Source organism: Sphingobium sp. WCS2017Hpa-17 (genome assembly GCF_031843765.1).
GTDB lineage: Bacteria > Pseudomonadota > Alphaproteobacteria > Sphingomonadales > Sphingomonadaceae > Sphingobium.
The window spans coordinates 1-57,019 of record NZ_JAVTIV010000015.1 but is presented as its reverse complement, the minus strand read 5'-3'; the positions used below and the strand labels follow the sequence as shown (position 1 = coordinate 57,019).

51 protein-coding genes, 1 tRNA gene and 3 pseudogenes (1 of these 55 cut by a window edge) are annotated in these 57,019 nt (G+C 63.0%); 16 read left to right on the top strand and 39 right to left on the bottom strand.

Annotated features, from left to right (window positions below):
* From RQH62_RS17995 to RQH62_RS17975, 5 genes are all read right to left on the bottom strand, one after another.
* Positions 1-1,325, bottom strand: the 5' portion of a protein-coding gene (locus tag RQH62_RS17995) for a TIGR03013 family XrtA/PEP-CTERM system glycosyltransferase (protein ID WP_311270100.1). 64 nt of this gene lie to the left of the window's left edge; 1,325 of the gene's 1,389 nt are visible here — the first part of the coding sequence; it begins with the start codon at positions 1,323-1,325; the stop codon falls past the left edge of the window.
* A 247-nt stretch (positions 1,326-1,572) separates the two neighbouring features.
* Positions 1,573-1,845: a hypothetical protein gene (locus RQH62_RS17990; protein ID WP_311270099.1), complete on the bottom strand. Its 273-nt coding sequence runs from the start codon at positions 1,843-1,845 to the stop codon at positions 1,573-1,575.
* Between the two features lie 52 nt (positions 1,846-1,897).
* Positions 1,898-2,563: a sigma-70 family RNA polymerase sigma factor gene (locus RQH62_RS17985; RefSeq protein WP_311270098.1), complete on the bottom strand. Its 666-nt coding sequence runs from the start codon at positions 2,561-2,563 to the stop codon at positions 1,898-1,900.
* Between the two features lie 117 nt (positions 2,564-2,680).
* Positions 2,681-2,812, bottom strand: a complete 132-nt coding sequence (locus tag RQH62_RS17980; protein WP_056688108.1) for a hypothetical protein — start codon at positions 2,810-2,812, stop codon at positions 2,681-2,683.
* A 75-nt stretch (positions 2,813-2,887) separates the two neighbouring features.
* On the bottom strand, positions 2,888-3,679 hold the full coding sequence (locus RQH62_RS17975) for a response regulator (RefSeq protein ID WP_311270097.1): 792 nt from the start codon (positions 3,677-3,679) through the stop codon (positions 2,888-2,890).
* Positions 3,680-3,955: 276 nt separating this feature from the next.
* On the opposite strand from RQH62_RS17975, the gene RQH62_RS17970 reads away from it, so the two are divergent.
* The gene (locus RQH62_RS17970) at positions 3,956-4,210 is read left to right on the top strand and encodes a NepR family anti-sigma factor (protein WP_311270096.1); all 255 of its coding nucleotides are present in this window, start codon (positions 3,956-3,958) and stop codon (positions 4,208-4,210) included.
* An 88-nt stretch (positions 4,211-4,298) separates the two neighbouring features.
* Positions 4,299-5,801, top strand: coding sequence for a sensor histidine kinase (locus RQH62_RS17965; protein ID WP_311270095.1), 1,503 nt, complete (start codon positions 4,299-4,301; stop codon positions 5,799-5,801).
* A gap of 6 nt (positions 5,802-5,807) precedes the next feature.
* On the opposite strand, the gene tgt is transcribed toward RQH62_RS17965, so the two are convergent.
* Together tgt and RQH62_RS17955 are read right to left on the bottom strand one after the other, a co-directional pair.
* Positions 5,808-6,938, bottom strand: a complete 1,131-nt coding sequence (gene tgt / locus RQH62_RS17960; RefSeq protein WP_311270094.1) for a tRNA guanosine(34) transglycosylase Tgt — start codon at positions 6,936-6,938, stop codon at positions 5,808-5,810.
* Between the two features lie 47 nt (positions 6,939-6,985).
* Positions 6,986-7,165: a hypothetical protein gene (locus RQH62_RS17955; RefSeq protein WP_311270093.1), complete on the bottom strand. Its 180-nt coding sequence runs from the start codon at positions 7,163-7,165 to the stop codon at positions 6,986-6,988.
* A gap of 238 nt (positions 7,166-7,403) precedes the next feature.
* On the opposite strand from RQH62_RS17955, the gene RQH62_RS17950 reads away from it, so the two are divergent.
* A complete protein-coding gene (locus tag RQH62_RS17950) occupies positions 7,404-8,387 on the top strand; it encodes a crotonase/enoyl-CoA hydratase family protein (RefSeq protein ID WP_311270092.1) in 984 nt (327 codons plus the stop codon).
* 21 nt (positions 8,388-8,408) lie between these two features.
* Here the strand turns inward: RQH62_RS17950 and RQH62_RS17945 are convergent, their stop codons facing one another.
* The gene (locus RQH62_RS17945) at positions 8,409-10,388 is read right to left on the bottom strand and encodes an EAL domain-containing protein (protein ID WP_311270091.1); all 1,980 of its coding nucleotides are present in this window, start codon (positions 10,386-10,388) and stop codon (positions 8,409-8,411) included.
* 113 nt (positions 10,389-10,501) lie between these two features.
* On the opposite strand from RQH62_RS17945, the gene RQH62_RS17940 reads away from it, so the two are divergent.
* Positions 10,502-11,185 carry a GNAT family N-acetyltransferase gene (locus RQH62_RS17940; RefSeq protein ID WP_311270090.1) on the top strand — a complete coding sequence of 228 codons (684 nt, stop codon included), beginning with the start codon at positions 10,502-10,504 and terminating at the stop codon, positions 11,183-11,185.
* Here the strand turns inward: RQH62_RS17940 and RQH62_RS17935 are convergent.
* From RQH62_RS17935 to groES, 3 genes are all read right to left on the bottom strand, one after another.
* A complete protein-coding gene (locus RQH62_RS17935; RefSeq protein ID WP_311270089.1) occupies positions 11,179-11,796 on the bottom strand; it encodes a hypothetical protein in 618 nt (205 codons plus the stop codon). The two genes, RQH62_RS17940 and RQH62_RS17935, sit on opposite strands and share 7 nt — an antisense overlap.
* A gap of 108 nt (positions 11,797-11,904) precedes the next feature.
* A complete protein-coding gene (gene groL, locus RQH62_RS17930) occupies positions 11,905-13,551 on the bottom strand; it encodes a chaperonin GroEL (RefSeq protein WP_311270088.1) in 1,647 nt (548 codons plus the stop codon).
* A gap of 157 nt (positions 13,552-13,708) precedes the next feature.
* Positions 13,709-13,996, bottom strand: a complete 288-nt coding sequence (gene groES / locus RQH62_RS17925; protein WP_004211301.1) for a co-chaperone GroES — start codon at positions 13,994-13,996, stop codon at positions 13,709-13,711.
* Positions 13,997-14,399: 403 nt separating this feature from the next.
* Between groES and RQH62_RS17920 the strand changes: the two genes are divergently transcribed.
* On the top strand, positions 14,400-14,834 hold the full coding sequence (locus RQH62_RS17920) for a universal stress protein (RefSeq protein WP_311270134.1): 435 nt from the start codon (positions 14,400-14,402) through the stop codon (positions 14,832-14,834).
* A gap of 86 nt (positions 14,835-14,920) precedes the next feature.
* Positions 14,921-15,790, top strand: coding sequence for a glutathione-dependent disulfide-bond oxidoreductase (gene yghU, locus RQH62_RS17915; RefSeq protein ID WP_311270087.1), 870 nt, complete (start codon positions 14,921-14,923; stop codon positions 15,788-15,790).
* A gap of 141 nt (positions 15,791-15,931) precedes the next feature.
* Here yghU and RQH62_RS17910 read toward each other — a convergent pair whose 3' ends face one another.
* A complete protein-coding gene (locus tag RQH62_RS17910; protein WP_311270086.1) occupies positions 15,932-16,543 on the bottom strand; it encodes an NAD(P)-dependent oxidoreductase in 612 nt (203 codons plus the stop codon).
* A 108-nt stretch (positions 16,544-16,651) separates the two neighbouring features.
* Between RQH62_RS17910 and RQH62_RS17905 the strand changes: the two genes are divergently transcribed.
* On the top strand, positions 16,652-17,041 hold the full coding sequence (locus RQH62_RS17905) for a helix-turn-helix domain-containing protein (protein ID WP_311270085.1): 390 nt from the start codon (positions 16,652-16,654) through the stop codon (positions 17,039-17,041).
* A 1-nt stretch (position 17,042) separates the two neighbouring features.
* On the opposite strand, the gene ligA is transcribed toward RQH62_RS17905, so the two are convergent.
* From ligA to truB, 8 genes are all read right to left on the bottom strand, one after another.
* On the bottom strand, positions 17,043-19,160 hold the full coding sequence (ligA, locus tag RQH62_RS17900; protein ID WP_311270084.1) for an NAD-dependent DNA ligase LigA: 2,118 nt from the start codon (positions 19,158-19,160) through the stop codon (positions 17,043-17,045).
* Positions 19,161-19,366: 206 nt separating this feature from the next.
* A complete protein-coding gene (locus tag RQH62_RS17895) occupies positions 19,367-19,741 on the bottom strand; it encodes a putative quinol monooxygenase (RefSeq protein ID WP_311270083.1) in 375 nt (124 codons plus the stop codon).
* Positions 19,742-19,820: 79 nt separating this feature from the next.
* Entirely contained in the window at positions 19,821-21,485 is a 1,665-nt protein-coding gene (recN, locus tag RQH62_RS17890; protein ID WP_311270133.1) for a DNA repair protein RecN, read from the bottom strand.
* A 144-nt stretch (positions 21,486-21,629) separates the two neighbouring features.
* The gene (locus RQH62_RS17885) at positions 21,630-22,418 is read right to left on the bottom strand and encodes an outer membrane protein assembly factor BamD (protein WP_311270082.1); all 789 of its coding nucleotides are present in this window, start codon (positions 22,416-22,418) and stop codon (positions 21,630-21,632) included.
* Positions 22,419-22,472: 54 nt separating this feature from the next.
* Positions 22,473-23,486: a histidine kinase dimerization/phosphoacceptor domain -containing protein gene (locus RQH62_RS17880; RefSeq protein WP_311270081.1), complete on the bottom strand. Its 1,014-nt coding sequence runs from the start codon at positions 23,484-23,486 to the stop codon at positions 22,473-22,475.
* 160 nt (positions 23,487-23,646) lie between these two features.
* On the bottom strand, positions 23,647-25,992 hold the full coding sequence (gene pnp, locus RQH62_RS17875; protein WP_311270080.1) for a polyribonucleotide nucleotidyltransferase: 2,346 nt from the start codon (positions 25,990-25,992) through the stop codon (positions 23,647-23,649).
* 292 nt (positions 25,993-26,284) lie between these two features.
* Complete coding sequence (rpsO, locus tag RQH62_RS17870; protein WP_311270079.1) at positions 26,285-26,554, bottom strand: 30S ribosomal protein S15; 270 nt, start codon at positions 26,552-26,554, stop codon at positions 26,285-26,287.
* A complete protein-coding gene (gene truB, locus RQH62_RS17865) occupies positions 26,551-27,606 on the bottom strand; it encodes a tRNA pseudouridine(55) synthase TruB (protein WP_311270078.1) in 1,056 nt (351 codons plus the stop codon). The genes rpsO and truB overlap by 4 nt, the downstream gene beginning before the upstream one ends.
* A 61-nt stretch (positions 27,607-27,667) precedes the next feature.
* Between truB and RQH62_RS17860 the strand changes: the two are divergent.
* Positions 27,668-28,385 (top strand): annotated as a pseudogene (locus RQH62_RS17860) (HAD family hydrolase).
* Here the strand turns inward: RQH62_RS17860 and RQH62_RS17855 are convergent.
* The 10 genes from RQH62_RS17855 to rimP all read right to left on the bottom strand — a co-directional run bounded on the left by RQH62_RS17855 (position 28,378) and on the right by rimP (position 37,358).
* Positions 28,378-28,929 carry a GNAT family protein gene (locus tag RQH62_RS17855; protein WP_311270077.1) on the bottom strand — a complete coding sequence of 184 codons (552 nt, stop codon included), beginning with the start codon at positions 28,927-28,929 and terminating at the stop codon, positions 28,378-28,380. The pseudogene RQH62_RS17860 and the gene RQH62_RS17855 sit on opposite strands and share 8 nt — an antisense overlap.
* Positions 28,926-29,504: a thymidine kinase gene (locus tag RQH62_RS17850; protein WP_311270076.1), complete on the bottom strand. Its 579-nt coding sequence runs from the start codon at positions 29,502-29,504 to the stop codon at positions 28,926-28,928. Before RQH62_RS17850 ends, RQH62_RS17855 begins: the two co-directional genes overlap by 4 nt.
* 8 nt (positions 29,505-29,512) lie before the next feature.
* Positions 29,513-30,409, bottom strand: coding sequence for an alpha/beta fold hydrolase (locus tag RQH62_RS17845; protein WP_311270075.1), 897 nt, complete (start codon positions 30,407-30,409; stop codon positions 29,513-29,515).
* 15 nt (positions 30,410-30,424) lie between these two features.
* Positions 30,425-30,814 carry a type II toxin-antitoxin system VapC family toxin gene (locus RQH62_RS17840; protein ID WP_311270074.1) on the bottom strand — a complete coding sequence of 130 codons (390 nt, stop codon included), beginning with the start codon at positions 30,812-30,814 and terminating at the stop codon, positions 30,425-30,427.
* Entirely contained in the window at positions 30,814-31,083 is a 270-nt protein-coding gene (locus RQH62_RS17835) for an AbrB/MazE/SpoVT family DNA-binding domain-containing protein (protein WP_311270073.1), read from the bottom strand. The genes RQH62_RS17840 and RQH62_RS17835 overlap by 1 nt, the downstream gene beginning before the upstream one ends.
* Positions 31,084-31,114: 31 nt before the next feature.
* Positions 31,115-31,513, bottom strand: coding sequence for a 30S ribosome-binding factor RbfA (gene rbfA, locus RQH62_RS17830; RefSeq protein ID WP_311270132.1), 399 nt, complete (start codon positions 31,511-31,513; stop codon positions 31,115-31,117).
* Between the two features lie 154 nt (positions 31,514-31,667).
* Complete coding sequence (infB, locus tag RQH62_RS17825; RefSeq protein WP_311270072.1) at positions 31,668-34,289, bottom strand: translation initiation factor IF-2; 2,622 nt, start codon at positions 34,287-34,289, stop codon at positions 31,668-31,670.
* Positions 34,290-34,386: 97 nt separating this feature from the next.
* The gene (locus tag RQH62_RS17820) at positions 34,387-35,049 is read right to left on the bottom strand and encodes a DUF448 domain-containing protein (protein ID WP_311270071.1); all 663 of its coding nucleotides are present in this window, start codon (positions 35,047-35,049) and stop codon (positions 34,387-34,389) included.
* A gap of 198 nt (positions 35,050-35,247) precedes the next feature.
* A complete protein-coding gene (gene nusA, locus RQH62_RS17815) occupies positions 35,248-36,819 on the bottom strand; it encodes a transcription termination factor NusA (protein WP_311270070.1) in 1,572 nt (523 codons plus the stop codon).
* A 14-nt stretch (positions 36,820-36,833) separates the two neighbouring features.
* Positions 36,834-37,358 (bottom strand): ribosome maturation protein RimP, encoded by a 525-nt coding sequence (gene rimP, locus RQH62_RS17810; protein ID WP_311270069.1) that lies wholly within the window; start codon positions 37,356-37,358, stop codon positions 36,834-36,836.
* A 187-nt stretch (positions 37,359-37,545) separates the two neighbouring features.
* Between rimP and RQH62_RS17805 the strand changes: the two are divergent.
* Both RQH62_RS17805 and RQH62_RS17800 read left to right on the top strand, forming a co-directional pair.
* Positions 37,546-38,680 (top strand): annotated as a pseudogene (locus tag RQH62_RS17805) (PQQ-dependent sugar dehydrogenase).
* A gap of 67 nt (positions 38,681-38,747) precedes the next feature.
* Positions 38,748-39,365: a hypothetical protein gene (locus tag RQH62_RS17800; protein WP_311270068.1), complete on the top strand. Its 618-nt coding sequence runs from the start codon at positions 38,748-38,750 to the stop codon at positions 39,363-39,365.
* A 179-nt stretch (positions 39,366-39,544) separates the two neighbouring features.
* On the opposite strand, the gene RQH62_RS17795 is transcribed toward RQH62_RS17800, so the two are convergent.
* From RQH62_RS17795 to tpiA, 3 genes are all read right to left on the bottom strand, one after another.
* On the bottom strand, positions 39,545-41,176 hold the full coding sequence (locus RQH62_RS17795) for a CTP synthase (protein ID WP_311270067.1): 1,632 nt from the start codon (positions 41,174-41,176) through the stop codon (positions 39,545-39,547).
* Between the two features lie 91 nt (positions 41,177-41,267).
* On the bottom strand, positions 41,268-41,642 hold the full coding sequence (secG, locus tag RQH62_RS17790; RefSeq protein ID WP_311270066.1) for a preprotein translocase subunit SecG: 375 nt from the start codon (positions 41,640-41,642) through the stop codon (positions 41,268-41,270).
* Positions 41,643-41,857: 215 nt separating this feature from the next.
* Positions 41,858-42,619, bottom strand: coding sequence for a triose-phosphate isomerase (tpiA, locus tag RQH62_RS17785; protein WP_311270065.1), 762 nt, complete (start codon positions 42,617-42,619; stop codon positions 41,858-41,860).
* Positions 42,620-42,822: 203 nt separating this feature from the next.
* Here tpiA and RQH62_RS17780 point away from each other — a divergent pair, with 203 nt between their 5' ends.
* Together RQH62_RS17780 and trpE are read left to right on the top strand one after the other, a co-directional pair.
* Positions 42,823-44,772 (top strand): peptidyl-prolyl cis-trans isomerase, encoded by a 1,950-nt coding sequence (locus RQH62_RS17780; RefSeq protein WP_311270064.1) that lies wholly within the window; start codon positions 42,823-42,825, stop codon positions 44,770-44,772.
* Position 44,773: 1 nt separating this feature from the next.
* Entirely contained in the window at positions 44,774-46,297 is a 1,524-nt protein-coding gene (gene trpE, locus RQH62_RS17775; protein ID WP_311270063.1) for an anthranilate synthase component I, read from the top strand.
* A gap of 47 nt (positions 46,298-46,344) precedes the next feature.
* Here trpE and RQH62_RS17770 read toward each other — a convergent pair whose 3' ends face one another.
* The 3 genes from RQH62_RS17770 to RQH62_RS17760 all read right to left on the bottom strand — a co-directional run bounded on the left by RQH62_RS17770 (position 46,345) and on the right by RQH62_RS17760 (position 47,998).
* Entirely contained in the window at positions 46,345-47,070 is a 726-nt protein-coding gene (locus tag RQH62_RS17770) for an extensin family protein (protein ID WP_311270062.1), read from the bottom strand.
* A 3-nt stretch (positions 47,071-47,073) separates the two neighbouring features.
* Positions 47,074-47,856 (bottom strand): NUDIX domain-containing protein, encoded by a 783-nt coding sequence (locus RQH62_RS17765; protein WP_311270061.1) that lies wholly within the window; start codon positions 47,854-47,856, stop codon positions 47,074-47,076.
* Positions 47,857-47,922: 66 nt separating this feature from the next.
* Positions 47,923-47,998, bottom strand: a tRNA-Ala gene (locus RQH62_RS17760).
* A gap of 234 nt (positions 47,999-48,232) precedes the next feature.
* Here RQH62_RS17760 and RQH62_RS17755 point away from each other — a divergent pair.
* The 3 genes from RQH62_RS17755 to RQH62_RS17745 all read left to right on the top strand — a co-directional run bounded on the left by RQH62_RS17755 (position 48,233) and on the right by RQH62_RS17745 (position 54,696).
* Complete coding sequence (locus tag RQH62_RS17755) at positions 48,233-49,162, top strand: DUF2171 domain-containing protein (RefSeq protein ID WP_311270060.1); 930 nt, start codon at positions 48,233-48,235, stop codon at positions 49,160-49,162.
* 121 nt (positions 49,163-49,283) lie between these two features.
* Positions 49,284-49,619 (top strand): DMT family protein, encoded by a 336-nt coding sequence (locus tag RQH62_RS17750; protein ID WP_311270059.1) that lies wholly within the window; start codon positions 49,284-49,286, stop codon positions 49,617-49,619.
* 103 nt (positions 49,620-49,722) lie between these two features.
* Positions 49,723-54,696, top strand: a complete 4,974-nt coding sequence (locus RQH62_RS17745; protein WP_311270058.1) for a calcium-binding protein — start codon at positions 49,723-49,725, stop codon at positions 54,694-54,696.
* A gap of 10 nt (positions 54,697-54,706) precedes the next feature.
* Here RQH62_RS17745 and RQH62_RS17740 read toward each other — a convergent pair whose 3' ends face one another.
* A complete protein-coding gene (locus tag RQH62_RS17740) occupies positions 54,707-54,961 on the bottom strand; it encodes a hypothetical protein (RefSeq protein WP_311270057.1) in 255 nt (84 codons plus the stop codon).
* A 141-nt stretch (positions 54,962-55,102) separates the two neighbouring features.
* Between RQH62_RS17740 and RQH62_RS17735 the strand changes: the two genes are divergently transcribed.
* The gene (locus tag RQH62_RS17735; protein ID WP_311270056.1) at positions 55,103-55,288 is read left to right on the top strand and encodes a hypothetical protein; all 186 of its coding nucleotides are present in this window, start codon (positions 55,103-55,105) and stop codon (positions 55,286-55,288) included.
* Here RQH62_RS17735 and RQH62_RS17730 read toward each other — a convergent pair.
* Both RQH62_RS17730 and RQH62_RS17725 read right to left on the bottom strand, forming a co-directional pair.
* Positions 55,285-55,416 (bottom strand): annotated as a pseudogene (locus RQH62_RS17730) (S-adenosylmethionine:tRNA ribosyltransferase-isomerase); the annotation flags it as partial. The gene RQH62_RS17735 and the pseudogene RQH62_RS17730 overlap by 4 nt on opposite strands.
* Before the next feature lie 299 nt (positions 55,417-55,715).
* Entirely contained in the window at positions 55,716-56,363 is a 648-nt protein-coding gene (locus RQH62_RS17725) for a site-specific integrase (protein ID WP_311270055.1), read from the bottom strand.
* Between the last annotated feature and the right edge of the window lie 656 nt (positions 56,364-57,019).

Genomic DNA, 57,019 nt, shown 5'->3' with positions numbered 1-57,019 from the left:
AAAGGCGTGTAATTCTTGGCGTAATAAAGGTCATATTCCAGCTTGTGCCGGGCATCCTCGATCGACGCGCCATAGGGATAGTTGATCTGCGCCCAGCCGGTGATGCCGGGCTTCACCATATGGCGCTCTGCATAATAGCGCAGATGCTGTTCCAGATCCTCGACGAACTGGCGCCGTTCGGGGCGCGGGCCGACGAAACTCATCTCGCCCTTCAGCACCGTCCAGGTCTGCGGCAACTCGTCGATGCGCAGCTTGCGCAGCCAATAGCCCAGGCGCGTGATGCGCGGATCGTCCTTTTCGGCCCAAACTGCCTGACCATTGACCTCCGCGTCCAGCCGCATGGTGCGCAGCTTCACGATCCAGAATTCCTGGCCGAACAGGCCGACGCGCTGCTGGCGGTAGAAAGCCGGGCCTTTGCTGTCCATCTTCACCAGCAAGGCAGCGAGCAGGATGATCGGACCGGTCAGCGCCAATAGGATCGAACTGGCAATGACGTCGAACAAGCGCTTGGCGATGCTCGACAGGCGCCGGCCGGCGGAAAAGCCGTCGGAGAAGATCAGCCAGCTGGGATTGACGCTGGCCAGATCGACGCGCCCCGTCTCGCGCTCCAGAAAGCTCGACAGGTCGTTGACGTGAACGCCGGTCGTCTTGATCCGCAGCAGGTCGGACATCGGAATCGCATTGCGCCGTTCTTCCAGTGCCAGCACGACTTCGCTGGCATTCAGCCGAACGACGAAGTCGGACAGGTTGAACACGGCATCGCGATTGATCGCTTCGGGAATCACCTGCGGCCCGTCATTCATGGCAATGAAGCCGACGACCAGAAAACCGGCGCCGCGCTTCTGTTCCAGTTCCTTGATCCGGTTGGCGCGATTGCCGGCCCCCAGCACCACCAGCCGCCGCTTGAACGCCTCCCCGCCCAGCATCGAGCCGAGCAGCAAACGCACCGTCACCAGCAGGCCCATGGCCAGCCCCATGGCGTAGAGCGAATTGGAGCGCCACAGCGTCATGCCGGGCAACAGAAAATAGAGAACCGACAGGAAGATCACACCCAGCGACACGGCAACCAGCAGCCGCGCAAAGGCGAAGCGGATCGACTGCAACGCTTCGGTACCATAGACGCCTACCGCAATCATGCCGGTCTGAATCGCGATCGCAAAGCTGAGCAACGGTCCCAGCCGGGTCGCCACATGATCGACATCCATGCCGATCTGGCGCGCGCGCAATATCCATCCCCCCTCGGCAGCGCAGAGTAATAGCGCGAAATCGAGCAGTCCCAGCAGCAGCACCGCATGCGGCACATAATGTTTGAACAGCCTTATCATTGTCGCGCATATCCTGCTGGCCGCCGGGCTGGCGCGCCTTCCGGGGAGCCGGATTTTTCTTACAGCGCCTGTAAGATAATCCGACAGTGGAAGCACCCTGCCCGACAATGGCAAAGAAATGCTGAATCCGCAGGCAACTGTTTACAGGGTCGCCGCGCGACGTTGCACAAAGGCTGTCCGGGCAGTCCCCTATTGTGATAAAAAGATAGCGGTGGCCCCTCCGCCGATCGGGCGGGTCAGCAGAAACTCAATGGTCGTTGCGCAACGTATCGGCAGCATTACGGGCCGCCTCGCCCACGACCTTCGCTGCATCATCGACTGATCCGGCGGCTTGCGTCACCTTGTCGGCCTGACGGTCGCCGCGTCGTTCATTGGTCATATAGAAAAAGGCGATGGCGAGGATTAGCGCAATCGCCACCAGTGCAAAAACGACGCCGCTTCCCCGCGATCGCTGAACGACCGAGACATGCGGCGAAACCGGTGATTGTTGTCCGTCCCGGCCGGAGGGTGCGTCACCCATGGATTCTCTCCTTCATGCCCGGACAACGGACAAGGAGAGTGGAACGTTCCGGTCAATCATCCTCTTTGGCAGGGCCCGACGCGCGGCCGCGGCTGAGGCGATCGACATCGTCCATGATCTCGTCCAGCACGGCCGTCTCGGTGGTTTCCTGCGTACGACGGGACGGCAGGTCGCCGCTCTCCAATATCTGCTCCAAAGCAGCCCGTCCGCGCGCCACCCGGCTCTTGATCGTACCGACCGCCACGCCGCAAATTTCGGCGGCTTCCTCATAGGCGAAGCCGCCCGCGCCGACCAGAATCAACGCCTCGCGCTGCGGCTGGGGCAACTGGAGCAAGGCACGCTGCATATCGGACAGTTCGACATGCTTGTCCTGTCCGGCCGGCGCGGCAAGGATGCGATCCGCCGTCAGGTCGTCCCAGTCGCCACGAAAGCGCGATCGGCGCATCTGCGAGAGATAATGGTTGCGCAGGATGATGAAGGTCCAGGCCCGCATGTTGGTTCCGGCCTGAAAGCGGTTACGCGCCGCCCATGCCTTCAACAGGGTTTCCTGTACCAGATCGTCGGCCACATCGCGGTTGCCTGACAGCGAACGTCCAAAGGCACGAAGATGCGGAATGACAGCAGCCAGTTCGCGCTTGAAATCTGAATCGGACAGCGTCGCGCGCTCCTCGATCCCGCTGATTTCGCCGCCGCCGATTTCGCCAACGCCCTCATCCATGGGAACAACCCCCGTGCCGGATTCCGTATCCGTCGCATGAACCGACGTCGTCAAAGCCATAAGTGCATCCGTACCCTAAACCGATCACTGCCAAGAACCAATTTTCCGTTCTGCCGCTTATCGCCAGATTACCAGCAGCATGGCGAGGACCGCCAGCGCCAGCGAGATGGCGAGTACGTAGCGCACCACATGAGGCGTGGCGCCTGCGCGCGCGTCATCGGTTGCGATATGTCTTTCCTGTTCGGCCATGACACGTCTCCCGATCGTTACGCATCATTAACGCAGCGGTCCGATCGGGGTTCCGTGACTTTCTGACCCGGCGTGTCAGGCGGGCGCCGTTGCCTCGTCGAAAAACAGCGCTTGGGAAATGGCAGCCTTCACCGTCGCCCGCTGGAATGGCTTGGTGATCAGGAAAGTCGGCTCGGGCCGCTCGCCTGTCAGCAGCCGCTCAGGGAAGGCCGTAATGAAGATCACCGGCACGGAAAATTCCGCCAGAATATCCTTCACCGCGTCGATACCGCTACTGTCATCGGCCAGCTGGATGTCCGCCAGCACCAGCCCCGGCCGGTCGGCCAGCGCCTCGCGCACCGCATCTTCGCGGGTCACGGCAATGGCCGTGACATCATGACCCAGATCACGGACGATCGTCTCGATATCCATCGCGATGATCGGCTCATCCTCGATGATGAGTACCTTGGCGCGTGTCTGCGCCTCGATCTCGCCCAATGCTTCCTCGACCAGCGCCTCGACATCGCTGCTGTCCATGTCGATCAGATAGGACACATCATCGACGGTAAAACCCTCCAGCGCGGTAAGCAGCAGCGCCTGGCGCGGCAGCGGCGTCAGCCGCGCCAGCCGCGCCTGGGCGATTGCCTCACGACCATTGCCGGCAGAAAGAGGCAAATCCTCCAGATGCGAGGATGACCAGATCGCCTGGAATGTCTTGTAGAGTCCAAGGCGCGGATCGACGTCACTGGGGAATTCCTCCGGCGCCGCGACGATCGCTTCCAGCGCGGCACGGACATAGGCGTCACCATGATTCTGGCTGCCGGTCAGCGCGCGGGCATAGCGCCGCAGGAACGGAAGATGGGGGTGCAGTTGCTGTCCAAGCGACATCGTAAAGTCTTCTCCCTGCCCTCTCGGGCATCATTGTCCCGAAGCATGGGAACGCCGCGAAGGATGGAATGTCCCTGTCATTATGACAACCCCCCGCCTGCCCCATCGCCGCGCAGACTTGTGCAGCGTAAAAAATGCTTCGGATGACGGAACCATCGACAAACGAATTTGTTTCGCAACCATATGGTTTTTTCGACGATATCGTGATTTTCCCATGGATTGCACGGTTGAGCGAATTGACGTCATGACGGAAACCCGCGAAACGGGCGAGCCGGCATGGCGGAAATTGCTGCAGAGGGGCTGATTTTGGTTTCTTCAACGACGGAGCGGGGCGTGGCCGATGACGACAAGAGTGCCGACGCCGCGACCGGTAAAGACAAAGTGAAGGGCTCCGCCGCCCAGCGCAAGCGCCAACCCGCTGATAGCAAGGAAGATGGCAACGTCTCCCATGCGTTGCGGACCGTCTATCAGCGCGCCGTAGAAGAGGATATTCCCTCTGAAATGCTGGACCTGTTAAGCAAGCTGGACTGAGACATTTATGATAGGGGGCAGCCTTCCTCCGGCAGCCCGCTCGATAATCGAGCCCCTGCTGCATTTTTTCCGGTCAACCGGGGTCAAGATGTTCCTCATCCTAACCCTTGCATTGCTGCCGCTCGGGTTGATCGCACTAGTCGCCTCGTTGCAGGCGATCCGCACCGCTGATCTGGAAAAGGAAGCATTGCTGCGCGTCGCCGTGACCCAGAGCGCGCGCAAGCTGACGGCTGATCTACAATCGGACCGCACCGCGCTCGAACTCACCGTCAACGCGATCGCCAACGGCGCTGCTGACAAGGGCATGTGTCGGCGCCTGGCCTTTTTCCTGACTTCGCACGATGCCGAAGGCGGTCATTTCTACATTTACGACCGCGCCGGCCATATCCTATGTCATTCTACCCAGCCGGAACCTGCGGGCATCACCGCCGCAAACCGTTTCGATCGACCGATCGCCCAGTTGCTGCCGACGCATCTGGTCAGCCGGGTCCGCAGCCACAACGGCCAGATGGTCGCCCTGTCATATTATTCACGCGCCCATCTGGAAAGCGTCGCCGATCCCGCAACCGCGCTGCAAAATCGGCAACTCACCCTGCGTCAGGGCAAAAGCCAACTGGTCGTCAGCCGGCCGGGCGGCGGCATCAGCGGCCACAGCAGCAGCCTGTCCGCCAGGCTGGACCCGCCCGATATCCTGTTGACCATGACCGTGCGCGAACCGCCCGCGACGCTGGCCCGGATGCTGTCGCTATTCCTGCCGCTCGTCATGTGGTTCGCGGCCGCCGCCATCGGCTGGTTCGTGGTCAACCGGCTACTGATCCGCCCGCTGGTACTGCTGCGCCGTGCGGTCGCCGCCTACCAGCCCGGCGAAGTGCTGGAACCGCTGCAACGCATTCGCACGCCTGCGCAGGAAATCGTTGCGCTGGGCGAAACATTCCATGAGATCAGCAAGGATGTCGCCACTCATGAAGCGGAAATGGCCGAAGGGCTGGAAACCCAGCGCAAATTGACGCGGGAAGTGCACCATCGCGTCAAGAACAACCTTCAGATCATTGCCAGCCTCATCAACCTGCATGCCCGGTCCGCTCACAATATCGAAGCGTCGGAAGCCTATGCGTCGATCCAGCGCCGGGTCGACGCGCTGTCGGTGGTCCATCGCAACCATTTCGCAGAGCTGGAGGAAAATCGCGGCGTCGGCGTTCGTCCGCTCATCAGCGAATTGTCGGCCAGCCTGCGCGGTACCGCCCCCTCTTCCGCGCGCCGCTTCGCCATCCAGATCGACTGCGACAATCTCCACATCAGCCAGGATGTGGCGGTGCCCATCGCCTTTCTGCTAACCGAACTGGTCGAAATGGCGATGATGCTCGCCCCTCAGGCGACGATGCGCATTTCCGTGCAACTGGAACCGGGCCGCGAGGATCGAGCCCTGTTGACCGTGCGATCCTCGGGTCTGAAGACATCGGAGGACATGGCCAGCTATCTGGACGAGCGTTACGGTCGCGTCCTTACCGGCCTGTCACGCCAGTTGCGCGCGCCGTTGGACCATGACGGTGAAGCCGGCAGCTATGCCATCGCCATCACCGTCATCCCATAGACCAGCTCAAACCTTCCGATAATCGCGCCGGAAATCAGCTGTGAAATGAGCCAGTGTGCCGGCAGCGATATTGTCACGCAGGCCCTGCATCAGTTCCTGATAGAAATGAATGTTGTGCTGGGTCATCAGCATCGCGCCCAGCATTTCGCCTGCCTTCACCAGATGGTGCAGATAGGCCCGGCTCCAGGTCGCGCATACCGGGCAGCCACAGCGCGGATCGAGCGGCCCCTGATCCTCGTTGAACTTCGCATTGCGGATATTGAGCGGCCCGGCCCAGGTGAAGGCCTGCCCATTGCGGCCCGACCGGGTCGGCAGCACGCAATCGAACATGTCGATCCCGCGCTCCACCGCGCCCACGATGTCATCCGGCTTGCCTACGCCCATCAGGTAGCGCGGCTTGTCCTGCGGCAGCATGTCGGGCGCGAAGTCGAGCGTGGCGAACATCGCCTCCTGCCCCTCGCCCACCGCAAGGCCACCCACGGCATAGCCATCGAAACCGACCTCGATCAGCTTTTCGGCGGAGATGCGGCGCAATCCTTCATCCAGCGATCCCTGCTGGATGCCGAACAGCGCGGCGCGCTCGGCATGTTCGCCGCCCGTATCGAATCCATCGCGCGAGCGCTTCGCCCAACGCATGGAGCGCTCCATCGACTTTGCCGCTTCGTCATGGGTGCAGCCATTCTTGGTACATTCGTCGAACGCCATGACGATATCGCTATCGAGCAGCCGCTGGATTTCCATCGAGCGTTCCGGTGTCAGCATATGCTTTGACCCGTCGATATGGCTGGAGAAGGCAACGCCCTCCTCGCTCATCTTAGTCAGCGCGCTCAGGCTCATCACCTGATAGCCGCCACTGTCGGTCAGGATCGGCCGGTCCCAGCCCATGAACCCATGCAGCCCGCCCAGCCGCGCCATGCGCTCTGCGCCGGGGCGCAGCATCAGATGATAGGTATTGCCCAATATGATGTCGGCGCCGGTCGCGCGGACTTCGGCAGGGCGCATTGCCTTGACGGTGGCGGCTGTGCCGACCGGCATGAAGGCAGGCGTGCGGATTTCGCCGCGGCGCATCTGGATCGCGCCGGTACGGGCCTTGCCGTCGGTGGCGCTGATAGAGAAAGAAAAACGGGGCTTGGTCATCGCCGCGCTCTAATGGCGAACCCGCACTGGTTCAAGGACCAGCCGACTCAGCCGGCTTTGCGTACCCCCTCGAACAGCGCCATCGCATCGATATGGAACCCCTCGACCCGACGATAAGGGCCGATGAAGCGAAGGCAGTCGGCCGACAGTCGCAACGGCCAGGGATCGCCCTGCTCGTCATGCAGGGCCAAGGTGACGCTGGGACTGTTTCGCCGTGACTCGTTCATGGCCCTCGGCATAATTAATAAAGGTTAACAAAGGCCTGCGTGCAGAATTTTACATCTGGATAACAACGATCTTTGTGGCATCTGCGCCACATCGGATCGGGTTCGGTGGCTTTTGGGGCGACCTCCTTGCAACAGTAAGCGGCAAAAATGGTTAACGCTCTGTCAATCATGTTAGGGTTGATTGCATGCTGCGTGCGAGCCTGATCTTTTCATGCCGAATAACAAAATGGGGTCGCAGATGATTGATTCAGGACGGTTTAATCCGACCAGGGATGAAGCTGAGGCTGCATCCGAAGACGATTTCGCAGGCAGCGCCGAACTTCCGTCGCTTGCCGCTACGGAAACAGGGCCAGAACCGGGACTGGAACGGGCGTTCCGCCAGTCCACTTTGTTCGACCTGGGGCAGATCGACGTCCACTGGGACGAGGATCTTTCGACGCTCTGGGCGTTCATGACGCCGCTGGAACGGCCCAACAGCAATATGGGCCTGATTCGCGATACCATGGCCTGGCAGCGTGAAAGCAAGCGCGCGTTCGACGGCAAGCAGGCCAGCGACGGGAGCGGCCTGCTCAAATTCATGGTGCTGGGATCGCGCTTTCCCGGCGTGTTCAATCTGGGCGGCGATCTGGAGATGTTCGCCGAGTGCATCCAGCGCCGCGACCGCGCCACGCTGCTGAAATATGGCATCGCCTGCTGCGAGATCGTCGATCGCATCTGGCATTGCAACGACATGAATATCATCAATATCGGCCTGGCCCAGGGCGATGCGCTGGGCGGCGGGCTGGAAGCGTTGATGTGCTTCGACGTCATCATCGCCGAACGCCAAGCCCGCTTCGGCCTGCCTGAAGTGCTGTTCGGCCTCTTCCCCGGCATGGGCGCCTATTCCATCCTGTCCCGCCGGGTCGGCCCGGTTCTCGCGCGGCAGATGTTGACGGATGGTCGCATCTACACTGCTGAGGAAATGTACGACATGGGTATCGTCACCCAGGTCGTCGAAACCGGCGAAGGCGAAGCCGCGACCGCGCAATGGATCAAGGATCATGCATCGCACCATGCCGGCTATGTCGGCATCAACCGTGCCGGGCGCCGGGTCAATCCGATGACGCTGGAAGAACTGGTCGACATTGTCGAAACCTGGACCGACACCGCGCTGGCCCTGTCGGATCGCGACCTGCGCATGATGCGCCGCCTCGCCGCAGCGCAAACCCGTCTACGCGGGTAAGATGAGGACGCGCCGCTGCGCTCAGGCGCGGCGGCGGCGTTGCACCGGGTCGGGCCGTTCGCTGCCAGCCAGCGGCCCCGCCGCGATCAGTTCGGCGATCCGCTCGCGAGGCACCGGTCGGCTGAACAAATAGCCCTGAACATTGGTGAAGCCTGCCTCCCGCGCATGGACCAGTTGGTCCTGCGTCTCGATTCCCTCCGCCACCGTGTCCATGTTGAGGTCGCGCGCCAGATTGCCGATCGCGCGGACGATGGCGCGGTCCTCGGCATTGGCGCTGACCCCCGCCATGAAGCTCTGGTCGATCTTGAGCGTATCGAACCGGTAGGAGCGCAGATAAGACAAGGCGCTATAGCCGGTGCCGAAATCATCCAGCGCCAGCCGCAGCCCAATACGCTGCAATTCGCGCAATATGCTGTTGGTCTGCCCGCTATTGTCGAGGAAGATCGACTCGGTGACCTCCAGTTCCAGCCGGCGGGCAGGCAGGCCCGATTCCAGCAGCGCGGCGATGACGTTCCCCGGCAATTCGGCGCATTTGAGCGACGCCGGCGAAATGTTGATCGCGATGCGCACATCGCCCGGCCAGGCCACGGCAGTATTGCATGCTTCGCGCAGCACCCAACCGGTCATCGCCTCGATCATGCCCATGCTTTCCGAGATCGGGATGAATTCGGACGGCGGGATCGGCCCCAGCACCGGATGATCCCAGCGCAACAGCGCTTCGCAGGCATCGATATGCCCTGTCTCCAGGTCGACGATCGGCTGATAGAGCAATTTGAGCTCGCCGCCGTCCAGCGCACGGCGAAGCCCTGTTTCAATCTCGTGAATGCGGTTGAACCGTTCCTTGAGCGACCAGTTGAAGCTGGCGGCGCGATTGCGCCCTTCCCGCTTCGCTTCATACAGCGCCAGGTCGGCATGCTGCATCAGTTCGTCCATGTCGCGTCCGTCCTGCGGCGCGACCGCATAGCCGATCGAAGCAGTCACCTGGAGATGATTGTCGCTCAGGTCAAAACCATGGGCGAAATAGCCAATAATCTCCTGCGCCAGCGCCGCCGCCGTGACCCGGTCCATGTCGGGGCAGATGATGACGAATTCGTCGCCGCCAAAACGGGCAATCCGTCCCCGGCCCTGCACCACCTCGTTCAGCCGCTCCGCCACGCCGCGCAGCAACTGGTCGCCGACCATATGGCCCAGAGAGTCGTTGATTTCCTTGAACCGGTCGATGTCCATCCACAATATGGTGACGGCATCGTTCCGCTTCTGGTTGGCATCGAATATCTCACGCAGGCGCATCTGCATCGCCATGCGGTTTTCCAGCCCGGTCAGACTGTCGAATCGCGCCAGCCGCTCGAACTTCTCGGCCAGCAGCGACTTCTCGCGCTTGCCCACCAGCGCCTGCACGACGATGCGATGGATGGTTGAGCTGATTTCGGCCAGCCCCAGCACCATCATCACCATCGCCACCGACAGCACCCGATAGCCGGTCGACCCTTCCAGCCACAGGCCGGTCGCGGTCGGCAGCAATGTCAGGCAGACTTGGCCTATGGCGATCTGGACACGGCCCGCATTGCGGCCGGAAATGCCGCCGGCATAACCCGTCGCCATCGACACGCTGAGCATGTGGGTAACGGGATTGGAGGAGCCCAGCAGGGTGACGAAGCTCATCAGCCCCAGCAGGCCGGCATAGCCCCACGCCCCCAACTCATAGGCCAGTTCCCAACTGCGCGAGGCAACGGCTGTGCCGCGCACCAGTTGGCGATGGAAGAAGACAGCAGAAATGACACGCAACGTCGCGACGAGGCACAGCACAGCCACCACCAGCTGGATCGGGCCTGCCGCCGACAATGTGCTGATGACGATGCCGACGGCCACGCCCGTGACCGCGCCGATGGTCAGCGATCGGGGCGAAGCATAAAGCGATTCGACCAGGCTCCGCCGCACATCGGCGTCCTGCCCCGTGTCCTGCGCCCTGCGCTTTTCCAATAATGTTTTCAGCACGCGCAAATGGCGGGTCTCCGCTTCCCACTCGGGTCATCGCATTTTCCGTTTATTTTTCGGTTAACATTGTTGTTAGGCGTCACGCTCTTTACCTGCCTCCCAAACAGGAGTTTCCCCGCATGCATCCGCTCGATCGCCCCGTCTGGAACAGCCTGTCGAGCGGTTGGGCGGCACTGGCACAGGGCGATGAGCGTGCTCGCCGGCTCGATCCGCTACATGGCCCGTTCGGCGCAGTTGCGGACGACGCCCCCGACAGCCTTGCTGCTCTCGCCACACTGGTGCCGGCGGATGGCGAATTATGGATGATCGGACCTGACGCCCTGACCCCGCCACCCGGCGTCAGCGTCATCCGCACCGCCATGCTGGCGCAGATGGTTGCGCCATCCATTATCCCCGCAACCATGCCCCCGTCCGCCTGGGTGCCGCTGGACGAAAGCGACGCTGCGGATATGCTGGACCTGGCGCTGCTGACAAAACCCGGCCCGTTCCGGTCGCATACCCACAGGCTGGGCCGTTTCATCGGTGTACGGGAAGAAGGCCGACTGGTCGCCATGGCCGGCGAACGCATGCGCCTGCCCGGCTTTACCGAAGTCAGCGGCGTCTGCACCCATCCCGACTGGCGCGGCCGGGGGCTGGCCGGCGCGCTGATGCGGGTGGTGGCACAGGCGATGCTGGACCGGGGCGAAACGCCTTTCCTCCACGCCTATGCCGCCCATGATAAGACGATCGCCTTGTACCGCTCACTGGGGTTTGAAGTGCGGGCAGAGCTGCCGATGATGGTGGTTGCCCGCCCGAGTCAGTAGATTTTTTCGCCTTCCAGTCCCGCCAACCGGATCAGCGCCATACCGGCAGCTTTTACAACGCCGTCTTCTGGCGACCAGCGCTCGGCGAAGTGATGGCCGCTAGCGTCGCTTCGTTCGATCAGCCAACGCGCCCCGTCCGTGCCGGGTGGGCCGCAAGGGGGCGTGGCAGGCTCCAACAAGGCGGGATCGGCGTCGGCGAGCAAAGCAATAACCTCACCCTGATTCACCGTGCGACTTTTCCGATCTTTCACCTGCCCATAATCATAACCGCCTAGCCCGGAAAAGCGGATCATTTCGACACGTCCCTTGCCCTGACGCGGCACGGTTAGACGAATGATGATGGGGGCATGAAAGCTGCGCAACCATGTAAAACGCATGATTGTTGCGCCGTCCGGGCGCGGGATCAGAAACGACGGCTCCTGCGCACGGGCAAGAAGCGTTGCGTATGACGACAATATATCGTCGTCGATCAGGCTCACGGTGTGGATCTGATCCCCATAACGACAATCGTGCGTTGCGGTCTGCGTCGCGAAATAGTGCCGTAACGATGGCGCTGGCGTTACCGCCATTGGCGTGGCCGACAGTAGCAAAGCGATCGTCAGCGATATCATACATCCTCCTATAAGAGCGGGAAGATGTCAGCCAAGCCCGATGCAGGAAAGAAAAAAGGCCGGTGGATCGCTCCACCGGCCTCTTCATTCCGATATGGAAAGCAGGACTTAGAAGTCCATGCCGCCCATGCCGCCCATGCCGCCGCCGGGCATGCCGACCGGGGCCTTGTCGTCGGCGGGCAGTTCCGAAATGGCGGCTTCGGTGGTGATCAGCAGACCAGCGACCGAGGCAGCATTCTGGAGCGCGGTGCGCACGACCTTGGTCGGGTCGATAACGCCAGCGGCGACGAGGTTTTCATAGGTGTCGGTTGACGCGTTGAAGCCGAACGAGGTGTCGTCCTGATCGAGCAGCTTGCCCGAGACGACGGCGCCGTCCTGACCTGCGTTGCTGGCGATCTGGCGCACCAGAGCGGTCAGCGACTTACGGACGATGTCGATGCCGCGCGTCTGGTCGTCGTTGACGCCGGTGACGCCTTCGAGAACCTTGGTCGCGTACAGCAGAGCCGTACCGCCACCGGGGACGATGCCTTCTTCGACGGCTGCGCGCGTGGCGTGCAGGGCGTCGTCGACGCGGTCCTTGCGTTCCTTGACTTCGACTTCCGTCGCGCCGCCGACCTTGATGACGGCCACGCCGCCAGCCAGCTTCGCCAGACGTTCCTGAAGCTTTTCACGATCATAGTCGCTGGTCGTGTTTTCGATCTGCGAACGGATCTGCTCCGTGCGGCCCTTGATCGAGTCGGCTTCACCGGCGCCATCGACGATGGTGGTGTTGTCCTTGTCGATGGTGACGCGCTTGGCGGTGCCGAGCATGCCGAGCGTAACCGATTCCAGCTTGATGCCCAGGTCTTCCGAAATCACTTCGCCCTTGGTCAGGACGGCGATGTCTTCCAGCATGGCCTTGCGGCGGTCGCCGAAGCCGGGCGCCTTGACCGCAGCGACCTTCAGGCCACCGCGCAGCTTGTTGACGACCAGGGTCGCCAGCGCTTCGCCTTCGATGTCTTCCGCGATGATCAGCAGGGGACGACCCGACTGAACGACGGCTTCCAGAATGGGAAGGATCGACTGAAGGTTCGACAGCTTCTTTTCGTGGATCAGGATGTACGGATCAGCCAGCTCGACAGCCATCTTTTCCGGGTTGGTGATGAAGTAGGGCGACAGGTAGCCGCGGTCGAACTGCATGCCTTCCACGACGTCCAGTTCGAAGTCGAGACCCTTGGCCTCTTCCACGGTGATGACGCCTTCCTTGCCGACCTTTTCCATGGCTTCGGCGATCTTTTCGCCGACTTCACGGTCGCCGTTGGCGGAGATGATGCCGACCTGGGCAACTTCGGCCGAACCCGAAACCGGCTTCGAACGGGCCTGGATGTCCTCGACGACCTTGACGACAGCGAGGTCGATGCCGCGCTTCAGGTCCATCGGGTTCATGCCGGCGGCAACCGACTTCATGCCTTCGCGCACGATGGCCTGGGCCAGGACGGTTGCGGTGGTGGTGCCGTCACCGGCGATGTCGTTGGTCTTCGACGCCACTTCGCGCACCATCTGGGCGCCCATATTCTCGAACTTGTCCTTCAGTTCGATTTCCTTGGCGACCGAAACACCGTCCTTGGTGATGCGGGGCGCGCCGAAGCTCTTGTCGATGACGACGTTGCGGCCCTTCGGCCCCAAAGTCACCTTGACCGCGTCGGCCAGGATGTCGACGCCGCGCAGGATGCGCTCACGAGCGTCACGCGAAAACTTTACGTCCTTCGCTGCCATGATCTAATTCCTCTGTCTTGAGACTTGCAAAACTTGCGAAGTTCACACCGTCACAGGGCGCGAATTTTCGCCGAAAACTGGAATGGATACCGGGTTCGCAATTATGCGATGATGCCCAGCCCGTTGGCTTTAGCCAACAATGCCGAGCCGGTTGCCGTTAGGCAACGATACCCAGAATGTCCGATTCCTTCATGATGAGCAGGTCTTCACCGTCGACCTTGACTTCGGTGCCCGACCACTTGCCGAACAACACGCGATCGCCAGCCTTGACGTCCAGCGGGGTCACCTTGCCGTCTTCGGCCTTGCTGCCCGAACCCACGGAGACGATTTCGCCTTCCTGCGGCTTTTCCTTGGCGGTGTCGGGGATGATGATGCCACCGGCAGTCTTCGCTTCCGCTTCGATGCGGCGAACGAGAACGCGGTCATGCAACGGACGAAATGCCATGTTGATTGCCTTTCCCTTGGCGTAATTTGGGATGGGGCGCAGCGAATGGGAAAACGGAGTCGCGCTCCGAAATGCCCTTTCCGCCTGTCCTTCTCCCGATGAACCTGTCTTTGTTAGCACTCGCCGATCAGGAGTGCTAGCGGCATGCATATGGAAAAGTTGCTTCGCTGGTCAAGGGGACGGAACCGGAAAAATTTTCGGGCCTTCCCGTTCCGGGACCGACATCTTCAAGCTACTTGCCGCAGCAGATAGGCGCCCATGGCAATAGCGTCATCCCCGGCGCGACGGATTGCGCGGATATTGCGGCTATTCCTTATATATGTCGCTTCGGGAATCTTTGATGACAGGCGCATCGCTCGCGCGTGTCGCCGGTTGAAGGGGACACAAGCATAAGGAGAGGATGATGCCCTACACCACGATCCTGGCCGCCGTCGATGTCAACAGCCCGGACCTGGCCCATGCCGCCATTGCCGGCGCGGCCGAAATTGCTGGCACCACCGGCACCGTCCATATCCTCTATGTCCGCTATTATCTGCCCACCCGCTATTCCGAGTTGCTGGCGATCGACTTCGATGAGCGGGAAGAGGAGGAAGCGATGGCCGCCATGCAGGAATGGGCGGACGAAGCAGGGCTGGACCCGGCCCGCACCCAGATTTTCACCCGGCGCGGCCGTGTGCGGGACGAGGTGCTGATAGAAGCGGAGCGGCGCAAGGTAGACCTGATCCTCATCGGATCGCATCAACCGTCACTTTCGTCCAAACTGCTCGGCTCCAATGCGTCCGCCATCGTCCACCAATCGCCGATCAGCGTGCTGGTGGTGCGGACGGATGCGAATTAATCATCGATAGTTGAGAGGGGCTTGGTTGCGGGCGGCGGGGCCGCTTCCTACCTGCGGGCCATATCCACTTATCGGAGCCAGCCCGCATGACCGACACTTATACCCCGCCAAAAGTCTGGACCTGGGACAAGGAGGCTGGCGGCCCCTTCGCCAGCATCAACCGGCCGATCGCCGGCTCGACCCATGACAAGGATCTGCCGGTCGGCGATCATCCGCTCCAGCTCTATTCGCTCGCCACGCCCAATGGGCAGAAGGTGACGATCTTGCTGGAAGAATTGCTGGAAGCGGGCGTGTCCGCCGCCGAGTACGACGCCTGGCTGATCCGCATCGGCGATGGCGACCAGTTCGGCAGCGGTTTCGTCGACGTCAATCCCAACAGCAAGATCCCTGCCCTGCTCGACCGCAGCGTATCGCCGCCGCAGCGGGTGTTCGAATCCGGCTCGATCCTGCTCTATCTGGCGGAGAAATTCGGCAAGTTCCTGCCGACCGACCCGGCTGGCCGCACCGAGGCGCTGAACTGGCTGTTCTGGCAAATGGGCGCAGGCCCGCTGCTGGGCGGCGGTTTCGGCCATTTCTTCGCCTATGCGCCGGAGAAATACGAATATCCGATCAACCGCTATACGATGGAAGTGAAGCGGCAGCTGGACCTGTTGGACAAGCGTCTGGCGAACAATGAGTATGTGGCGGGTGCGGAATATACGATCGCCGATATTGCGATCTGGCCCTGGTATGGCGGCGTCGTGCTGGGCCGGGCCTATGGCGCGGCGGAGTTTCTGGACGCCGGCAGCTACACCAACCTGCTGCGCTGGGCCAGGCAGATCGACGCCCGCCCCGCAGTGAAGCGCGGCCGCATGGTCAACAAGGCGAACGGGCCGCTGGAAGAGCAACTGCACGAACGGCACGCCGCGAGCGACTTCGAGACGAAGACGCAGGACAAGCTGGAAGGCACGGCTTAAAATCTGAATTCCCCCTCCCGCTTGCGGAAGGGGGCTAGGGGGTGGGCTGGACGTCGCGATTGCCCACCCCGCTGCGACTAACGCGCTGCGCGCGCAAGTCTCGCTGCCCCTCCCGCAAGCGGGAGGGGAATTGGAAGAGCTTCAATAGCCCACCGTGAACCGCGCCTTGCTATGCTGCGGCTGTTCGATCTCATCGACCAGCGCGATGGCATAGTCGGCGTAGGAGATGCTGCTGTTGCCATCCGCATCGACCAGCAATGCGTCCTTGCCGAGGCGGAAACTGCCCTTGCGGTCGCCAACGAAGAAATAGGCGGACGGCGAGAGGAAGGTCCAGTCGATGTCGTCCACGCCGCGCAGATAGGTCAGGAAATCCGCGCCCCTCCCCGCTTCGGCCTTGTACGCTTCGGGAAATTCCGGGGTGGTGATGAGCGCCACGCCCGGCGCGACCTCCAGGCTGCCGGCGCCGCCGACCACCAGATAGCGGGGCACACCGGAATCGCGTACCGCGCCGACCAGCGAGGCCGGATCGGTGTCGGAGAACATCACCGCGCTGACCACCACATCATGGCCCTTGATCGCTTCGACCAGCGCGCCGGGGTGCTGGACATCACCGGCAACCGCCGTCACCCCATCAACCTTGACCGCATTTTCGGGATGGCGCGAAATGGCCGTCACCTGATGCCCGCGCCGCGCCAGTTCCGCGCTGATTTCCGTGCCAGCGCGGCCGGTGCCGCCGATGATCGCTACTTTCATGCTTCCAATCTCCATATGGTGGTTACTGATGGAAACCAGATAGCGATTGCGATATCATGGTCGCAAGAAGGCACTTTGCTATCACCAGGTTACGCCAAGGAAACCACTATGGATTTGCCCCAGCCGCCCCGCATAGGCGACGCCTATAATCCCGACTGCCCGACCCGCCATGTGCTGGACCGGATCGGCGACAAATGGGCGGTGCTGGTGATGCTGACGCTCAAGGACGGGCCGGTACGCTTCAACGACCTGCGGCGGCGGATTGGGGCGATTTCGCAGAAGATGCTGTCGCAGACGTTGAAGAGCCTGGAGCGCGACGGTCTGGTCAGCCGGGCCGCCTTCCCCACCGTGCCGGTGACGGTGGAATATCGGCTGACGCCGCTGGCCGGCGGGCTGATCGGTATATTGGACCAGATCACCCATTGGGCCGAAAGTCATGTCGGCGATATCATGGCGGCGCGCCGCGCCCATGATGCGGACGCGGCCCTCGCCGCTTAAATTACCCCGCCGCCTTCACGATCTCGGCCCACTCCGTTTCGCTGATCACCTTGATCTCCAGCGCGGCGGCCTGCTTCAGCTTGCTGCCCGCGCCGGGACCAGCCACGACCAGATCGGTCTTGGCGCTGACCGATCCCGCCGCCTTCGCGCCCAGCCGTTCGGCCTGTGCCTTCGCCTCGTCGCGGCTCATCGTCTCCAGCTTGCCGGTGAAGACGACGATCTTGCCGGTCACGGCGCTGGCGGTGGTTTCGACTACATAATCGGGCGGCGACACTTCGCGCAGCAAGTCTTCCCACGCCTCCACATTATGCGGTTCGTGGAAGAAATCGGCCAGCGCATGGCCGACCGCGCTCCCGACATTTTCGACGCCGATATGTTCGGCGATCGCCTTGTCGCGCTTGGCCTGCGTCTCCGCAGGATCGGCGGCGGCGCGCAGGGCGATAATCTCTTCACCGATCACACGGATCGCCGGCAGCGCGGTATAGCGCTTGAGCAGATCCCGCGCCGTCACCGCCCCGACATGGCGGATGCCAAGGCCGAAGAGCAGCTTTGCGGCATCGGGGGCCCGCTTCGCCTCGATCGCGGCGAGCAGATTGTCGACCGACTTTTCCTTCCACCCTTCGCGGCCGATCAGGTCGGGTCGATGCTTTTTCAGGCGGAAGATGTCGGCCGGTTCGGCGATCCAGCCCAGGTCGATAAATTCCTGAATGGACTTCTCCCCCAGCCCCTCGATATCCAGCGCCGCACGGCTGACGAAATGGCGCAGCCGCTCGAACCGCTGGGCCGGACAGATGAGACCGCCGGTACAGCGAAAATCGACTTCCTCCTCCTCGCGCACCGCTTCGGACTGGCAGACGGGGCAATGGGTCGGGAACGGGAAGGGTTCGCGCGCTTCGTCACGAGTCAGATTTTCGACCACCTGCGGGATGACGTCGCCCGCGCGCTGCACGACGATGCGGTCGCCGGGGCGCACGCCCAGCCGCGCAATCTCGTCGGCATTGTGGAGCGTCACGTTAGAGACGACGACGCCGCCCACGGTCACGGGCGTCAGGCGACCCACCGGGGTCAGCTTGCCGGTGCGGCCGACCTGAATGTCGATGGCTTCCAGCGTGGTCTGCGCCCGTTCGGCCGGGAATTTATGGGCGATGGCCCAGCGCGGCGCCTTCGCCACGAAGCCCAACCGCTGCTGCCAGTCGAGCCGGTCGACCTTGTAGACGACACCATCAATATCGAAGGGCAGTTCGGCGCGCGCCGCCTCGATCCCGCGATAATGGGCGATCAGCGCGTCGAGACTATCGACGCAGGCCAGCATGTCCGACACCGGCAGGCCCCAGCTTGCGATCGCCTGCATGACGCCCAGTTGTGTGTCGGCGGGCACTGCACTGTGCGCGCCCCAGCCATGGGCCAGGAAACACAGCGGCCGGGCAGCGGTGACGGTGGCGTCCTTCTGGCGCAGCGATCCGGCGGCGGCATTGCGCGGATTGGCGAACTGGCGCGCCCTTTCAGGGTCGTCCGCCTCGGCCAGCAGGCGTTGATTGAGCGCCACGAAATCGCCCTTGGCCATATAGACTTCGCCGCGCACCTCGAACAGGTCGGGGATGTTCGGGCCGGCCAGTTGCTGCGGAATATCGGGAATCGTGCGGACATTGGCGGTGACATCCTCCCCCGTCGTCCCGTCCCCGCGCGTGGCGGCCAGCACCAAAGCGCCCTTTTCATAGCGTAGCGAGCAAGACAGGCCGTCAATCTTCGGCTCGGCGGTCAGCGCCAGCGGTGCATCGTCGGGCAGAGCAAGAAAGCGGCGGACGCGGGCCAGAAATTCTCCGATATCCTCGTCCGAAAAACCATTGTCCAGGCTCATCATGCGGACGGCATGGGGCACTTTCTTCAGCGCCGATGTGGCGACGGCGCCCACCTGTGCATTGGGAGAATCGGCGCGGATCAGGTGCGGAAAGGCCGCCTCCAGCGCATTATTTTCGCGGATCAGCGCGTCATAGTCTGCGTCGCTGATCTCTGGCGCGTCCTGATCATGATAGAGGCGGTTATGCTTGGCCACCTCCTTCGCAAGGCGCATCAGGCGGTTGGCGGCGTCGGCTTCGGTGAGGGTCGCGGGGTCGGTCATAAAAGCGTCCATAACCTCCTCCGTTCGTCCTGAGTAGCCATTGAGCGAAGCCGAATTGAGCAGGTGAACCATCCCCCGGATGGTTCAGGATTGTCCGGGGGACAATCCGACCTGCTCAACGTATCGAAGGATCGCGCGTTACACCGGATGCTTCGATACGGGTCTTCGACTTCGCTCAGGCCCTACTCAGCACGAACGGCGAATAATTATATGCCCGCCACCGGTACCGTTTCGAAATGCTGCGGGAAGCCGGCGATGATCGGCCGCGCCTTGGCGATCGCAGCACGCACGGCTGGGAGTTTGAGCGAAGCGGCATGGCTTTCGCGGCTGTCCCAGATTTCGGTGATCCAGATCGCGTCCGTATTGGTAGTGTCCAGCGCCACCACATAGGACAGGCAACCGGGCATCCCGCCAGTCGCCGCCGTCAGGATCGCGACCAGTTCGTCGCGCTTGCCGGGTTGGCTCAGCATCTGGCCGATCAGGCCATAGCGGGGTTTGGCCTCCTGCCCGGCGGCGGGCATCGCACTGGCGGCGATCGCGGCGGCGGTCAGGCCAAGCATGTCTCTGCGGTTATGAGTCATATGCTACCCCTCCTCCATGCTGTTCCCCGGCGAAGTTGATGGGAGGCACGTGACTCCCATCAACTTCGCCGGGGAACGGCTACACCCGTTCCAGCAGTCTCTCCGCCTGCGCGCGCGCTTCCGCCGTGATTTCCGCGCCGGACAGCATCCGCGCAATTTCCTCGCGACGCTCAGCATCGCTCAGCGCATGGACGCCGGTGCGCGTCACGGTCCCGTCACTCGACTTGGCGATCAGCATATGGCCCGCGCCCCGCGCCGCGACCTGCGGGCTGTGGGTGACGACCAATATCTGGTTGCTCTGCGCCAGCCGCGCCAGTCGCTCGCCGATCGCATCGGCCACTGCGCCGCCGACGCCCCGGTCGATCTCGTCGAAAATCAAAGTGTCCGCCCCGCCCCGCTCGGCCAGCGCGACCTTGAGCGCCAGGATGAAGCGCGACAATTCACCGCCCGACGCGATCTTCGCCAGCGGCGCGAAGGGCGCGCCGGGGTTGGTCGAGATTTCGAACTCCACCCGGTCCATGCCCTGCCCGCTCCACTGGCCCTCGTCCAGCTGCGCCACCACGGTACGGAACCGCGCGGCGTCCAGCTTCAACGGCGCCAGTTCGCCAGCCACCGCAGCGTCGAGGCGCCCGGCGGCCAGTTGCCGCTCGGCCGACAGCGTCTGCGCCGCCGCGCGATAGGCGTCGGCCTTGCCCGCCACATCCTTTTCCAGCGCGGCGATATGCTCTTCCCCGCCCTCGATCGCGGCCAACTTCGCCGCCATCTCGTCGCGCAGGGCGGCCAGATCGTCGGGCTGCACCTGATGCTTGCGGGCCAGACCGCGCAGGTCGAACAGGCGGGTTTCGATCGAATCGAGCCGGGCGGGATCGAAACTCAGCGCCTCGGCGGCTTCGGCCAGCCGATCCTCCGCCTCGCCCGCTTCGACGACCGCACGATCCAGCGCCTCAAGCACGGCGCCCAGCAGCGGCTCTTCGCCCGCAATCCGGTCGAGCCGGCGCGCCGCCTGCCGCAACTGGGCCAGACCACCATCGGAGCCGGTCAGGCAATCGTTCACGGCGCTCAAATCATCGGTCAGCCGCGCGCCCTTCTGCATGGTCGCGCGCTCTTCTGCGAGGGTCGCTTCCTCGCCCGGTTCGGGCGCGAATTTGCGCAATTCCTCGACCGCATGGGTCAGATAATCACGGTCGCGCGCGGCATTGTCCACCGTCTCGCGCGCGTCGGCCAGCGCGTTGGCGGCGGCGCGCCAGCCCGCATGAGCGGTGGCGACTGCGCCTGCATCGCAACGGCCATAGCTGTCGAGCAACGCCCGATGGCCGCGCGGGTTGAGCAGGCCGCGATCGTCATGCTGTCCGTGGATCTCGACCAGCGATCCGCCAATGTCGCGCAGCAGCGCGGCCGAACAGGGCTGATCGTTGACGAAGGCGCGGCTGCCGCCATCGGCCTTCACCAGACGGCGGATCAACAGCGGCTCGCCCGGTTCCATGTCGATGCCATTGTCAGCGAGCAGCAGGGCGACGCGGGTGGAGGCAGCGGGCGGCTCGAAGGCCGCGACGACGCTCGCCTGCGCCTCACCGTTACGGACCAGACCGCTATCGGCGCGCGCACCCAGCGCCAGGCCCAGCGAGTCGAGCAGGATCGATTTGCCCGCGCCGGTTTCACCTGTCAGCACGGACAGGCCGGCGCCGAACTCCAGGTCCAGCGCTTCGATCAGCACGACATTGCGGATGGCGAGCGAGGTTAGCAGCGCGATAACTCCCCCCTCCCTTTCAAGGGAGGGGTCAGGGGGTGGGTGCGCCGCGCCAGCGGCGCCTGCAACGGCGAGGTTGGACGCTCGCTTCGCTCGCGACCCACCCCAACCCCTCCCTTGAAAGGGAGGGGCTAAAAAACGTTAAGCCTTGCCGCCATGTTGCTGCATCAGCTTGTAGCTGCGTTCATACCATTTGGTGCCGGGATAGTTGCGACCCAGCACGGCGGCGGCCTTCTGCGCTTCGGCGGGAATGCCGAGCGAGAGATAGGATTCGACCAGACGCTCCAGCGCTTCAGGCGTGTGGGTCGTGGTCTGATATTTGTCCACCACCGAACGGAAGCGCAACGTGGCGGCGAGCCACTGGCCACGGCGCTGGTAGAAACGGCCGACTTCCATTTCCTTGCCGGCCAGATGGTCGTTGACCAGATCGACCTTCAACCGCGCGTCGGCGGCGTAGCGGGTGTCGGGATAACGGCGGATCAGTTCGCCCAGCGCATCCAGCCCCTGCTGCGTGATCTTCTGGTCGCGGGTGACGTCGGCAATCTGCTCATAATAGCAGAGCGCGATCAGATAATAAGCGTAGGGCGCGTCCTTGTTGCCGGTATGGATCGACAGGAAACGCTGCGATGCGGCGATGGACTCATTATAGTCCTGATTCATATAATAGCTGAACGCGGACATGAGCTGCGCCCGGCGCGCCCAGGGCGAATAAGGATGCTGGCGCTCCACCTCGTCGAACAGGGCAGCGGCGAGCTTGTACTGACCACGATCGAGCCGATCCTTACCGCTGTTATACAGGGTCGACACGTCGCGGGCGACATATTGGGTGTCGGCCTTGTTCTTCGATGTGGAGCAGCCGGTGAGCACGGGCGAGGCGATCAGGACCAGGGCGGTGGCCGCGCCGATGCGCGTCAGGGTTTTCGTCAGCATGGCCGGGTCATAGCCGAGCGGATCGCCGTCGCCAAGCGGCAGAATGCGCCTTCGTCAACAGGCTGACGCAGCGGGCAGATCAAGCCGGGCGATCGCACCACCCTGCGCTCTTGCGGTAAGGGCGAAACGCCCGCCCAACTGGGCCGCAAGCGCATGGGCGATGCGCAGGCCGAGCGACTGGCCTGCATCGCCGCCGGGCGCCAGACCATGCCCGTCGTCGGCCACTTCCAGCGCCAGCGCACCATCCGCCGCCTCCAGACTGACATGGATATGGCCGGCGCGATCGGGCAGGCCATGTTCGATCGCATTGCTGACCGATTCCGCCACGACCAGCGCCAGCGGCACGGTGATATTGGGGTCCAGCCGCAGACCGGCCGGCGCCGTCACGGTCAGGGCGACGTCCTGCCGCCCGCTGGCATCCATGATATCAGCGGTCAGCATCGACAGAAAACCGTGCATGTCCTGCCCCGCCCCCGACGGATCATAAAGTGTCCGGCTGATCCGCCCGACCAGCCCCACCCGCTCGGACGCATCATCCAGCGCGCGACGGGCGACGTCATGATCGACATGGCGGCGCTGGAGCGCGAGCATCGCCGCGACCACCTGCAAATTATTGGACACGCGATGCTGCAATTCCTGAAACAGCAGTTCACGATGATCGGCCAGCGTCCGGCTGCGTTCCCGCTCCACCGCCAGGTTGAAATTGGCGCGCTGCATGAAGTGAATGAGCGCGATATCGACCGCCACGACCCCGCTGTAGAACAGCATCGCCACGACCACCGCAGGGTTGATCGCAAAGCCGTTATGCGGCGGAATGAACACATACCAGGAGATTATCCCGCACAGCAGGCCGGCGAAGATGCCGGGCCGCACGCCAAACAGGAAAGAGGAGAGGATGACGGCGGGAAAGAAGGTAACGAACGGATAGCCGACCGGCAGCAAAGGGTCCGCCGCTACGCGCAGCAGCAGCGCCGAGACGCAGAAGATGCTCGTCAGCACATAGGCGTAGAGCGGCCGGTCGAGCACAAGCGGCAGGCGTTCGACAAAGCGCTCATTCCTTCGCTGCACCACGCCCCCCCCATCAGACCATCGTTACACTATCAGAAGTTTGCCCTGCTTCCTTGATCGAAGTTAGCGCGCGGAAAGGCAAATGCAAAAACGGGGCGCCCGGCGGACCGGGCACCCCGTTATTTTCAGATCATATCCGGTCGATTGACCGAAGCGATGCTTAGTCCTGGGTCAGGAAATCGGGCAGACCGCCGCTGGGGCCATCGTCATTGCCGCCTTCGCCGCGTTCACGACGGGGACCACGGTCACCGCCATCACGGCGCGGACCACGATCGCCACCGCGACCGCCACGGTCGCCGCCGTCACGACGCGGGCCACGGCCACGATCGCCCCGATCACCGCGCCCTTCACCACCACGATCGCCGCGCGGTTCACGCGGTTCGCGGGCAGGACGGGTGTCTTCCAGCTCTTCGCCGGTTTCCTGATCGACGACGCGCATGGACAAGCGAACCTTGCCGCGCGGGTCGATTTCGAGAACCTTGACCTTCACTTCCTGACCTTCCGACACGACGTCGGTCGGCTTTTCGACGCGCTCATTCTTCATTTCGGACACGTGGACGAGGCCGTCCTTGCCACCCATGAAGTTCACGAACGCACCGAAATCGACGATGTTGACGACCTTGCCGGTGTAGACCTTGCCGACTTCGGCTTCCTCGACGATGCCGAGAATCCACTTCTTGGCGGCCTCGATCTGGGCGGTGTCGGACGAGGAGATCTTGATGATGCCTTCGTCGTCGATGTCGACCTTCGCGCCAGTTTCGGCAACGATTTCGCGGATGACCTTACCACCGGTGCCGATGACGTCACGGATCTTCGACTTGTCGATCTGGATCGTCTCGATGCGCGGGGCATGCGCCGACAGTTCGGTGCGGGTCGAGGACAGCGCCTTGCTCATCTCACCCAGGATATGGGCGCGGCCTTCCTTCGCCTGACGCAACGCGACTTCGAAGATTTCCTGCGTGATGCCGGCAACCTTGATGTCCATCTGCATCGTGGTGATGCCTGCTTCGGTACCGGCCACCTTGAAGTCCATGTCGCCCAGATGATCCTCGTCGCCCAGAATGTCGCTGAGGACAGCGAAATTCTTGCCTTCCAGGATCAGGCCCATGGCGATGCCCGAAACCGGGCGCTTCAGGGGCACACCGGCGTCCATCATCGAGAGCGAACCGCCGCAGACCGTCGCCATCGACGACGAGCCGTTGGACTCGGTGATGTCCGAGAGAACGCGGATGGTGTAGGGGAACTCGTCCTTGCTGGGCAGCACGGGGTGCAGCGCACGCCATGCCAGCTTGCCATGGCCGACTTCACGACGGCCCGGCGCGCCGAAGCGGCCGACTTCACCGACCGAATAGGGCGGGAAGTTATAGTGCAGCATGAAGTTTTCATAATGCAGGCCGGTCAGGCCGTCGATCATCTGCTCGGCGTCCTTGGTGCCCAGCGTGGTGGTGCAGATGGACTGCGTCTCACCGCGCGTGAACAGGGCCGAACCATGGGTACGGGGCAGGAAGCCGACCATCGCTTCGATCGGACGGATCTGCGTGGTGGTGCGGCCGTCGATGCGCTTGCCGTCCTTCAGGATGGCGCCGCGCACGATTTCCGCTTCCAGCTTCTTGGTCAGCTTGATGCCGGCCATCACGGTCTGGGCATCCAGGCCTTCAGCGGTGAAGGATGCCTTCGCCTTGGCGCGGGCTTCGTTCAGCGCGTTCGAGCGGGCCGACTTGTCGGTCAGCTTGTAGGCTGCCGTGATGTCCTTGCCGATCAGCTTCTTCAGCTTCTTCTTCAGGTCTTCCAGATTGTCGCCCTTGGCGATGTCCCACGGATCCTTGGCAGCCTTTTCAGCCAGGTCGATGATCGCGTTGGCAATCTTCTTCGACGCTTCATGGGCGAACAGGACCGCGCCCAGCATGACGTCTTCCGACAGTTCCTTGGCTTCGGATTCGACCATCATCACCGCGTTGCCGGTGGCGGCGACGACCAGGTCGAGTTCGCCGGTCTTCACTTCGTCCAGCGACGGGTTCAGCTGATATTCGCCATCCTTGTACCCGACGCGGGCGGCGCCGATCGGGCCCATGAAGGGCACGCCTGACAGCGTCAGTGCGGCCGAAGCGGCGATCATCGCTACGATATCGGGCTCGCTTTCGCCGTCGAACGACAGAACCTGCGCGATCACGTTGATTTCGTTATAGAAACCTTCGGGGAACAGCGGGCGGATCGGACGGTCGATCAGGCGGGAAACGAGCGTTTCCTTTTCCGTCGCGCCACGTTCACGCTTGAAGAAGCCACCGGGAATGCGACCGGCGGCGCTGTACTTTTCCTGATAGTGGACGGTCAGCGGGAAGAAGTCCTGGCCTTCCTTCACGCTCTTGGCGGCGGTCACGGCGCACAGCACCACGGTTTCGCCATAGGTCGCCAGCACGGCAGCGTCAGCCTGACGCGCGATACGGCCGGTTTCGAGGGTCAGCGTCTTGCCAGCCAGCTCGATCGAAACTTTCTTTACATCGAACATAGAGTTTTCCTTCGCCCACCTGGCCCTATTGCCAGGCGGGGCCTTTGTTGAACCTTAAGGTCCATGGGTGGAGAGCCTTACCTCTCCTCCGTTCGCCCTGAGCCTGTCGAAGGGCGCGCCTGAGCGAAGCGATGGCTTCTGGCCTCTCTTCGATCGGCGGTGGGCTTCGACTTCGCTCAGCCCGAACGGTGGTGGGGACATTCCCCGGATCATGACGCCGTGCCGGATTGCCCGGAGCCATGTTGTCAGAATCGGAAACGGCCCCGAATGGGGCCGTCCCTTATTAGCAGGCTTACTTGCGCAGGCCCAGCTTGGCGATGAGGTCGGTGTAACGCGCCCCATCCTTCTTCTTCAGATAGTCCAGCAGCGAACGGCGCTTGTTGACCAGCATCAGCAGGCCGCGACGGCTGTGGTTATCCTTGTGATGACCCTTGAAATGCTCGGTCAGGTTGGTGATGCGTTCCGTCAGGATCGCAACCTGGACTTCCGGCGAACCGGTGTCACCCTCAGCGCGGGCATATTCCTTGATAAGCGCTTCTTTGCGCTCGGCAGTGATCGTCATCTGTCTTCTTCCTTCGGCATCAGGTTAAATCCACGCACTACCCGGATGTCTCCGTCCTGTGCTTCGACCAGCGCCACGGGAATGTTCCCGTCAAACGCCAGATGAAGACCGGTGGCAATGTCGGACCCCGAAAGCACCTTCCCCTGACGGAGAGCCAGCGCTTCATCGGGAGAGACTGCAAGAGCCGGGATGTCGTCCAGCCCTGCGGTCAGCGGCAGCATAAGTCTGCCGATTGCGCCGCCCCTAGCAGCTTCGTCCAGTTTGTCCAGCGAAATCGCGGTTTCCAGCGTGAACGGCCCGGCCTTGATCCGGCGCAACATGGTGACATGACCGACCGTACCCAGCGCCAGCGCGATGTCGCGGGCCAGCGAGCGGATATAGGTGCCCTTGGACACATGGGCGCGAAGGGTGACTTCGGAAATCCTCTCCCCTTGGGGGAGAGGATAGCAAGGCTCGGCAGCTTGCTGCCTAGCCGCGCTTGGAGAGGGGGTTGGCGCACCCTCCCCCTCTCCAGGCTCCGCTAACCCGCTTCGCGGGCAAGCTGCACCATCCTCTCCCCCTTGGGGAGAGGATATTTCCAACACATGGATCGTCACCGACCGCAGCTTCATCTCCACGACCTCCCCCTTGCGGGCAAGGTCATAGGCGCGCTGACCGTCGATCAGGATAGCGCTGTAGGCAGGCGGCGCTTGCTCGATCGGACCAGTAAAACGCGGCAGCACAGCCTCTATCTCGGCCAGCGTGGGCACATGATCGCTTTCCGCAATGACCTTCCCCTCCAGATCCAGCGTATCCGTCTGGCTTCCGAACGCGATCGTGAAGTCGTAAATCTTGTCGCTGTCGAGCATCCGCCCCGCCAGTTTGGTCGCCTCGCCCACCGCGATCGGCAGCACCCCAGTCGCCAGCGGATCAAGCGTTCCGCCATGGCCGACCTTCCACTTTTCCGTGCCGCCCAGCACTTCCCGCTGGGTCCGTAGCGCGCGCTTCACCGCGCTGACCGCCTGCGTCGAACCGAGGCCATGGGGTTTGTCGAGAATGATCCAGCCGTGCATGGCGGCGCGCTTACCTCTCCCCCTCTGTCCTGTCAGCCCTTAATGCGTTAGTGGACCGCCCATGACCATCAAGCTCATCTGCCTCGATGCCGACGATACGCTCTGGCATAATATGCGCCATTTCCACGCGACCGAAACCGCGCTGTTCGACATGCTGCGCCCGTTCGCGGCAGCCGATGTGACGCGCGAACGCATGATCGCCTGCGAAATTCGCAACCTGCCGCTCTATGGCTATGGCGCCAAGGGCTTCACCCTCTCGATGATTGAGACGGCAATGGACCTGGCGGGCGACAAACTCTCCACCGGGACGATCAGGGAGATATTGGCGGCGGGCCGTGCCTTGATGGCGCATCCCGTCGACCTGTTCGACGGCGTCGAAGAGACGTTGGAGCGGCTTGCGAAGATTGCGCCACCGGTGCTGGTGACCAAAGGCGACCTGCTGCATCAGGAAAGCAAGCTGGCTGCATCAGGAAAGCAAGCTGGCTGCATCAGGCCTTGGCGAGCTGTTTTCCGGCATCGAAATTGTCAGCGACAAGAAAGTGGACACGTTCCGCACGCTCTTTTCGCGTTGGAATATCGCCCCGCAAGAAGCGGTAATGGCGGGCGATTCCATGCGTTCCGACATATTGCCTGCGCTGGAAGCCGGGGCATGGGCCGCCTTCATCCCGCAGGAAGGCGCATGGGTGCATGAAAGCGCCCCCGCCCCGTCGGATCATGCCTGCTTCACGCAACTGGCGCGCCTTGCAGACCTGCCGGACTGGATCGCGACGATCAGTTGATCCGCGCCTGCCACTCGTCGACCAGGATCGAATAGATCACCGTATCGCGGACATGGCCGGTCCAGGTGATGCGCTGCTTGCGCAGCACGCCCTCGCGCACCGCGCCCAGTTTCTCCACCGCCTTTTGCGATCGGACATTGCGCTGGTCGATGCAGAATTCGATGCGGGTGAAACCACAATCCAGCGCCCGACCGATCAGCAGCGGCTTTATCCGGCCATTCAGGCCCGTGCCACGCGCGGCCGGCGTCATATAGGTGCCGCCCAGTTCCAGCCAGTTGTCGGCGGCGGCCACGCGCAGAAAACCGGACATGCCGACCGACACCCCATCCGCCACGATCAGAAAGGGAAAGCGGTCCGGGTTGGCGATGGTCGCATCGAATATCGCATCGAAATGGTCCCCCGACCAGTTGGCGGGAAAAATCTCCCACACCGGATCATCCACCGGGCACAGCGGGCGCAGCGCCTCGCGATGTTCTTCGCGCAGTTGCTCCAGATACAGGCCCGGCGCGTCAATCGGCGCCAGCAATTGCTCCATCCGGTTCATCGCTGCATCTGCTCCACAAAATGGCGGCGACACAGCGCCACATAACGGTCATTGCCGCCAATCTCGGTCTGGTCGCCCTGCCGGATCGCCCTGCCCTGCCCGTCTACGCGCAGGTTCATGATCGCCTTGCGCCCGCATTCGCAGATCGTCTTGATCTCGCTCAGCGAGTCGGCCAGCCCCAGCAGCGCCGCGCTGCCGGGGAAAAGCTGCCCCTGAAAATCGGTGCGGATGCCATAGCAGAGGACCGGGATGCCAAGCCGGTCGCATACCGCGCCCAACTGCCATACCTGCGCCTCCGTGAGGAACTGCGCCTCGTCCAGCAGCACGCAGGAGAGCGTCGTCATCTCATGCTGCGCGGCGATGGCGGCAAAGATATCGACGTTGGGATCGAACAGATGCGCCTGCGCCTCCAGCCCGATGCGCGACACGATCCGGCCATGGCCATAACGATCGTCCAGCGCGGCGGTCCACAGCATCGTGTCCATGCCGCGCTCACGATAGTTGAAGTCCGATTGCAGCAGGGTGGTCGATTTCCCCGCATTCATCGAACTGTAGTAGAAATAGAGTTTCGCCATGCCTCGCTTTAGCGAATGGTCGGCGCCACGCCAGCCAGGAAACGGACCAGCGCGTCGGCGAGCGCGATGCGGCTGTCGGAGAAACTGTGATCCGTCGGCCAGACCATCAGCCGCGAATCCGGATTGGCACCCTGCGCGTCGGCGGCCACCTTGCGCGCCATGGCGCCGATGCCCCGCTCCGCACCGATGATGGTCAGCGGGCGGCGGGCATAGCCGGCCAGCCGCCGGCCCAGATCGAACTTCTGTCCATCCGCCTTGATCTCGCCGGTCAGGCTTTCATAGGTCGCCCCGTTGAGCGGCGGCAGGTCGCCCGCCACTTCCACCTTCCAGCCCGCCTCGCCTTCGGCGTTCGCCAGCGACGCCACGGTCTGCGCCGGATCCCAGGGGTCGATCAGGAACAGGCCGGCGACACGCGGGTCGGCAGCGGCGGCATCGGCGGCCATGAAACCGCCCATACTGTGCCCCGCAACCACGATCGCGCTGGTATCGATACGATATTTCGCCACGACTGAAGGCTGTTGCAGATATTGCAGCGCAGCAAAGCCATCCTCCGACGCATGGCCGAAGGAGAAGGTGCCGGGGCTGCCCCACGACCCGCGATAATGGAGCGTCAGCACATTCCACCCGGCCCGCCGCGCCGCCTGCGCCAGGTCCAGATTCTGCTCATTACCGGGGAAGCCGTGGAGCAGCAGCAGCGTGGGATGCAAGCCCGATCCCGCGGCCGTGTACATCACCGCATTCATCGCCCCATCCTCGACCGGAATGACGAAGGCGGCCATGCCAGCGGGGTTGGCGGCATCGGGTTTCGGGTCAGCGATGACGGCGTGATGGATAGCGGGTTCTTTGGCGATGGCGGGCGTGGCTGCGCAAGACAGAAACGCACAAGACAACCAGAAAGCCCGCATGATTATTCCCCGTTTCTATACCAAGGTGATGACGGCAACGGGCGGGGAATCCCCCGCCAGTTTTTCGATCCGCCGGTCGAATGTCAGAAAAGCATCGGTTTCACCAGCCATGGACAGATGCATCATGTCGGCAAAATCGGCCCCTGCGGCGAAGCGATCCAGCACCCAATGCATGGCGGGCGGAAATCCGATGGCTTCCGGCAAATCGATGACATCGCGAAAAGCCGCCTCGATCCGCTCGCGCGACCAATCATAGCTGGCGCGCAATACCCATTCGGTTTCCATCGCCACTGTCGGCAGCAAAACAAATCCGTGACTGATGCGCTCAGCCGCCAACGCTGCCTGCGTGAGATCATCGCCCGTCAGAAAGCGGACCAATATGCTGGTATCGACGGCTGCTGCCATCAGTCCTGCCGGTCGCGAAACATCTGCGCAATCGCCTCGTCCATTTCTTCAATGGAAACCGGCGGACCTTGATGCTGATAACGTGCCCGGACGCCAACCATGATCTCATCGAAACTGCGGCCGGATTTTCTGTGCTGGGGCCTCAACAACACGCCGCCGCCCATCGGCACCACGTCCAGCACCTGCCCCGGCGCAAGGCCAAGCTGGTCGCGAACATCCTTAGGGATGACGACCTGGCCTTTTGCCGACAGGGTGGTTTTGGCGTTCATGACGGTAAGATGCGTCTTACCGTCAGCGAAGTCAATCTTCGCCCTCGTCCGGTGTCAGGTCGCGGGCCACCTTGGGATCGCGCAGCAGCTTGTCGATATGGCTGCCCTCGTCAAAGCTCTCGTCGGCCAGGAACTTCAGCTTCGCCGCATATTTGAGCGCTATGCGATGCGCGACCTCGCGCTGGAGATAGGCGGTGTTGGTACGCAGCGCCTTCAGCACCGCTTCTTCGTCCTGCCCCAGCAGCGACTTGATGAACACGGTCGCGTGGCGCAGGTCGGGCGACATGCGCACTTCGGTGACGCTGACGACATGCTTGGCCAGCACATCGTCATGCACGTCGCCGCGCTGGAGAATGTCCGACAGGACATGGCGCACCTGTTCACCTACGCGCAGCAGACGGACGGAGGGGCCTTCGTTGGATTGCGTCATGACTTCAACCACATAATAACGGGCATGAACGGCAGCAGCAGAAAGGAAAGCATCGGCAGACATCCCCAAAGACATCCATCCGACACCCATAGACAACCCCGCCCCATGTCAGCGGCGGTGCCGTCCTCCTCTTCCTCCTGCTGCCTTTTCAGGCTCACAGCGTGCGCTGACGCTCTTCGACCTCGAACAGTTCCAGCGTATCGCCGGCCTTGATGTCGTTCGTGTCCTGCAACACCGCACCGCACTCCATGCCGGCGCGCACTTCGGACACATCGTCCTTGAAGCGACGCAGCGACGCGATGTTGGTACGCGACACGATGACATCCGACCGGGTGAGACGCGCGGACAGCCCCTTGCGGATGATGCCGTCGAGGACAAGCAGACCAGCCGCCTTGTCCTTCTTGCCCGCCGGGAACACCTGAAGCACTTCGGCCCGACCCACGATCGTTTCGATGCGTTCGGGCGCCAGCTGGCCCGCCATTTCGCCACGCACTTCTTCAAGAAGATCGTAGATCACGTCATAATAGCGCAGCGAGATCTTCTCGCGCTCCGCCAGCTGACGCGCCTTGGCATTGGGGCGGACGTTGAAGCCGATCAGCGGCGCGCGGCTGGCAGCGGCCAGCGTGACGTCGCTTTCAGTGATCGCGCCGACACCCGAATGCAGGATGCGCACCTTGATCTCGTCGGTCGAAATCTTGTTGAGCGACGACACGATCGCTTCGACCGAACCCTGCACGTCGCCCTTCACCACCACCGGATATTCGATGACGGTCGTGTTCAGCGCCGAGAACATATGTTCGAAACTGGTCGGCGCGGTGGTGGTGCGCTTCTTGGTTTCCTGTTCCTGACGATAAGCGGCGACTTCGCGGGCGCGGGCTTCATTTTCCACGACGGTGAGCTGATCGCCGGCCTTGGGCACGCCCGACAGACCCAGCACCTCGACCGGAGCCGAAGGTCCGGCAGACTTCACCTGCTGGCCCTTGTCGTTGACCAATGCGCGCACCTTGCCGCTCTCAGACCCGATGACGAAGGTGTCGCCGATCTTGAGCGTACCCTTGCGGACCAGCACAGTGGCGACGGCGCCACGGCCCTTGTCCAGCTGCGCCTCGATCACATTGCCTTCGGCTGCGCGATCGGGGTTGGCGGTCAGTTCCATGACTTCGGCCTGAAGCAGAATCTTCTCGATCAGTTCGTCGAGGCCCGTCTTCTTGAGCGCGGACACTTCGACATCCTGGACGTCGCCGCCCATGTCTTCGACCACAATCTCATGCTCCAGCAGGCGCTCACGCACCTTCTGCGGGTTGGCTTCGGGCTTGTCGCTCTTGTTGATCGCCACGATCATCGGGACGCCAGCAGCCTTGGTATGGTTGATGGCTTCGATCGTCTGCGGCATCAGGCCGTCGTCCGCCGCCACCACCAGGATGACGATGTCGGTGACGTTTGCACCGCGAGCACGCATTTCCGAGAAGGCTTCGTGACCCGGCGTGTCGAGGAAGGTGATGACATCGCCCCCCTTGGTCGTCACCTGATAAGCGCCGATATGCTGGGTGATGCCGCCGCTTTCGCCCGCGACCACATCGGTCCCGCGCAGCGCGTCGAGCAGCGAGGTCTTGCCATGGTCGACATGGCCCATGATCGTCACGACCGGAGCGCGATGCTTCAGCGTTTCGGGGGCATCAGCCTCGCCTTCCATGCCGATTTCAACGTCGGCTTCGGACACGCGCTGGATGCGATGGCCGAATTCTTCGACCAGCAGTTCCGCCGTATCCTGATCGATCGGCTGGTTGAGCGTGACCGCCGTGCCCATCTTGAACAGGGCCTTGACCAGGTCCGCGCCCTTTTCGGCCATACGGTTGGCCAGTTCCTGCACGGTGATGCTTTCGGGCACCACGACGTCACGGACCTGCTTGTCGCGCGGCTGGGCGCCGCCCGCATAATGAGCGCGACGCTCCTTTTCACGCGCACGCTTGAGCGCGGCGAGGCTGCGGGCACGGGCGCTGTCGTCATCGGCGAGCGCCTTGGTGACGGTCAGCTTGCCGGACTGGCGACGATTGTCATCACCCTTCTTGGCGCGATCGGGCTTGGCCGGCTCGGGGCGCTTGGCCGGCGTGACCGGGGTAAAGCGACGCGGCGGCGGCACGGCAGCCGCCGTGCTGGCAGGGCGTTCAGCCGCATTGGCCGGCGCGGCAGCGGGTGCTGCGGCGGGCGTCGGTGCAGCGACAGGCGCGGCGGGCACCTCGACGACAGGCTGCGGCGCAGGCTCTTCGACCGGTGCGGGCGCAGCGGCAGCCGCGGCTTCGGCCGCTTCTGCTGCCTGGCGATTTTCCTCGGCGCGGCGCTTTTCTTCCTCGCTGGCGGCGATGCGCGCGGCATCCTCACGACGGCGCGCATCTTCCAGCGCGGTCATGCGGGCTTCCTCGGCTTCACGCAGCAGCTTGGCCTGCAATTCCTGACGCGACATCAGGCTCTGCGGCGGCGCCTGACGCACCGGGGCGGGCTGCGGCGCGCGGGTCTGCTGCGGCGCGGGCGCGGCGGGGCGCGGCGCAGGGGCCTGCGCGACGGGCGCAGGGGCGGGTTCGGCCTGGGGCGCAGCCGCAGGAGCGCCACCGGTCGTCTCACCGGGCTTGCCCAGGACGCGGCGCCGCTTCACCTCAACCACGACCGTATTCTTGCGGCCATGGCTGAACTGCTGCTGCACCTGACCGGATTCCACGGTCCGCTTGATGCCCAGCGGCTTGCGACCCAGAACCGGCTTGTCTTCCTTGCTGTCACTCATAAGTTCGAACTTAACCCTTCACTTCCGCTTCGGCCGGATAGGCCCGCCGACGCCTTTATTCTTCGATGCTTCTGGCCCGCGCCCGCAGGCGCAATGCCTAATCGGGAACGTCCGGCGCATCAGCGGAGACATGCTCCCCATGCACGGACGCCCCGTTAGCGCAACCCAGATAGCTTTCCAAGCGGCCTATGGCCGCGCGCAGGCGCGAAGCTGCCCGCGAGTCGGTCACCGCGATATGGACGACATTATCGCGCCCCATTGCCATAGATAGGGCGTCGCGGTCCACAGGCAAGGTGATGCCTGCCAAATCCGTGCCTTCCGCTTCCTGCCCGACGCGCAGCGCCTGATCCAGTTTGCGATTGCCGTCCGCCGCCGCATCGGCGGCGTGGAGCAGCAATTGCACCTGCCCCTTGCGGCAGGCGACGTCGATTTTTTCGGAACCGGTCAGCAGCATGGACGCCCGCGCCTCCAGCCCCAGCCGGTCGAGCAGCGTCTTGCGCAGCCCCGACTCGATCATGGCGGGCAGGTCGGCGGGAATGTCGAGCGCCCCATCCTTGAAGGATCGAGCGAGCCCGGCTTTCAGCTTGCCCTTGGCGAGCGCGACTTCCAGTTCGGCGCGCGATACGCCGACCCATGCCCCCCGCCCCGGAGCCTTGGCGCGGATGTCGGGCAGCACCTGACCCTCCGGGCCGATCGCCAGACGGATCAGCGTTTCGGGGTCGGCACGGTCGCCGGTCAATATACATTTGCGTTCGGTCATGCGCGCCCCTCCGCCAAAACGGATGAAAGGGCAAGACCAACGCTGTCGAGAGGCCTTATTCTCTCATCGGGGAGTGTCCGCAACATTGGCGTCCTCCCTTATTAGAGATGCAAGATCGACAGCCGTCAGCACGCCCGGCCGCTGCATGAGCGACCGGGTGCAATATGCTGACAGGATGCCGTCAAAAGCCATGGAGACTTACGCTTCCTCTTCGAACCAGTGCGCGCGCGCGGCCATGATGATCTCATTGCCCTGCTCGTCCGACAGGCCATAGGCCGCCAGGATGCCGCCCTTGTCGTCGCTGTTGCTGTCCGTCTTGCGGCGACGCTGATCGATACGCTTCTTCTGTACCAGTTCGTCGGTGGCGAGATCGGCCAGATCGTCGAGCGTCTTGATGCCCGCCTTGCCCAGCGTGACCAGCATCGCTTCAGTCAGGTGCGGGATGTCGGCCAGCGCATCCTCGACGCCCAGATTGGTACGTTCTTCGCGTGCGGCCTGTTCGCGGCGCTCCAGTGCTTCCTGCGCACGGTTCTGAAGCTCGGCGGCCAGTTCCTCGTCGAACCCTTCGATCGCCGCCAGTTCGTCCACCTCGACATAGGCGACTTCTTCCAGCTCGCCGAACCCTTCGGCGACCAGCAGCTGCGACAGCGTCTCGTCCACATCCAGTTCGTTCTGGAACATTTCGGAGCGGGCTACGAATTCCTTCTGGCGCTTCTCGCTGGCATCGGCTTCGGTCATGATGTCGATCGCCTTGCCGGTCAGCTGGCTGGCGAGACGGACATTCTGACCACGACGGCCGATGGCGAGCGACAGCTGATCGTCGGGCACGACGACTTCGATGCGTTCTTCTTCCTCATCGATGACGACGCGGGCGACCTGCGCGGGCTGCAATGCGTTGACGACGAAGGTCGCGGTATCTTCCGACCAGGGGATGATGTCGATCTTTTCGCCCTGCATTTCCTGCACGACGGCCTGCACACGGCTGCCCTTCATGCCGACGCAGGCACCGACCGGATCGATGCTGCCGTCGCGGCTGATGACGCCGATCTTGGCGCGGCTGCCCGGATCGCGGGCGGCGGCCATGATGGTGATGACGCCGTCGTAGATTTCGGGGACTTCCTGCGCGAACAGCTTCTTCATGAATTCGGGATGCGCGCGGCTCAGGAAAATCTGCGGCCCGCGATTTTCGCGACGCACGTTCAGCACGACCGACCGGATGCGGTCGCCGACGCGAACCACTTCGCGCGGGATCTGCTGGTCGCGGCGGATCACGCCTTCGGCGCGGCCGAGGTTCACGACGACATGGCCGAATTCGACCGACTTGACGACGCCGGTGATGATCTCACCCACGCGGTCCTTATATTCCTCGAACTGGCGCTCGCGCTCGGCGTCGCGCACCTTCTGGAAGATCACCTGCTTGGCCGACTGGGCGTCGATGCGGCCCAGGTCGATCGGAGGCAGCGGATCGACGATGAAGTCGCCGACCACGGCGTCCTTCTTCAGCTTCTGGCCCTGCTTCAGGTCCACCTGCTTGAAATAATCATCGACCGCCTCGACCACTTCGACGACGCGCCACAGGCGCAGGTCGCCGCTGTCCGGGTCCAGCTTCGCACGGATGTCGTTCTCGGCACCATAGCGGGCGCGCGCGGCGCGCTGGATCGCATCTTCCATCGCCTCGATGACGATGGCCTTGTCGATCATCTTTTCGCTGGCCACCGAATTGGCGATGGCGATCAGTTCGGCCCGATTGGCGGAAATGGCGTTGGCCATGACTTTATGAACCCTTATTCTTCGGTTTCAAATTCATCCGCCCCATCGGAAGAGAGCGGCATGCTAGCAGAAATCAGCCTGTCGGTCAGCACCAGCTTGGCGTCGCCGATCAGCGAAAACGGAATGGCGACATCCCCGGCCTTGGCGTCGGTGAAGAGGACATCCTCCCCCTCCACGCCATTCAGGATGCCACGGAAACTCTTGCGACCCTCGACGATTTCGATGGCGTTGATCTTCGCTTCATGTCCGGACCATTCAAGGAAGTCGTGCAGGCGGGTCAGCGGGCGGTCGATGCCGGGCGAGCTGACTTCGAGGCGATAAGCCTCCTCGATCGGGTCATGCTCGTCCATCACATCCGAAATGCGGCGCGAGATGGTGGCGCAATCCTCGATCACCAACTGCTTGGTCTTGGGATTTTCAGCCATGATCTGGAGCGTATATTCGTCGCCCGACCCGAAAAGCTTGATGCGCACAAGGTCGAAGCCCAAAGCCTTCACCTCGGGTTCGATCAGCGCGGTCAGTTCGGCGATGTCCGCCATGCAGTCTCCGGAAACAAATATGTGCGTCTTCCCGCGCCGCGAGCGATCTGCCCGCGACCCTGACATGTTTGACGATGTAAGGAAGCAAGAGCGATATAGGCATGGTGCGGGAAATCTGCAACATTATTCGTGCCCGATCATTTCCTGCGCATCATCCTGCGCCCCCAGCCCCATCATGGAGACGAATATGCGCCATTTGACGCTCGCCGCCCTGCCCCTCCTCCTGATCGCCTGCTCCGGCGAAGGCGCCAACAGCCAGACCACCACCGCCGGCGAAAAGCCGTTCAAGACCTCCGTCATCGCCGACTTCGATTCGCCCTGGGCCATGACATTCCTGCCTGACGGCCGCGCGCTGGTGACGGAGAAGGCGGGCGAGATGATCCTGTTCGATCCGAAGAACGGCACCAAGATTCCGGTCGCCGGCATCCCGAAGGTCGACAGCGCAGGCCAGGGCGCCCTGATGGACGTGGTCCTCTCGCCGACCTTCGCCAAGGACAAGGCCGTCTATTTCAGCTTTTCCGAAGAGCGCGATGGCCTCAAGGGCGTAGCGCTGGCCAAGGGCGCCTTCAATCAGGCAAGCGACGGCACCACAAAGCTGGACGGCGTGACCGTCATTTTCCGCGCCAGCCCCTATGTCGATGGCAACGGCCATTATTCGGGCCGCATCGCCTTCTCGCCCGACGGCAAATATCTTTTCTTCACCAATGGCGAGCGGCAGAAATTCGATCCTGCCCAAGACCCCAAGTCGACGCTGGGCAAGGTGCTGCGCCTGAACCTCGACGGCACGCCGGCAGCGAACAATCCGTTGGCGGCCAAAGGCTTCAACCCTGCCATCTGGTCCTATGGCCATCGCAACCTGCTGGGCATCGCCTTCGATAAGGACGGCCGCCTGTGGGAACAGGAAATGGGGCCGAAGGGCGGCGACGAGGTCAACCTCAATCAAGCCCGGCCTCAACTATGGCTATCCCAAGGTATCGAACGGCGACCATTATGACGGCAAGCCGATCCCCGACCATGCCCCCGGCGATGGGTTCGAGGCGCCTAAGGTCTGGTGGAATCCGGTCATCTCACCGGGCGGCCTGCTCTATTATTCGGGCGACCTGTTCCCGCAGTGGAAAAACTCGCTGTTCATCGGCGGCCTGTCCAGCCAGAGCCTCGTCCGCGTGAAACTGGACGGCGAAACGGCGGAAAAGGCCGACCAGTGGGACATGGGCGCCCGCATCCGCGAAGTCGAGCAAGGCCCCGATGGCGCGCTTTGGCTGCTGGAAGATGGCGGCCAAGGATCGCAAGGCCGGATGCTGAAACTGACGCCGGCGGGCTGACGCCCCCCCCTTCAAAGTCCCTTAACCCCTGTTGCCTATCGCAAGCGGCAACAGGGGGAACTATTCCATGCTGCGATTCTTGATACCGGCCGGCCTGCTGGCGGCGGCCATCCTCTATTTTGGCGGCTTCTTCAATTCCGGCTATTCGCGCGATGTCGAGCGGCCGGTGCAGGAGGTCATGGCCAGCCTCGAAGGGCTGGACGTGCGCAAGGAACCGGGGTCGCCCGGCACCGATCCGTCGCGGTCGGGCGGCGTGCTGCCGGACTTCAAGCTGGAGCGCGAACCGGGCAAGATGACCTGGCTGGTCATGGCCGGTGACAAGGTCGCGACCCGCATGATCGCCACGCTGGAGCCGATCAAGGATGGCGCGGCGACCCGCATCACCGCCTCGGTCGAACGGGGCGACGCGCCCGATGACATCACCTCCCCCGCTTTCCGCTCGGAAAAAATCACGCTCGGCCTGTTCGCCGCCGCGCTGGGAACGCAGGTCAACAAGCTGACGATGGCCTGGGGGCCGCATTGCGACGAACTGGCGGAGCAGTTGCTGAGCGGCGGCCCTGCCCCCGGATCGGACGACCGCAGTTCGCTGGGCGCCGCCATGGGATCGACCTCGCGATATCATGCGCCTCGGTGCCATGGACACCAAACTGCGCGCAGCTGGCTGCGACCCGCAGCAACGGTCTAAGGACGCAGCACCGTTCCAGATAACCGAAAGGGTGGGCGGCGCGCCTGCCACCATGGATGCCCCCGTCACCCAGGACGGACCACCCGCCCCGGACGCACCGCGTTTCGAACCGGGCAAGCCGATGCTCGACCCGACCGTGCGCTGAAACGAAAACGGGGCCTCATCGGCCCCGTTTCCTTTTATACCAACCGGCTCTGCTTCACCGCCGCCGCGATGAAGCTGGCGAAGAGCGGGTGCGGATCGAACGGCTTGGACTTGAGTTCCGGGTGGAACTGCACGCCCACGAACCAGGGATGGTCGGGCCGCTCGACGATTTCGGGCAGCGTACCGTCCGGCGACATGCCCGAGAAGATCAGGCCGCCCTTTTCCAGCGGCTCGCGATAGCCGGCATTGACCTCATAGCGGTGACGATGCCGCTCGCTGATGTCGTTGCTGCCATAAATGCCCGCGACGACGCTGTTGCCGTCCAGCTTCGCCGGATAGGCGCCCAGACGCATCGTGCCGCCCAGATCGGTGTCGGCGGTCCGCTTTTGCAGCCCTTCCTTGCCCATCCATTCGGTGATGAGGCCAACGACCGGCTCGGACGTCTCGCCAAATTCGGTGGTCGAAGCGTCAGCAATACCCGCCGTGTTCCGCGCGCCCTCGATGCAGGCCATCTGCATGCCAAGGCAGATGCCGAAGAAGGGCACATTGCGTTCACGCGCGAACTTGACCGATTCGATCTTGCCTTCCGACCCGCGCACGCCAAAGCCGCCGGGGACCAAAATGCCGTGCATCGGCTCCAGGCTGGCGACGATATCATCGCCCTTCTCGAACAGCTCCGCGTCGATCCACTTGACGTTGACCTTCACCCGGTTGGCAAGGCCGCCATGGTTCAGCGCTTCGTAGAGCGACTTGTAGGCGTCGAGCAGGCCGACATATTTGCCGACCACGCCGATCGTGACTTCGCCTTCCGGGTTCTGGCGACGATCCATGATGTCGTCCCAGCGGTCCATCTTGGGCGCGGGGGCATCATTGATGCCGAACGCGCGCAGCACTTCGGCGTCCAGCCCTTCGGCATGATACTGATGCGGCACGGCGTAGATGCTGCTGGCGTCGAGCGCGGGAATCACTGCTTCGGGCCGCACGTTGCAGAACAGAGCGATCTTCTTGCGCTCGCTGTCGGGCAACGGATGCTCGCAACGGCACAGCAGGATATCGGGCTGGATGCCGAGCGACGTCAGGTCGCGCACGCTGCGCTGGGTCGGCTTGGTCTTCAACTCGCCCGCCGCCGCGATGTACGGCACCAGCGTCACATGGACGAAGATCGACTGGCCGCGATCCAGATCATTATGCAGCTGGCGAATCGCTTCCATGAAGGGCAGCGATTCGATGTCCCCCACCGTGCCGCCGATTTCGCACAGCACGAAATCCAGGTCTTCGGTGTCGGCGGTGGCGAACGCCTTGATCTCATCGGTGACGTGCGGAATGACCTGCACCGTCGCGCCCAGATAATCGCCGCGCCGTTCGCGCTGGATGATCGTCTGATAGACGCGGCCCTGCGTCACATTGTCCGACTGGCGCGCCGAAACCCCGGTAAAACGCTCATAATGGCCAAGGTCGAGGTCGGTTTCCGCCCCGTCGTCGGTCACATAGACTTCGCCATGCTGATAGGGCGACATCGTGCCCGGATCGACGTTGAGATAGGGGTCGAACTTCCGGATTCGCACACGGAAACCTCGCGCCTGCAGCAGCGCTGCGAGCGATGCGGCCATAAGGCCTTTGCCAAGCGAGGAGACCACGCCGCCGGTGATGAAAATATACCGCGTCATGGGAAGAGAGGCTTAGCCTTTCGGAACAACAAAGGGCAAGCGCGCGAATCCACGCGCGCTTGAAAAAAAGATCGAAAGATCGACGGAAGGTTTAGTTGGCGAGCGGAACCGCGCCATTGGCCGCAGGCGCCGACGCAGCATTGCTCGCCGCACCGGCCAGCGGATCGGCATTCGGCGCCGCCGGGGCGCCCTGCGTGGCCGGAGCCTGCTTCACCAGCGAGGTGTCGATGTCGCTCGGTGCATGGCGAACGGCCGCGATCACCGCCATCACAACCGACAGCAGCACGAAGATGCTGGCCAGCACCGTAGTCGAACGGGTCAGGAAATCCGCCGCGCCGCGCGCCGACATCAGGCCCGCCGGGCTGCCACCCACGCCCAGACCGCCGCCTTCCGACTTCTGCATCAGGATGACGGTGACCAGCAGGGCGGCGACGATCGCCTGTACGACGAGAAGAAAGGTGAACATGGCGACAAAGTGTCCGGTCAAATGGGTGCGTTGGCGCGCACATAGCGACGATGGCGCGCGGGGGCAACCGCGCCTTTGCTCCCCTCCCTCCCAGGGAGGGGTTGGGGGTGGGTCGCGAGCGCAGCGAGCGCTGAAACGGAGACGGGCTTGTAAGCGATTGCTTTTGCAATCGCACCCACCCCAACCCCTCCCTGGAAGGGAGGGGCTTTTCTATTTCAGGCCGCCACCGCCAGCTTGCTATCAGCCGCTTCGATGATCGGTGCGAACTTCGCGGCGGTCAGGCTTGCGCCGCCCACCAGCCCGCCGTCGACATCGACGATGGCCATCAGGTCGGCCGCATTGTCGCCATTCATCGACCCGCCATAGAGAATACGCATCTTGTCGGCCTCGGCCCCGATCCGGCTGGCCAGCGCCGCACGCAGCGCGGCGTGCATGGCCGCGACCGCCTCCATCGTCGGGATACGCCCGGTGCCGATCGCCCAGATCGGTTCATAGGCGATGCTCAGCCAGTCGGCCGCCGCGCCTTCGGGCAACGAAGCCAGCAACTGCGCCGACACGACAGCTTCGGCATCACCCGCATCGCGCACATCCAGGCTCTCGCCCACGCACAATATCACCTTCAGGCCCGCCGCCTTCCCCGCCAGCGCCTTGGCCGCGACATCGCCGTCGCTTTCGCCCTGATCCTGCCGCCGCTCGCTATGGCCCACGATGGTCCAGCCCGCGCCGGCTTCCGCCAGCATCGCCGCCGACAGGCAACCGGTATGCGCGCCACTGCCCTGCATATGGCAATCCTGCGCGCCAATGAAGGCCGCGCCCTTCTGCGCGTCGGCGCCGGCGATCAGCGTAGCCGGCAGGCACAGCCCGACATCCACGTCGCCATGCTCGGCCGCCAGCGCACCGATGGCCGCTACTTCGCCAAGCTGGGCCTTCAGCCCGTTCATCTTCCAATTGCCGACAACCAGCTTGCGCCTGCTCATCCGCTTGTCCCCTGTAATTATTGCTGCACGATGCACCCGACCGCGCCGCTCGCGCCCTATTGAAGGACTGCGTCTCCTGCGGATCGCCCGGATACAGGGACAGGCGATGAACGGCGCTCGCGCATTTGTCCAGTCCAAGCCTTGCCGCCGCGCACATCCGCCCTTAAAGCGGGCCGCCACACAGCCGCAGTTCCGGAACCCCCATGCTTTCTGTCTTTCGCAGCTTCATCCGCTCCAAGTTCGGCGCCATCTTCGCCATCCTCTTCCTGGGGGTGATCGCTGCGGCCTTCATCATGGGGGACATTACGAGCGGCAAGTTCGGCGGCTCCATCACCGGCGGCGGCACCGCGGCCAAGGCGGGCGGCTATAAGCTCAGCGAATCCGAATTGCAGGATCGCGTCCAGCGCGTGTTCGAAAATGCGCGCAAGTCCAACCCCGGCATCCAGATCGGCGATTTCTTCGCGCAAGGCGGCGCCACCCAGGTCTATGACCAGCTGGTCGCCTCGCTGACGCTGCGCGCCTTTGCCGACGATCAGGGCGTGCACATCTCCAAGCGACTGGTCGATGCGCAAATCGCGCAGATCTCCGCCTTTCAGGATGCGGCCGGCAATTTCAGCAACGAAAATTTCCGCGCCCTGCTGGCCCGCGAACGGCTGACCGAAAAGGCACTGCGCGACGATATCAGCCGCGAAATCCTCCAGCGCCAACTGCTGGCGCCTGTCGGCCTTGGCGTCAAGCTGACCGACAGCCTGGTCCTGCCCTATGCCTCGCTGCTGCTGGAAGCGCGTCAGGGTACGGTCGCGGCGATCCCGGCCGTCGCCTTCCTCGACGAAAAAACGCCGAGCGACGCCCAACTGGCCGATTTCTACAAGAAGAACGCCAGCCGCTACACCATCCCTGAACAGCGTCGCATCCGCTATGCCGTGATCGACGCCAAACGCTTCGCGCAGGCGGCCCAGCCGACCGACGCGGACATCAGCACTTATTATAATCAGAACAAGGCGACCTATGCCGCCAGGCAGAGCCGCAGCGTCGAACAGCTGGTGCTGCCGACGCAGGCGGGTGCCAAGGCGATCGCCGATCAGGTGAAGGCCGGCAAGAGCCTCGCCGATGCCGCCAAGGGCGCCGGCCTCGCCGCCTCGACCTTCGCCGACCAGAGCCGCGAGGCGCTGACCGCCTCGGCCGGCAAGTCGGTTGCAGATGCCGTCTTCGCCGGCAAGCAGGGCGACCTGATCGGCCCGGTCCGCGGTTCGCTCGGCTGGCTGCTGGTGCGCGTCACCGCCATCAAGGAAACCCCGGCCCGCCCGATCGCCGCCGTGCGCGACGAAATCGTCGCTGCGCTGCGCGTGCAGAAGGAAAAGCAACTGCTGACCGACTTCACCGGCAAGATCGAGGATGCGATCGCCGATGGCGGCACCTTCGACGAAGTGGTGAAGGATAATGGCCTGAAGCTGGAAACCAGCCCGCTGGTGCTGGCCACCGGCAAGCAGGTGAAGGATTCGGCCTTCACCGCCGGTCCCGATCTCCAGCCGCTGCTCGCCCCGGTCTTCTTGATGAGCGCCGATGACGATGCGCAGCTGATCCCGATCGCCGCCGACAAGCGCTATGCGCTGGCCGCGCCGGGCGAGATCGTCGCCGCTGCTCCGCCCCCGCTGGCCGAGGTCAAGCAGCTCGTCGTCGCTCAGTATAAGCTGAACGAAGGCAGCCAGAAGGCGAAGGCGCTGGCCGAGCAGATTCAGGCGAAGGTCGCCAAGGGCGCAAAGCTGGCCGACGCTATCGCGCAGGCTGGCGTGAAGCTGCCAGCGCCGCAGACGCTGGGCGGCCGCCGCGCCGACATCATGCGCGGCGAGCAGCGTCCCCCGGCGGAGGTGGCCATCCTCTTCTCGATGGCCGCCAACACCGTGAAGACCCTGCCCATCGGTCAGGATCGCGGCTATTTCGTCGTGCAGCTCAACAAGATCGAGCGCGGCGATGCCAAGGGCCAGCCGGACCTGCTCAATCAGGTCCGCACCCAGCTGTCCGAAGTAGTCGGTCAGGAATATGGCCAGCAGTTCGAACGCGCCGTCGAAAAGGAACTGAAGGTCACGCGCAACCCCAACGCCGTGGCGCAGGTGCGCAACGCGCTCGCCGCCAACAATAGCGGCGAGCAGTAAGATGGCGGCATTGGGGGGGGACAAGGACGGCATCGCGACAGCGCGCGCCGCGCTGGCAAGGGGCGAATCGGCCTTGGTGTGGAAACGGCAGATTGCCGACACCGACACGCCGATTTCCGCCGCGCTCAAATTGTTCGAGCCGGATCGGGGCGACTATCTGCTGGAATCGGTCGAGGGTGGCGCCGTGCGCGGCCGCCACAGCCTGATCGGCCTCGCCCCCGATCTCGTCTTCCGCGCCGATGGCCAGCAGGCGGAAATCAACCGCCACTGGGCCACCGACCGCGACGCCTTCATGCCGCAGGACAAGGGCGCGCTCGACGCCCTGCGCGACCTCGTCGCCGAATGTCGCGCCCATATGGACCCGGCCCTGCCCGCCGCGCTCGCATGCCTCGTCGGTTATTTCGGCTATGAGACTGTCGGGCTGGTGGAGAAATTGCCGCGCCCGGCCGACAATCCGATCGGCGTGCCCGACATGCTGTTCGTGCGGCCGACCGTGATCCTCGTCTTCGATCGGCTGGCCGACGCCCTCTATCTGGTCGCACCGGTGTGGAAGGGCAGCTTCACCGATCCTGACCGCGCTATTGAAGCCGCGCTGGAGCGGATCGACGCCACCGCCGCCCGCCTCGCCGCGCCCCTACCCGCCGTCCCCGCACCGGCCGATATCGCCGATGTCGAAGTGACGCCGGTGCTGGAACCGGGCCGCTATGCGCAGATGGTCGACAAGGCGAAGGACTATATCGTCGCCGGCGATATCTTTCAGGTGGTGATCGCCCAGCGGTTCACCAGCCCCTTCACTTTGCCGCCGATCGCTCTCTATCGCGCGCTGCGGCGGATCAACCCGTCGCCCTTCCTCTATTATCTCGACTTGCCCGGCTTCGCGCTGATCGGTTCGTCGCCGGAGATTCTCGTCCGCGCCCGCAATGGCGAAGTCACGATCCGCCCGATCGCCGGCACCCGCCCACGCGGCAAGAATGCGGTCGAGGACGCCGCCAATCGCGAAAGCCTGCTCGCCGATCCCAAGGAACGGGCCGAACATCTGATGCTGCTCGACCTTGGCCGCAACGATGTCGGCCGAGTAGCCTCCGCCGGATCGGTGACGGTGACGGAAAGCTACACCGTCGAATTTTACAGCCATGTCATGCACATCGTGTCGAACGTCGTCGGCCGCCTGAGCGATGACAAGGATGCGATCGACGCCCTGTTCGCCGGCTTCCCGGCCGGCACCGTGTCCGGCGCGCCCAAGGTCCGCGCCTGCGAGATCATCGCCGAACTGGAACCCGAAACGCGCGGCGCCTATGCCGGCGGCGTCGGCTATTTCGGGCCGGACGGCAATATGGACAGCTGCATCGTGCTGCGCACCGCCGTGCTCAAGGACGGCGTCATGCACGTCCAGGCCGGCGCCGGCATCGTCGCCGACTCGACCGCCGAATATGAACAGCGCGAATGTGAAGCCAAAAGCGGCGCATTGCTTGCGGCCGCGCGCGAGGCGGTAAGTCTGGCACGGGAAAGCAGCTTCGGGCAGTAACTGCCAATCATTAGCCCCTCCCTTGAAAGGGAGGGGTGCAATCTATGTTACCGACACGCCCGCCATCCCATCGCGCCGCGCTCCGCCTGATCCAGATGGAAATGATCGCGATGCGCCGCATTATAATCCGGTGACAACACCGTCGAAAACAGCCCGCACGCCCCGTCCCGCACCGCGCGCAGGAAATCCGCGTCCTTGCCCGTCCCTTTCCAGTCGTTCAGCACGCTGACCTGCCGCCCGTCCTTCAGCACGAACGCCGCAACGTCGATCGCGTCCGCCGTCGCATGTTCGCTGAAATCGCCCTGACTGCGCCCGTACATCCGCCGGCAACTATAGCTGCCGAAATGGCGGATCGACCGAACCTGCTGGCCGTAGATGCGCTGGGCGGCCGGCTGCACCACCTGCCATTCCCACAGCTTCAGCGCAGCGACCACCGGGCAGGACGGCGCCACCGCAGCCGGCACCAACCCAATCGCATCGCTATCAGCCCGCAGCCGCACCGCATCGGCATAGCGGCACTGGTCGGCCCCGCCCGCTTCCATCGTGACATACTCCACCCCCGCCCGGTCGAGCAGCGCGCGGCACCCGGCTGCATCGCCGGTCAGCGCCGCCAGCTTGCGCCCGGTAAACAGGCCAACCGGCTGGTCCAGATCCAGCGCCGGCCAGGGCAGATCCTGCGGCCGCTGCCGCATCGCGCCATAGGCCAGCAGGGCAAGACAAGCGAAGGCGGCCAGCCAGAGCAGGCGGCGCAGGATCAGATGCAATCGTCGCACATGCTAAGCACGCCGGACCCGTCGCATTGGTTCCGCCGTCACGGGATACCCCAGATGATCGGGGATGCATAAATGCACCTCTCCATCCCGCTCCTCCTGCCACGGCCGCACCTTCTCGACCGGATAGGCGCCCGCATCCGCCACCAGCGCCGCATAACCATCATGCAGCGCCAGCCGCTCCAGATTGCGCCGCGTCGGAAATACCAGTTGCGCCTCCCCCGTCGCCGCCCTGGCCAGCGTGTCGGCCGCGCTGCTCCAGAACAGCCGCACATTTTCGGTCGTATCGACGCTCGCCACCTGCCCTTCGGGCGCGCAGGCGATATAGAAGCGCGTGTCGAACACCCGCCGCGTCTGCTCGAACGGCGCGGGATGCCAGCGCGCGAAGGGCGTCAGCGCGTCGAGCGCAATTCCCAGCCCCAGCCGCTCCAGCATGGCCCCCAGCGTGCGCCCGTCATGCAGTCCGTCGCGCAGCCGCAGCACCACCGCCGCATCGACCGCACCCGTCAGACCGATGCCCAGCCCCGCTTCCTCGATCGTCTCGCGAATCGCGGCGATCCGCCCCGCCGCTTCATCCGGTTCCAGCCCGTGGTTCAGTCGGCCCGCAAGATCATGATCCGCGTCATCCACCGCGCCGCCGGGAAAGACCAGCGCACCGGCGGCAAAGGCCATGCTGGACGCACGCTCCACCATCAGCAATTCGGGCGCACCTTCATGCCGGTCGCGCACGATGACGACCGTGGCAGCGGGCCGGCCCTTGTCTTCGGCCGCATCATTTTTTTCTGTCATGGAAACCGCTCTACGCGCATCCGGCGCTGACGGTAAAGTCCTTCGGATCAACCCCGTGGAAAGGGTTGGTGGAGCCTAGCGGGATCGAACCGCTGACCTCGTCATTGCGAACGACGCGCTCTCCCAGCTGAGCTAAGGCCCCCGAAGGAGCGCTGCCTATAGGATAGCGTTTTGGCCCTTGCAACAGCATTTTGCACAAAAAATGCCCCCAAAGCCTGATCTGGATCAAGTCCGCGAAAATGCTGGCAATTCCGTCGCGGCAGGACGCCCGATCGGCAGGACATTACCCCTGCGTAACGCCGGGAACGATGCCCCTGTCCACTCATTGAACCCTCGTGGACGCCCCGCAGGCGTCACCCAAAGAAGGAGAAGGACGATGGGTTACCAAGGCGGACGCCGCTATGGTGGCGAAGACCGTTATTCGGGCAATTGGGATCGCGGAGGCGATCGCTATCGCGGCCAGCGGGACTATGGTCGCAGCGATCCGGGCTATCGCTACGGCACGCGCGGCCAATTCGGCGGTCCCGACTATCGCCGTCCCCCCAGCGACTATGATTATGAGGATCGTGGCTTCTTCGACCGCGCCGGCGACGAGATTCGCAGCTGGTTCGGCGATGAGGAAGCGGAGCGTCGCCGCGAATATGACGAATATTATAACCGCCCCTATGGCGACCCACGCGACCAGTCGAGCCGCCTGGGCTATGCCAGCGCCGCGCGCAGCGATTATCTCCCCAATCGCGGCTACACCCCTTATACCGGTGAGCGCAGCGGCTATGCCAGCGAAGATCACCGCGTGCGCGCTTTCGGCCCGCAACAGGATTATGGCGCCCATCATGACAGCAATTATCACAGCTGGCGCCAGCAGCGGATCGACGAACTCGACCGCGACTATGCGGAGTATCAGCGCGACAATCGCGACCGCTTCAACAGCGAATTCGGCACATGGCGCAGCCGTCGCGGCGAACAGCGTCAGGCGATCAGCCAGGTCAAGGAACATCATGAAGTAGTCGGCAGCGACGGCGAACATGTCGGCACCGTGGACAAGCTGCGCGGCGATCGTATCATTTTGACCAAGAGCGACAGCGATGCCGGCGGCGTCCACCACTCCATCCCGTCGAGCTGGATCAAATCGGTCGATGCAACCAAGGTGACGCTCGAAAAGACCGCAGAGCAGGCACAGGATGCCTGGCGCACCGAGCGCGAGCAGAACGCCCTGTTCGGCGACCGTGACCGGGATCGGGGCAGCTGGAGCGGCGAAGGCACGACCAGCATCAGTAGCAGCTACAGCAGCACGCGCTATCGCTGATCATCAAGACTGACAATGGAAAAGGCCCGGCGCATCCCCGCCGAGCCTTTTCCATGCCCGCTTGCGCCGGAGCGGCCTCCGGTGCCAAAGCATCGCTCCCTCCCGGAGCGAGCCCGCCGCCATGCCGACCATCATCCTGCTGATCATCTCCAACATCTTCATGACCATCGCCTGGTACTGGCATCTGAAGGGCGGCATGGACAAACCGATCCTGCTGGTCATCCTGATCAGCTGGGGCATCGCGCTGTTCGAATATTGCCTGGCCGTGCCCGCCAACCGCATCGGCTTCGCCAGCGGCTGGAGCGCGGGTCAGCTCAAGGTCGCGCAGGAAGCGATCGCCCTCATCATCTTCGGCGGTTTCATGGTAACGGTGCTGGGCGAACCGCTCCACTGGCGCCACATCGCCGCCTTCGCCTGCATCATGAGCGCAGTGGGATTTCTGTTCGTCGGCAAGTAAAATGGATAAATCGTCAAGTCATTCCTTGAAAAGGATTCAATTCTGGAAAATTTGAAAACAATAGGTCATGGTTCGATCATCAGCGATCGGAGAGTGACTCGCCATGGCAACCTTCACGTCTAGCCCCAATGTCGATGATAATTTTGTCGGCACCAGAGATGACGCGGACATATTTCTATTCCATGTCGGCCACCTCAATAGCCGGGATCGCGTCGTCGGTGGATTTGGCCCGGCTCAGGACCGGCTGACCTTCCAGGACAGCGGCACCATCTATGCGGACAGCCTGGCCGGCATTTCCGGGATCGAGATCATCACCCTGGCCAACGGCACCAACCGCCTCAGCCTGACCGAACAGATGGGCGAGACGGCCTATAATCGGACCCTGACGGTCATCGGCAATGATGGCGACGACACCATCAACGCCTATGCCTTGGACGAGGCGGATATTGTCGACTTCACCGCCGGCCTGGGCAATGATTCGCTTGTCGGCGGCGCGGGCCGTAACCTCTTCCGCATTGCTGCAAACGCCCTGGATGCCGGCGACAATGTGCTGGGGCACGGATGGGGAGACGAGTTGATTTTTTCCACACCGGGGCAGGTAAACGCGGCGGACCTGGCCAATGTAACCGGTGTCGAATTCTTTCGACTGGCCAACGGTGACAACAGCTTCACGGTCGCCGCGCATTTGGCGAATACCGTGGCATACGGGCGTATCCTGTCGATCGTCGGCAATGACGGCAACGACCTGATCGATGCCTCTGCTGTCAAGGCCGGGGATAAGCTATACATGTCTGGAGGCGGCGGCGACGACACGCTGATCGGCGGCAGCGGGGAAAACTCGTTCGGGTTCAGTCCCTCCGAACTGAACAGCGCCGATACGGTCAGGGGTCAGGGCACTCTCGATATTTTGGTTTTCACGGCCTCCGGCGCGATTTACGGACAAAATCTGGCCGGAGTCAGTGGCATCGACAAGGTGATACTGGCCGATGGTGGCAACCACATCAGCCTGACCGAACAGATGGCCAGCACGGCGTTCAACCGCACGATCGTCGTGGAAAGCGGTTATGGCGACTATTTCGTCAACGCTTGGGGCTTTTCCGCCGACAGCCATCTCGAAGTCATTGCCCGCTTTGGCAAGAACACACTGATCGGCGGCGCGGGTGACGACATCTTCCGCGTGAGGGATAACACTCTCGACCAATATAGCACTATTTCCGGCGGCGACGGTTATGACCGGCTGATCCTGTGGCAATATGGAGGCCTGTCCAGCCAGTGGTCGACCAATATTTCCGGCATCGAACAAATTGAAATACACCCCTGGACCAGACAGCTGAACCTGACCGAGAAGCTGGCCAGCACCGCGCTCAATCGCACCATCACCATCGTCGGCATCGAAAATAGCGAAGGTGACCATGTCATCAACGCCTGGGACTTCTCAGCCGCCAGCCATCTCGACGCCGCTGCCGGCCTCGGCAACGACACGCTGATCGGCGGCGCGGGCGACGATATCTTCCGCTTCGCTGGCAATACCCTCACCCAAAATGACACCCTCTCCGCGCGCGGCGGCCATGATCGGCTGATCCTCACCAGCGCAGGCAACGTCTACAGTCAGTCCTTCGCCGGCGTCTCCGGCATCGAGCAGATTGAACTGGCCAATGGTGCCAACCGGCTCAGCCTGACCGAGCAACTCGCCGTCACGGCGCTCAATCGCACCATCACCGTCATCGGCAATGGCGGCGACGACGTCATCAACGCCTGGGGCTTCTCCGCCGCCAGCCATCTCGACGCCGCTGCCGGCCTTGGCGATGATACGCTGATCGGCGGTGCGGGCGACGACATCTTCCGCTTCGCTGGCAACGCTTTCACCCAATATGACAGTGTCTCCGGGCGCGGCGGGTTCGACCGGCTGATCCTCACCAGCGCTGGCAGCCTATACGGCCAATCCTTTGCCAATGTCTCCGGCATCGAACAGGTCGAACTGGCCAATGGCGCGAACCGCCTCAACCTGACCGATCAACTCGCCGCCACGGCGCTCAATCGCACCATCACCGTCATCGGCAATGATGGCGACGACATCGTCAATGCATATGGCTTTTCCGCCACCAGCCATCTCGATGCCGCTGCCGGCCTGGGTAATGACACGCTGATCGGCGGTGCGGGCGACGACATCTTCCGCTTCGCTGCCAACGCCCTGACCCAATATGACAGCGTCTCCGGGCGCGGCGGGTTCGACCGGCTGATCTTCACCAGCGCCGGAACCGTCTATGGCCAGTCCTTCGCTGGCGTTTCCGGCATCGAACAGATCGAACTGGCCAATGGCGCCAACCGGCTAAGCCTGACCGACCAACTCGCCAGTAGCGCACAAAATCGCACCCTCACCGTCATCGGCAATGACGGCGACGACGTCATCAACGCCTGGGGCTTTTCTGCCACCAACCGGCTTGACGCATATGCCGGAGCGGGCAACGACACCCTGATCGGCGGCGCAGGCGACGATATCTTTCGCTTCGACACGGCCGACCTTACCGCCAATGACATCGTGTCGGGCGGCGGCGGCAAGGATACGCTGATCCTGAGCGGTACCGGCGCTCTGGCCGCAGATGCGTTCGCCCATGTCACCGGCATAGAAACGATCATATTCAGCGATCTGGGCATCACGATCGATATCAGCGACAGCCTTGTCAATTCCTTGTCGGGACGGGTGCTGACCATCAACGGCGGCGCCGGCAACGACGTCATCAACGCTTCCGCGGTGGCGCGGTTCAACCGCGTGGTTGCCACCGGTGGTGCCGGGGACGACGTCTTCATCGGCAGCGCCCGTTATGATTCCTTCGACGGGGGTGCAGGTGCGGACACTTTTATATTCCGCACCGATCAAATGCGTCTGGCCGATCCGACGGCTCCCGAAAACCGCGTCCTCGGCGGCAATGATTCTTCTATCGACAGGCTGATTTTGGCGCAGCCGGGCATTTATACGGCAGGACAATATTTCGGCGAGCCGGGCGATCTGAAGACGGTATCGGGATTTGAGGAAATTCACCTTGCCGACGGCACGAATGATGTCACCCTGCCTTATTATATCGGCAACTCGGTGGTGAACCAGCATATTGGCCTGTTTGGCGGGACCGGCAACGACCGGATCGATGCTAGTGGTGTCAGCTACGAGATCAAGTTCAGTTTCGACAGCGGCACGGGTGACGACACCCTGTTGGGTGGCCGCAACGCCAACGTCTTTTTGTTCGCCATCGACGAATTGACCGCCGGGGATGTCGTCACTGGCGGCAGTGGCAAGGACCGTATCACCTTCACGACGGCCGGATCGATCGCTCTGGAAGACTGGAAGAATGTAAGAGGGATAGAAGAAGTCGAACTGGCCGAAGGCAGCAACAATATCGTCCTTCAGGGAACGGGAAGTGTCTGGACTACGACCGCTCTTACCGTCATTTCCAAGAACGGCGATGATGTAATCGATGCGAGTGATTTCCTATACACCGCTCTTACTATTGAATCCGGCAGCGGCCAGGATCATTTCATCGGCGGCGAAAAGAACGATAATTTCCGCTTCTCCGCCGCTGATTTCGACAACGCCGATATTCTCCAGGGCAATGGCGGCGTGGACCGGCTGACCTTCACTACGGTCGTCGATCTATCAACCGCGCTGTGGAACCCTCTCTCGGACATTAACGAGATCGAACTGGCCTATGGCGCCAATCGACTGATCCTGACCAACGACATGATCAGTCGGGAAGTCAGCCAGAAGATGCGAGTGCTCACCAACCGGGGCGACGATTATATCGATGCCTCAGCCCTGACGGACGGCCGTGTCGTGAGCATTACGGCAGGCGCCGGAAACGACACGTTCCTCGGTGGGTCCGGCAACGACATATTTTATTTCCGTGTCTCGGGCCTGACCTCCATGGACAGGGTGGAAGGCAATGGCGGCACCGATCTCATGATTTTCGATACGCCAGGCGCTATTACCGAGGAAGCTTTGTCCCATGTTACGGGAATTGAGAGATTTCGGTTGGGCAGCGGCAACAACAGCATCGTCCTGACCGACCGCCTCCTGGCTTCTACGTTGGACGGCCATGTCACTATTTACGGCAGTTCCGCGGCGGAACTCGTCGATGCCTCCGCCCTCACCGGCACGCACGCCGTGACCATATACGCCGCCGGTGGCCGCGACACGCTGATCGGCAGTACCGGCGCTGACAGTTTCCTGTTCCGGCCCGAAGAAAGCACCGTCTATAGGGGACTCGACGTCGGCGACATCGTCATTGGGGGTGACGGCGCCGCCATAGACCGGATCGAAATGTCCTATGGCGGGACATATGGCGCCAATGTCTTTGCTGGCGTGTCCGGCATAGAATTGATCGAACTGGCCCCTGTCGTGATACCCGGCGATGATGGAGACCCTAGCTATGAACCGGATTTCAAGCTGGTACTGAACGACGCACTGGTATCCACCGCCCATGGCGGCATTCTGCACATCGTCGCCAAGGCCGACGGCAACGACCATATAGACGCCGGCAGCCTCAGCGCACCCTATGCCGTCAAAATCGAAAGCGGCGATGGCACGGATATACTGATCGGCGGTGCTGGCGCAGATAGCCTGACCGGCGGCCTGGGCGCCGACAGGCTAACCGGCGGCGGCGGCAACGACATCTTCGCCTGGGCCACCGCCAGCGAAGGTGGCGATACCATCACCGACTTCACGCAGGGGCAGGACAAATTGCAATTCGCGCTCGACGGGTTCGATATCAACGGCGCCGCGTTCGACCGGCTGGTGGCGCAGAGCGGATCGACCCCGGTGAATATCGACGATGCCGACCTGCTGCTGTTCGGCGGTACCGTCAGCGATACAGCGGACCTGCGCGCGCAATTGACGGCTCTGACCACCGGCGCCGACGCTGGTGAAGGCCTGTTCGTCGCCGCCCGGACCAGCGACGGCCATACCCATATCTTCTACACGGGTGATGCCAGCGGCACGATCGACAGCGGCATCACCGACATCGCGGATCTGGGCGCTACGATCGCCCCCTCGTCTCTCACGATCAACGACTTTATCCTGAGTTAGCGTGGGACAGCTAAGCCACGGGCCGCAGACTTTCCGGCAACAGATCGTCATTCGGCCCCTGGCAGGCGAAGCGCGGGCTGGCGCTGTAGGTGCTGAACTGCTCCAGCGGCAATGCCGTGCCGCAAAAGGCACATTCGGCGACCATCCGCCCGACGATCCATTGCTGGCGGGTGCAGGACGGACAATGGTTGGCGGCGCCGGCATGATAAAGCGGGCTGAAGCCCGGCGTGAAGGGCGGCTGCGCCGTGCGGGATGCGGTCTGCATGGGCCTTCTCCTTATATGACTGTAAAAAACAACGCATGAAGCGCAAAAGGTTTCACCCGCGAACCGAATGACCCGTTCGCGCAGCCGGTGGAACTTTCCTCGTCCCGAAACGCTGCCTCTTCGCAACAGCGGAGATCCCATATGAAGAATCTGGTAGGTACGGCCATCGGCGCAGCGATCGATCGCCGGGACGGCGACAGCGGCGTCAAGGGCGCGATCCTGGGCTATGTGGCATCCGGCACGATCAAGACCATCGCCAAAATCGGCACGCTCGCGGCTGTCGGCTATGGCGTCTTCAGCCTCGCGCGCAGCCGCGCCCGCAATTAAACCGACCGGTCGGGCAGGAGCAGGCTGCTGTCGCCATAGCTGTAGAAACGATAGCCCGTTTCGATCGCATGGCCATAGACAGCCTGCATCCGCTCGGTCCCCATCAGCGCCGATACCAGCATGAACAGAAATAGCCATGCTCGCGCAAAAGTCGAAGAAACGTAACACAAGTTTCTGATTTTTCCGGCGTGTTTTCTGATCGCCCCACCAAAGTCCCATCAGCACCGACGGTTCGGCGTGCAACTCCGGCAAAGGCCCGGCCATTTCGCTGACAGAGGGGGCGGCGCGTTTGCCCCACCAAACACCCATCGCGAGGTGTCGTCCGGTTTCACTGCCCCTTCCCCTCGCCCGCGTCATCTCGGCATCGTCCAGCCGCCCCTTCCTTCGCTGTGGTGCGTCGAACGGAGCGGCCGTGCGATCTTGCCCATCAGCCCGTTTTTCTGGTCCAGTCGGTGCCCATGTGCCCCGCCGCCGCGTTGGCCGCAGCGAGCAGGGTTTCATTTGCCAGATGGGCGTATCTGGCGGTCGTCTTGGTCTGAGCATGACCAAGGATCGAACCGACAACGTAAAGCGACTGGCCACTATTAACCAAATTACTCGCGGCCGAATGTCGTAAGTCGTGCATCCGAACGTCGGGCAGGCCAGCCGCCTTGCGCGCCTTATCCCATGCGTGAAACACCGAATGGTAAGGCTCCATCGTTGCCGGGTTCGGGATGACATAAGGACAGCCCTCAAAGCGAGGCACCTGCGCCAGCACTTGCATCGCCGCGTCGGAAAGCGGGACATGCCGCGTCTTTTGAGTTTTCGCGCGCTGCATGGGGATGCGCCACGTCTTACGGTCCAGATGAAATTCATCCCACTTCGCATCAAGCAGTTCACGCTTCCGGCATCCGGTCAGAAGCAGCAGCGCGACAATGTATTTCAACTGCGTGTTCGGACTGGCCTCGACCGCATCCTGGAGCCGCCGCGTTTCTTCGACGGTCAAGAATCGCTCCACCTCGTTATTGCAAGCTTTCTGCGGCACGCCCTCCAGCGGGTTGCGGTCTGAACCGGGTAGCCCCCATTTCTTCGCCATCCGGTACATATGGCCAAGGATCACCTGCCAACGATTGACCGTCGCCTGCGCGTACCCCCATGAAGCCCTAGAGGATTAGGCCATCGACCAGCGAAGCCTTCTGCTGTCCGGACGCTTCCCGCTGGTTCAGCTCGCTTTTTGAAGCTGACCACTCCCACCCCACCGGGTCGCCCCGGTTTCGCCCCCCAAAGGCCCGTAATCAAGGCAATCCCCTCGGCCTGAGCCGGGAGGCATTTTCCCTTTGATTTCCGTAAGTTCCCTTGTGGAGGGATGGTGCGCTTACGATACTCGAATAGTGCTTTGATTTAGCTGATTTTTAGCATTTCTTAAAAGTCAAGTTGACCGATACCCCCGCACTTACCCCCGGACTTTTTTAGCGGTTTTCGGCGAGTGTTCGAGTCACAAGTCAGCAGAATTCGGAATCATTTACGCACCGCTTCACAGAAATTTGGCCAAAGCAGAGACATTTTTGGCAGGCGATCAATGACCTCGCTCGGGGATGTCAGGAGAGCGGCTGGGAGTAGTTGCGGCGTACGCATCCGGTGAGGACCGCGGCTACTGACGGTTTGCTGGGGGATTTGGCATCTTACTTGCCGAGGAAGGCCTCGACGCCTTCTTGAGCGAGCACATCGCGGAATGCAGCATCGGCATCGCGG

Coding starts and splice junctions, on each gene's coding strand:
- RQH62_RS17765 (WP_311270061.1), bottom strand. CDS start 47,856: ATGACAGAAAAAAATGATGCGGCCGAAGACAAGGGCCGGCCCGCTGCC.
- RQH62_RS17970 (WP_311270096.1), top strand. CDS start 3,956: ATGGCGGAAATTGCTGCAGAGGGGCTGATTTTGGTTTCTTCAACGACG.
- secG (WP_311270066.1), bottom strand. CDS start 41,642: ATGTTCACCTTTCTTCTCGTCGTACAGGCGATCGTCGCCGCCCTGCTG.
- groES (WP_004211301.1), bottom strand. CDS start 13,996: ATGGCATTTCGTCCGTTGCATGACCGCGTTCTCGTTCGCCGCATCGAA.
- RQH62_RS17835 (WP_311270073.1), bottom strand. CDS start 31,083: ATGAACGCCAAAACCACCCTGTCGGCAAAAGGCCAGGTCGTCATCCCT.
- ligA (WP_311270084.1), bottom strand. CDS start 19,160: ATGACCGACCCCGCGACCCTCACCGAAGCCGACGCCGCCAACCGCCTG.
- RQH62_RS17910 (WP_311270086.1), bottom strand. CDS start 16,543: ATGAAAGTAGCGATCATCGGCGGCACCGGCCGCGCTGGCACGGAAATC.
- RQH62_RS17985 (WP_311270098.1), bottom strand. CDS start 2,563: ATGGATGAGGGCGTTGGCGAAATCGGCGGCGGCGAAATCAGCGGGATC.
- pnp (WP_311270080.1), bottom strand. CDS start 25,992: ATGTTCGATGTAAAGAAAGTTTCGATCGAGCTGGCTGGCAAGACGCTG.
- RQH62_RS17935 (WP_311270089.1), bottom strand. CDS start 11,796: ATGATATCGCTGACGATCGCTTTGCTACTGTCGGCCACGCCAATGGCG.
- RQH62_RS17980 (WP_056688108.1), bottom strand. CDS start 2,812: ATGGCCGAACAGGAAAGACATATCGCAACCGATGACGCGCGCGCAGGC.
- RQH62_RS17940 (WP_311270090.1), top strand. CDS start 10,502: ATGCATCCGCTCGATCGCCCCGTCTGGAACAGCCTGTCGAGCGGTTGG.
- RQH62_RS17885 (WP_311270082.1), bottom strand. CDS start 22,418: ATGCTGACGAAAACCCTGACGCGCATCGGCGCGGCCACCGCCCTGGTC.
- RQH62_RS17895 (WP_311270083.1), bottom strand. CDS start 19,741: ATGACTCATAACCGCAGAGACATGCTTGGCCTGACCGCCGCCGCGATC.
- RQH62_RS17845 (WP_311270075.1), bottom strand. CDS start 30,409: ATGCGGGCTTTCTGGTTGTCTTGTGCGTTTCTGTCTTGCGCAGCCACG.
- RQH62_RS17740 (WP_311270057.1), bottom strand. CDS start 54,961: ATGCAGACCGCATCCCGCACGGCGCAGCCGCCCTTCACGCCGGGCTTC.
- rbfA (WP_311270132.1), bottom strand. CDS start 31,513: ATGACGCAATCCAACGAAGGCCCCTCCGTCCGTCTGCTGCGCGTAGGT.
- infB (WP_311270072.1), bottom strand. CDS start 34,289: ATGAGTGACAGCAAGGAAGACAAGCCGGTTCTGGGTCGCAAGCCGCTG.
- trpE (WP_311270063.1), top strand. CDS start 44,774: ATGGCGGCATTGGGGGGGGACAAGGACGGCATCGCGACAGCGCGCGCC.
- RQH62_RS17855 (WP_311270077.1), bottom strand. CDS start 28,929: ATGAACCGGATGGAGCAATTGCTGGCGCCGATTGACGCGCCGGGCCTG.
- tgt (WP_311270094.1), bottom strand. CDS start 6,938: ATGACCAAGCCCCGTTTTTCTTTCTCTATCAGCGCCACCGACGGCAAG.
- RQH62_RS17850 (WP_311270076.1), bottom strand. CDS start 29,504: ATGGCGAAACTCTATTTCTACTACAGTTCGATGAATGCGGGGAAATCG.
- RQH62_RS17755 (WP_311270060.1), top strand. CDS start 48,233: ATGGGTTACCAAGGCGGACGCCGCTATGGTGGCGAAGACCGTTATTCG.
- RQH62_RS17920 (WP_311270134.1), top strand. CDS start 14,400: ATGCCCTACACCACGATCCTGGCCGCCGTCGATGTCAACAGCCCGGAC.
- RQH62_RS17840 (WP_311270074.1), bottom strand. CDS start 30,814: ATGGCAGCAGCCGTCGATACCAGCATATTGGTCCGCTTTCTGACGGGC.
- RQH62_RS17905 (WP_311270085.1), top strand. CDS start 16,652: ATGGATTTGCCCCAGCCGCCCCGCATAGGCGACGCCTATAATCCCGAC.
- groL (WP_311270088.1), bottom strand. CDS start 13,551: ATGGCAGCGAAGGACGTAAAGTTTTCGCGTGACGCTCGTGAGCGCATC.
- RQH62_RS17820 (WP_311270071.1), bottom strand. CDS start 35,049: ATGACCGAACGCAAATGTATATTGACCGGCGACCGTGCCGACCCCGAA.
- RQH62_RS17975 (WP_311270097.1), bottom strand. CDS start 3,679: ATGTCGCTTGGACAGCAACTGCACCCCCATCTTCCGTTCCTGCGGCGC.
- RQH62_RS17795 (WP_311270067.1), bottom strand. CDS start 41,176: ATGACGCGGTATATTTTCATCACCGGCGGCGTGGTCTCCTCGCTTGGC.
- RQH62_RS17735 (WP_311270056.1), top strand. CDS start 55,103: ATGAAGAATCTGGTAGGTACGGCCATCGGCGCAGCGATCGATCGCCGG.
- RQH62_RS17800 (WP_311270068.1), top strand. CDS start 38,748: ATGCTGCGATTCTTGATACCGGCCGGCCTGCTGGCGGCGGCCATCCTC.
- RQH62_RS17725 (WP_311270055.1), bottom strand. CDS start 56,363: ATGGCGAAGAAATGGGGGCTACCCGGTTCAGACCGCAACCCGCTGGAG.
- truB (WP_311270078.1), bottom strand. CDS start 27,606: ATGCACGGCTGGATCATTCTCGACAAACCCCATGGCCTCGGTTCGACG.
- yghU (WP_311270087.1), top strand. CDS start 14,921: ATGACCGACACTTATACCCCGCCAAAAGTCTGGACCTGGGACAAGGAG.
- RQH62_RS17950 (WP_311270092.1), top strand. CDS start 7,404: ATGATTGATTCAGGACGGTTTAATCCGACCAGGGATGAAGCTGAGGCT.
- RQH62_RS17780 (WP_311270064.1), top strand. CDS start 42,823: ATGCTTTCTGTCTTTCGCAGCTTCATCCGCTCCAAGTTCGGCGCCATC.
- nusA (WP_311270070.1), bottom strand. CDS start 36,819: ATGGCCAACGCCATTTCCGCCAATCGGGCCGAACTGATCGCCATCGCC.
- RQH62_RS17750 (WP_311270059.1), top strand. CDS start 49,284: ATGCCGACCATCATCCTGCTGATCATCTCCAACATCTTCATGACCATC.
- RQH62_RS17990 (WP_311270099.1), bottom strand. CDS start 1,845: ATGGGTGACGCACCCTCCGGCCGGGACGGACAACAATCACCGGTTTCG.
- RQH62_RS17965 (WP_311270095.1), top strand. CDS start 4,299: ATGTTCCTCATCCTAACCCTTGCATTGCTGCCGCTCGGGTTGATCGCA.
- tpiA (WP_311270065.1), bottom strand. CDS start 42,619: ATGAGCAGGCGCAAGCTGGTTGTCGGCAATTGGAAGATGAACGGGCTG.
- rpsO (WP_311270079.1), bottom strand. CDS start 26,554: ATGACGATCACTGCCGAGCGCAAAGAAGCGCTTATCAAGGAATATGCC.
- rimP (WP_311270069.1), bottom strand. CDS start 37,358: ATGGCGGACATCGCCGAACTGACCGCGCTGATCGAACCCGAGGTGAAG.
- RQH62_RS17955 (WP_311270093.1), bottom strand. CDS start 7,165: ATGAACGAGTCACGGCGAAACAGTCCCAGCGTCACCTTGGCCCTGCAT.
- RQH62_RS17745 (WP_311270058.1), top strand. CDS start 49,723: ATGGCAACCTTCACGTCTAGCCCCAATGTCGATGATAATTTTGTCGGC.